This window comes from Nonomuraea sp. NPDC050383, from assembly GCF_044459125.1.
In the GTDB taxonomy this organism is placed as follows: domain Bacteria; phylum Actinomycetota; class Actinomycetes; order Streptosporangiales; family Streptosporangiaceae; genus Nonomuraea.
In genome coordinates this window covers 1-56,241 of sequence record NZ_JBITIP010000014.1, presented here as the reverse complement: position 1 = coordinate 56,241, position 56,241 = coordinate 1, and the positions used below count along the sequence as shown (strand labels likewise).

The following is a 56,241-nucleotide window of genomic DNA, read 5'->3' as shown; positions in this document are numbered from 1 at the left end:
GCAGCAGGCTGTACGCGGGCAGCGCCGACATGTTCCGCTTGATGACGTCCCGGTTACGGGAGGCCAGCACCCCGGTGACGCTGTGCGGGTAGAGGAACAGCGCCAGCGCCGAGCCCAGCGCGAGCGTCACGTACTGGAGCTGGTTGTTCGGGTTGAGCAGGTGTCCGTCGCCGGGCGCCGGCGTGGCCTCGAACTTGGCCTTCGCCCCGTCGAAGATCGCCCCCCAGCCGCCCAGCCGGGCCGGGATGTAGATGATCGCCACGAGGATGACCAGGTAGATGAGGACGTCCTTGACGAACGCGATCAGCGCCGGCGCCCGCAGCCCCGACTGGTAGGTGTAGGCGGCCAGGATGACGAACGCCACGATCAGCGGCAGGTCGCTCAGGAACCCGCTGCCCGCCACGCCCATCGTCTTCAGCACGGCCTCGATGCCGATGAGCTGGAGCGCGATGTACGGCATGGTCGCCACGATGCCGGTGATCGCCACCAGCAGCGCCAGCGTGGGCGAGCCGAACCGCAGCCGCACGAAGTCGGCCGGCGTGACCAGCCGGTGCACGTGCGACACCGACCACAGCCGGATCATGATGAGGAACACGATCGGATAGGTGACCACCGTGTACGGCACGGCGAAGAACCCGGCCGCGCCCGCGCCGAACAGCAGGGCGGGCACCGCCACGAACGTGTACGCGGTGTAGAGGTCGCCGCCGATGAGGAACCAGGTGATCCACGAGCCGAAGTTGCGGCCGCCCAGCCCCCACTCGTGCAGGCTGGCCAGGTCGGTGGGGCGGCGCCACCGGGCGGCCACGAAGCCCATCCCGCTGACCAGCAGGAACAGCACCGAGAAGACGACGATCTCGGTCGTGTGCGCGCTCACGGCCGCCTCCTCGTCATCCGGTAGACGATCGTGGTCGTCGCCACGCCGAGGGCGATGAAGGCGATCTGCAGCCAGTAGAACAGCGGGAAGCCGAGCAGCCGCGGCTCGTCGGCGTTGTAGAGGAACGTCAGCAGGGGGATGACGACGGGCACGAGCAGCAGCCAGTACCAGGGGCTGCGGTCACTCTTGTCACCGGGCAAGGCGGTCTCCTTGGGCGTGAGGAGAAGCAGCTCTCGACCCCGCACCTTAGACAGACCGGGGTTCCGGTCAGGTCACGGATCGCCGAGTGGTCGTAGCGCCGCGCCGAACGGTCGATCTCCCGGAGCCTCCTCCTGGTGCTCGTACAGCCGGGCCATGCGGGCGGCCGCCCCGGCGAGCAGGGCACGCAGCTCCGGCGGCCCGAGCACCTCCGCCTCCGGGCCGAGGCGCAGCACCTGACTGTAGGCCACGGCGACGGACTCGACGCCCAGCCGCAGGGTGCCGTCCGGCTGGAGCGAGGCCAGCGCGTCGTCCAGCGCGGCCGGGTCGGCGACGTGCCGCAGCATCCGCACCCCCGCCTCCGTCAGCCGCAGCGTCACCGTCTCGCGCAGCAGGGAGCGGGCGAAGGCCGCCGCGTGCTCCGCCCAGAACGCCGCCAGGTCGAAGTCAGGGTCCCGCTCGAACACGCCCTCGTGCGGCTCGACCTCGCCGAACCGGTCCACCCGGAAGACCAGGAACCGGGACCGGACCCGGCCGGCGAGGTACCACGCCCCCGCCTTCAGCACGAGCCCGTACGGCTCCAGGGTGCGGCGGCGCTCGCGGTAGGCGGCGGTGACCGGCCGGTCGCTCCACACGGCCCGGGCCAGCGGCGCCAGGGCGGCGGGAGGCGGGTCGTCCGGGGCGAACCAGCCGGGCGCGTCCAGGTGGAAGCGCTGCGCCGCGGTCGCGGGCGCGTCGCGCAGGCCGGGCGACAGGGCCGCCGCGGCCTTCAGCCGGGCCGTCGCCGCCACGCCCTGCAGGCCCATCTCCCGCAGCGCGGCCGGCACCCCCGACAGGAACAGCGCCTCCGCCTCGGCCCGGTCCAGGCCGGTCAGCCGGGTCCGGTAGCCGTCGAGCAGCCGGTAGCCGCCGCCGCGGCCCCGGTCGGCGTAAACCGGCACGCCCGAGCCCGACAGGGCCAGCACGTCGCGGTGGACGGTCCGCTCCGACACCTCCAGCTCGCGCGCCAGCTCCGCCGCCGTCATCCTGCCGCGCGCCTGGAGGAGCAGGACGAGCGACATCAGCCGCCCGGCGCGCACAGCCGTGCCTCCCGTCCGGTCATGGGACCGCCACGCGGGGGAGCACCACCGCCGAGGGCAGCTCCGGGGTGTGGAAGACCTCGACGTCGGCCGCGACCATCGGACCGCCGAGCCCGATCGGCCGCCCGGTGCCGGTGTTGCGGGCGATCGTCGGGTACGCGCCGGCGGCCACGTGCACGCGGATGCGGTGCCCGGCCCGGAAGCGGTGCCCGAGCGGCCACAGCTCCACCACCACCCGCCGCACGTCTCCGTCAGGGGAGTCCGGGTCTCCGGGGGAGCCCGGGCTCAGGCGCCGTACGCCCTCGCACAGGTTGAGCGACCTGCCGTCCGGGTGCACGTCGCACACCCGCACCACCACGTCCACGTACGGCGTGCTGGAGCGCACGAACAGCTCGGCCGTGACGGGCCCGATCATCTCGACGTCCCGCGGCAGCGCCGGCGAGCTGTAGACCAGCACGTCGCGCCGCGCCTCCAGGCGACGCTGGTCGCGCGGCCGGGAGTCCGACAGCAGCACCGGCCCGCCGAGCACGGGCGTGGGGTGCGCGGGGTCGTAGCGGAACCGGTCCGGACCGGCCGCCCGCGGCGCCTCGGGATCCAGCCCGAAGCCCCGCTGGAGGTGCCACCGCTGCGGTGTCATGCCCGGCACCGGCCAGTCGGGGTAGTCGCGCCACTCGCCGGCCCCCGTCACGTGCACCCGCACCGGGTCGGCGCGCAGCCCGGACGCGTCGCCCATGAGGTGCGCGCGGAACCAGGCGAGGCCCTCGGCCATCGAGGTCCGCCCGTGCCGGGCGTCCACGTGGTACCACGGCCCGATCGTCAGGTACGGCCGGCGCCCCGCCCGCCGCATCGCCAGATAGTCCTTGAGCTGCCACGGCAGGAACACGTCGTACCAGCCGCTGAGCATCGTGACCGCCGCCTCCACCTGCCCGACCTTAGGGGAGAAATCGCGCTTGTCCCAGTACGGCACGGCGGGGTCGGCGTGGTGCTCCAGCAGATCCTGGTAGAAGCGCAGCGGACGCCCCGAAGCGGCCACGTCCAGCTCCGCCACCGGCCGCCCCGACAGCACGGCCCGCCGCGTCAGCCGGGGCGCGGTCAGCGCCGCCGCGCCGCCGAAGGGACGCGCCATGGCGTCCGTCAGCGCCGTCCAGCTCAGCGCCGACTCCAGCGCGAACGCCCCGCCCACGTAGGCGGCGTCGCGGAACTGCGACGCGGTGATCTGGGCCGCCATGGCCTTCAGCTCGGGCCCCGCGTCGGCCGCGATGGCCCACTGCGCGTAGCCCAGGTACGACGGGCCGAACATCGCGAACGACCCGCCGTACCAGGGCTGGGCCCGCATCCACGCCAGCGTCGCCAGGCCGTCGTCGTGCTCGTCGGCCATCGGGTCGAGCAGGCCACCGGAGCCGAAGCCGCCCCGGCAGCTCTGGATCACCACGTGGAAGCCGTTGCGGGCGAAGCCCCGCCCGTACATCCAGCCGAACAGGCCCCGCCGGCCGTACGGGGAGCGGATGAGCACCACCGGCGCCCGGCCGCCGCCGGCGGGCGCGTAGTGGTCGGCCATCAGGGTCACACCGTCCGGCATGGGGACGGGAAGGTCACGCTGGAGCCGCACGCGTCGCATTACCTACCAGTAACAGATGCCGCCCGGCAGGTGGAAGCCCGCGCCGCTGCCCGCGTCCGTGGTCAGCAGGGCACCTCCGAGAAGTCCTTGTAGATCGTGCGGACGCCCCAGGAGCCGCCGCCGCCTTCGCATTCCTCCACCATCTGCCCGACCACGGTGGTCCATGAGGAGTCGGAGTAGTAGGTCGTGACGCAGTAGTTGCCGAGGCCGCAGGGCCGGGCCTGGGCGGGCGCGCTGGTGACGGCCGCGCCGGCCAGGGCCAGCACGACCGCCACGGGGAGGGACAGGAGGGAACGGCGCATGGCGAAGCCCTTCGCTGGGGGAACCGTTGACCGGATCATGAGCCCGCCCGGCCCGGAGATCAAGGCCCGCGCCGCGGTTCGTGGTCCCGCTAGCTGTAGTGCTGGTAGAGCGGCCAGGCGGCTCGCCAGGAGCCCTTCAGTCCCCGGCACAGGAACACCGGCATCCCCTGCAGCTCGTTCTCCACGCCGACCCGGTTGTCCACGACGGCGCGCTGCTCGCACGTGGTGTACTGCCGGTACATGCCGCGCCGGCCGATGTTCACCGCCACCGCGACGGTGCCGGTCTCGGGCGGCGGGCCGTACAGGTGGAGCTGGTTCTGCCCGCTGTAGACGCGCGGGATCCCGGCCTGCGCCAGCGCGCCCTGCTCGCCGTAGCTGCCGGTCAGCACGATCGCGCGGGCCCGCTCCTCGGGCGGCAGCGTGTCCAGGATGCCCCGCACGGCGGCGGCGAACTGCGGCCAGCCGACCGACTCGCGCACCACCTCGTCGATGTCCGGGATCGGGGTGGCGGCCAGCCGGTCGGCGGGCAGCAGCGGCAGCGCGATCACCGCGCAGACCAGCCCGTTGACCACCAGCGACGCCACCGCCAGCCGCACCCGGCCGGCGCCCGCCGCCTCCACGCTCACGCAGCCCGCCGTGAACAGCAGCAGGACCAGCCCCGCCGTGTAGTCGAACCGGCCGCCGCTGAGCACGGTCAGCACCGCCGCGGCCGGGAACGCGACCGCCACCGCCCGCACCCGCCGGTCCTTCCACAGCCGCCACCAGCCGAACCCGCCGATGACCGCCACGACCGGCCCGAACAGCCCGAACTGCATCGGCACGAACATCAGCCGCTGCTCGTCGCCCTCGCCCTCGCTGAGCGCCGCGGCCATCTTGAGCTGCGGCCAGTCGTGGGTCGCCTGGTAGATCAGGTTGGGGGCGGCCAGGACGAGGGCGATCGCCGCGCCCGCCCACAGCCACGGGCTGGCCAGCACCCGGCGCGGCCCCGCGAGCAGCAGCCCGGCCGCGAGGCCCAGCGCCAGCATCGCGATCAGCAGCTTGTTGTACGTCGCCAGCCCGGCCACCACGCCGAACGCGACCCACCAGCGCGGCTCCTCCCGGCGCAGCGCCTTGATCGCGAACAGCCCGGCCGCCGCCCAGAACGGCAGGTCGAAGCTGAGCGTCAGCATCGTGTGCCCGGCCACCAGCGTGTACGCGCCGGTCGCGACGCCGAGCGCGGCCACGGCCTGGGCGACGCGCCCGCCGCCCAGCTCGCGCGTGATCAGCGTGGCCAGCACCACCAGCAGCGCCGCCGCCACGGCCGGGAAGATCTTCAGCGCGAACAGCGTGTCGCCGAACAGCGCGATCGACATGCGGGCGATCAGCGGGGTGAGCGGGGGCTGGTCGACGTAGCCCCAGGCGGGATACTCGGACAGCACCCTGAAGTAGAGCTCGTCACGGTGGTAGCCGTACCGGTCGCCGAGCAGGAGCAGCACCGCGACCAGGCACGCCACGACGACCGTTGTCGACCGCCAGGCTAACGGGGGGCGTTCCATGATTGTCAAGCTAGCCGTTCGCCCCGCCGCGCGGACCCCTACGCCCCCCGCTATTTCACGCGGCCTTCCGGCTGGCGCCCGTCCGTCACGCCGCCGGAGCGGGCGCCGAGGGGGCACGGAGGGGCACGGAATGCCGGAGCCCCCGCTGCGCGCCGCGTTGCATGATCTTGGGCTCGGCGGCTACCCTGGGGACATGCGAAACCGCGTCGAGCTTCAGTGGTGGCGCCGCTTCTAGGCGGCGCGAGTTTCGCACATCTTCGACGGACGGCCGCCCCGGTAGGCGGCCTTTCTCGTGTCCGCCCCCGGGTTCGGCGTTGTGGCAGTGCACTTCGACGGTCAACATCAACGGCAACATCAACAAGGGGCAAGCAACTGTGGAGACGAGCGGATATACCAGCGGTTACGTCACGGCCGGCGGCATCGGCGTCGAGCGCGAGACGCGCGAGGTGTCCGAGGACGCGCTCGAGGAGATCGTGACCGCCCTCGACGTACGGCGCGGCGGCGCCTTCTCCTCCGGCATGGACTATCCCGGCCGCTACAGCAGGTGGGCGTTCGGCTACGTCGACCCCTGCGTCGAGCTCGTCGCCAAGGGCCGCACCATCTCCGCCCGGGCCCTCAACGCCCGCGGCCGGGTCGTGCTGCCCGCCGTGACGTCGTGCCTGCTGGCCGCCGGCAAGCCGGTCGAGGAGCCGACCGCCGACCGGGTCGAGGTGTTCGTCCCCGAGTCGGAGGACCTGCTGCCCGAGGAGATGCGCAGCCGCCGGCCCACCGTGTTCAGCGCGATCCGCGAGGTCATCGCCGCCTTCCGCGGCGACGACCCGCACCTCGGCCTGTACGGCGCCTTCGGCTACGACCTGGCCTTCCAGTTCGAGCCGATCAGGCAGGAGCTCGCCCGCCCCGCCGACCAGCGCGACCTCGTGCTGCACCTGCCCGACCGGCTCGTCGTGATCGACCGGCAGCGGGAGACCTGCGTCGAGCACCGCTACGAGTTCACCGTCGACGGGGCGAGCACCCGCGGACTGGAGCGCACCGGCGACTCCACGCCCATCGCCACGCCCGCCGAGATCCCGTCCGACCCGCCGAAGGGCGAGTACGCCAAGGTCGTCGCCGCGGCCAAGGAGAAGTTCAGGCGCGGCGACCTGTTCGAGGTCGTGCCCGGCCAGCTGTTCCACGCCGTGTGCACCGAGCCGGCCGCCTTCTACCGCAGCCTGCGGCACAGCAACCCGGCGCCGTACGAGTTCATCATCAGCCTCGGCGAGGGCGAGCACCTCGTCGGCGCCTCGCCCGAGATGTACGTCCGGGTCACCGGCGAGCGCGTCGAGACCTGCCCCATCTCCGGCACCATCGCCCGCGGCAGCAACCCCGTCGAGGACGCCGAGGCCATCCGCACCCTCCTGACCAGCGTGAAGGAGGAGTCGGAGCTGACCATGTGCACCGACGTGGACCGCAACGACAAGTCCCGCATCTGCGTCCCGGGCTCGGTCCAGGTCATCGGCCGCCGCCAGATCGAGCTGTACTCCCGGCTCATCCACACCGTCGACCACATCGAGGGCCGCCTGCGCCCCGAGTTCGACGCCCTCGACGCCTTCCTCACCCACATGTGGGCCGTCACCGTCACCGGCGCGCCCAAGACGTGGGCCATGCAGTTCATCGAGGACCACGAGGCGACCACCCGCCGCTGGTACGGCGGCGCGATCGGCTTCATCGGCTTCGACGGCTCCATGAACACCGGCCTGACGCTGCGCACCGCGCAGATCAAGGACGGCCTCGCCACCGTGCGGGCCGGGGCGACCCTGCTGTTCGACTCCGACCCGGAGGCCGAGGAGCGCGAGACCGAGCTGAAGGCCAGCGCCCTGCTCGGCGCCCTGGCCGCCGTCAACCAGCCGCACGCCGTGGCGGCCGCGCCGGTCCGCGAGCAGCCGGGCCGGGGCATGAAGGTGCTGCTCGTCGACCACGAGGACTCCTTCGTCAACACCCTGGCCGACTACTTCCGGCAGGAGGGGGCCGATGTGGTGACGCTGCGCCACGGGTTCCCGCCGGCGACGCTCGACGAGGTCGCCCCCGACCTGGTGGTGCTCTCGCCCGGCCCCGGCTGGCCGTCCGACTTCGGCATGACCGCGCTGATCGGCGAGATCTACGCCCGTGAGCTGCCGGTCTTCGGCGTGTGCCTCGGCCTGCAGGCGATGGTGGAGCAGGCGGGCGGCTCGCTGGAGCTGCTCGACTACCCCGAGCACGGCAAGCGGGGGCAGGTGACGCGGCTCGGCGACAGCGCGCTGCTGGAGGGGCTGCCCGCCGAGTTCACCGCCGCGCGCTACCACTCGCTGCACGCCAAGCGGCCCGGCGTGGTCGGCTTCGAGGCCACGGCGGTGACGCCGGACGGCAACGTCATGGCCATCGAGGACACCCGCAACCGGCGGTTCGGGGTGCAGTTCCACCCCGAGTCGATCCTGACGGCCGAGGGCGGCGCCGGCGCCAAGATCATCGCCAACGTCCTGCGCCTCTCCCGCCGCTGACCCTGCCGCCCTCCACGCGGCCCGGGCGTCCGCGACGTCCGGGCCCGCGTGGGGAACGCCGAACGGCCGGTGCGGCAGAGGTGTGCGGAAAGCGGCGCGGCGGCCCGGCCGTACGCCCTAGAGTCTCCGCATGCTCCCCCCCGGCCTGCCCGACACGGTGCGTGAAGCGCTGCTCGCCCCGCTGGTCGACCACCACTGCGACGCCGTGCGCCGCGACGACCTGTCCCGGGCCCAGTACGAGCTGCTGATCGGCGGCGGCGTGCCCGCGCCGCCCGGCACCACGCACTTCGACACCCCGGTCGGCGTCGCCGTGCGCCGCTGGTGCGCCCCCGTCCTCGATCTGGCGCCGCACGCCCCGCCCGCGGTCTACCTGGCCCGGCGCGCCGAGCTGGGCGCCGGCGAGGTCAACCGGCGGCTGCTGGGGGCCGCCGGGGTGGCGGCGTTCCTCGTGGACACCGGCACGGAGAGCGGCGACCTGCTGCCGGCCGCCGAGATGGGGCGGCACGGCTCGGCCGCGGCCGACGAGATCGTCCGCGTCGAGCAGGTCGAGCACGACGTGGCCGAGATGGCGGGCACGGCCTCCGACTACCTGGACGGCCTGGCCGAGGAGCTGTCCGCCCGCGCCGCCAGGGCCGTGGGCCTGAGCACGGTCACCGCGCACCGCCACGGCCTCGACTTCGACCCGGCCCGTCCCAGCCGCGGGTCGGTGATCGCCGCCGCGAACCGGCGGCTCGCCGACCCCAAGGATCCGCTGACGGACCCGGTGGCGCTGCGGCACCTGCTGTGGACGTCCGTCGACGTGGCCCGCGAGCGGGGGCTGCCCCTCCAGCTCCACACGGGCGCGGGTCCCGACTCCGGGCACGCGCCGCCGCACCGGACCGACCCCGCGCTGCTGACCGGCTTCCTCCAGGCGCTCCAGCCCGCCGGCGTGACCGTCATCCTGCTCCACTGCTACCCATTTCACCGCCAGGCCGCCTACCTGGCCGCCACGTACCCGCACGTCCACGTGGACGTCGGACGGGCGCTCACCCGCACCGGCGCCGCGTCGTGGCGGGTCGTGGACGAGCTGCTGGAGCTGGCGCCCTTCCACAAGCAGCTCTTCGGCTCCGGCTGCTCCGGCGTGGCCGAGACCGCCCACCTCGGCGCCGTGTCGTTCCGGCGCGCCCTGGGCCGGGCGCTGAAGGAGCGGCTCGACGCGGGGGAGTGGAGCGCCCCCGACGCCGCCCGCGTCGCGTACATGATCGGCTCGGGCAACGCCCGCCGCGTCTACCGCCTCTGACGTCGGCCGGAACGACGCGCACGGCGGTGGACGGGTGGGGCACCCCGGAGTTCGCGCCCGGCCGCCCGACCTGGTTTGCTTGGCCCGTCACATCGCCTAACCGAGCGGGGGCTCGCCATGCGCACCGTCGAACCCGAGGTCTTCATCGTCGCCCGTCCGCAGCTCGACTACGACGAGCTGGCCCGCTACCTGGGCGAGGTCGGCGGCGAGCGGTGGCTGGAGCGGCTCGACCGCGGCGACCTCGACGCGCAGAACCTCGCCGAGTTCGCCGGGCGGCTCTGCTACCGCTCGTTCGAGCCGGGCCTCAACCCCAACGTGGTCCGCATCCGCGAAAACCAGGACGAGTACCTCCGCAACATCCTGGCCAGCGCCCACGGCTCGGTTCTGGAGCACGTCAGCTTCAGCTTCGTGCTGCACAACGTCAGCCGCGTCCTGACGCATGAGCTGGTCCGCCACCGGCCGGGCGTGGCCATCTCCCAGGAGTCGCTGCGCTTCGTCCGCCTGGACGAGCTGCCGTTCTGGTTCCCCGACTGGGCCCGCGAGGACTCCGAGCTGATGGAGCGGGCCACGGCGGTGCTGGAGGAGCTGGAGCGCTTCCAGCTGTGGATGGCCGACCACTTCGAGCTGGATGAGGAGGGCAAGCCGTTCTCCGAGAAGAAGCACCGCACCTCGTTCATGCGCCGCTTCGCCCCCGAGGGCCTGGCCACCGGCCTGGTCTGGACGGCCAACGTCCGCACGCTGCGGCACACCATCGAGGCGCGCACGGCCGTCGGGGCCGAGGAGGAGATCCGGCTGCTGTTCCAGCGCATCGGGGAGCTCATGCTGAAGGAGGCTCCGGCCCTGTTCGGCGACTACGTCGTGGAGGACGGCGCCTGGGTCCCCGGCTGGCGCAAGGTCTGAGCCCGCGTCAGGCCAGGGTGGGCAGCACGTACACCTCGGCGCCCGGCGGCAGCGCGCAGTCGAGGCTGCCGAGCCCCCGCGCGTCCTCCCCGGAGACGATCATGCTGATGTGGCGGCGGATCCGCCCGTAGTCGTCACGCAGCCGCTCCTCCAGCAGCGGGTGCGTACGGCGCAGCATGTCCAGCGCCGACCCCAGCGTGGGCGAGGTGTCGGAGTCGGCCGCGACGGCGAACACCTTCACCTCGCTCCTGCCGCTCACCCAGCGCCGCAGCGAGCTGGGGAGCACGAACACGACCATGGTCACGGGTCTGGCCCGTCGGGTGCCCATGTGCTAGAGCACCGCCGCGCGCACCGTGAGGACGTCGGGCAGGTGCCTGGCCACCAGGCTCCAGCTCTCGCCGCCGTCAGTGGAGGCGTGCACCTCGCCGTCGCGGGTGCCGAAGAACAGGCCCGCCTCCGAGGCGGTCATCGCGTCGCGCAGCACGGTCACGTGCACCGGCGGCTCCGGCAGCCCTCGGTCGAGGGGGCGCCAGGTGTCGCCGGCGTCGTCGGAGCGGTAGACGCGCAGGCGGTGCTCCACCGGGGTGCGGTCGACGTCCGCCTGGAGCGGCAGCACGTACACCGTGTCGGGGCGGTGCGGGTCGACCACGACGGGGAAGCCGAAGTCGGACGGCAGGGACCCGCCCACGCCGTGCCAGGCGCCGCCGAAGTCGTCGCTGCGGTAGACGCCGAAGTGGTGCTGCAGGAACAGCCGGTCGGGCCGTGCGGGGTGCAGCGCCACCTTGTGCACGCACTGGCCGAACTCCGGGTACTGCCGCCCCTCCGGCAGGAACGGCGCCCGGATGCCCTGGTTGGCCGCCTCCCACGACAGGCCGCCGTCGGCGGTGCGGTAGAACCCGGCCGCCGACACCGCCACGCCCATCACCCGCGGGTCGCTGGGATGCGGGACGATCGTGTGCAGGCACAGCCCGCCGCCGCCCGGCTGCCAGTGCGGCCGGTGCGGGTGCTCCCACAGCCCCTCGACCAGCTCGTAGGTGACGCCGCGGTCCTCCGAGCGGAACAGCGCGGCAGGCTCCGCTCCGGCCCACACCACGCCCGGCTCCGACGGCGACGGCTGGAGCTGCCAGACGCGGGCCAGCGTCGCGCCGGTCTTGTCGGGGAACGCGACCGGTGGCCGGGACGCCTCCTGCCAGGACTCGCCCAGATCGTCGGAGTACATCACCGAGGGACCGAAATGGCCGTACTCGATGCCGGCGAGCAGCCGGGGCGAGGGGCCGCGCGTGTCGATCGCCACCGAGGGGACGCCGACCGTGGAGAACCGGATCGGCTGGACCTCGAACGGGCCGCCGCCGGTCGATCGGGCGAGGAACAGCCCTTTGCGGGTGCCGATCGCGAGCATCGCGTCACTCATTGCAGACTCCCATCGCCGCCGCCGTCGCTGCGCCGTCTTCCGTGCCGTCTTCCGGCCGATCGTCCTGTGGCCTTCGCCTTTTGGACCTGTTTTGTCGTTTTTGGTCGTCCTCTGTGCCGTCTTCCGGCCATGGTGTCACGCCGCACCCGGGGCCGCCCGGCAGTGCGGGATTCGCGTCCGGACCGTTCCCGGGGCGTGATGTGATCGCGCTGAGCAGCGGCTTTGCGCAACCCGTCACCGGCGGGGGGCTACGCGACGGAGCGGGCGGGGTACGTCCACGGGACCGGCGAGGCGCGCCCGGCGGGGGAGTCCCGGCGTGCCGACAGGGGGGAGTGTCCTGTGAGGGTGGTCATCGACCTGACGCGCTGCCAGGGGTACGGCCAGTGCGCCTACCTCGCGCCGGAGGTCTTCACGATGCACGGCGAGGAGGCCGTCGCCTACGACCCCGAGCCTGACGACGCGCAGCGCGAGCACGTCCTGCGGGCCGCGGCGGCCTGCCCGGTGCAGGCGCTGCACGTGGACCGGATGGCGATGCGGCACTGGACGGCGCCCGTCCGGCGGCTCGGCGGCGGCTCCGGAAGCGTCCGGCGCGACGGGCACATCGTGATCGTCGGCGGCTCGCTGGCCGGCGGCCGGGCGGCCGGGGTGCTGCGCCGCGAGGGGTTCACCGGCCGGCTGACCGTGATCGGCGAGGAGACGCACGAGCCGTACGACCGGCCGCCGCTGTCCAAGCAGATCCTCACCGGCCGCGCGCCCGCCGAGCACGCCCGCCTGCCCCGGCTGCGCGAGGTGGAGGCCGAGTGGATCCCCGGCAACCCGGCCACCGGCCTGGACCTGGCCGCCAAGAGCGTGCGCCTGGCCGACGGCCGCGACGTGCCGTTCGACCGGGTGTTGATCGCGACGGGCACCCGCGCCCGCCCCTGGCCGGACGAGGCCGAGGCCGCCCTTGACGGCGTCCACGTGCTGCGCACCCTGGAGGACGCCGCCCGCCTGCGCGAGGCGCTGGCGGCGGGCCCGGAGCGGGTGCTGGTCATCGGCGGCGGGTTCACCGGGTCGGAGGTCGCCTCGGCCTGCCGCGAGCTGGGCCTGCCCGTGACGCTCGTCGAGCGCGGCCCCGCGCCGCTCATGGGCGCCCTGGGCGGCGTGATCGGCCGCATCGCCGGCGAGATCCAGCGCGAGCATGGCGTGGACCTGCGCTGCGGCCTGACCGTCACCGCCCTGGAGGGCGACGACGCCGGCCGGCTGCGCCGGGCCCGCCTGTCGGACGGGAGCACGGTGGACGCCCAGGTGGCGGTCGTCGCGCTCGGCGCGGTCCGCAACGTCGAGTGGCTGCGCGGCTCGGGGCTGGCCGCCGGCGTGTGGGGCGTGGCCTGCGACGCGGGCTGCCGCGCGGTGGACGCCAACGGGCTGGTCACCGACGACGTGTTCGTGGCCGGCGACATCGCGCGCTTCCCGCACCCGGTCTTCCACTACGAGTTCATGTCGCTGGAGCACTGGGGCAACGCCGTCTCGCAGGCCGAGATCGCCGCGCACAACATGGTCAGCGACCAGGCCCACCGCTGGCCGCACCTGGCGCTGCCGGTGTTCTGGTCCAGCCAGTTCGGCGTGAACGTCAAGTCGGTGGGCGTGCCCACGCTCGCCGACCAGATCGTCGTCACGCAGGGCTCGGTGGCCGAGCGCCGCTTCGTCGCCGTCTACGGCTACCGCGGCCGGATCACCGCCGCGGTCACCTTCGACCAGGCGATCTGGCTGGAGTTCTACCAGCGGCTCATCGAGCGGGCCGCGCCGTTCCCGCCGGACTTCCCTCATGTGGACATGAGAGGCCACATGGGGCCGATGCCGGCGGAGGTCGCCGAGCGCGCGGTCGCCAGCGAGGGCGCCACCGTCGTGGTGACCGGCCACGACCCCGCCGAGCGCCGCGCCTCGCTCGTGTACGGCGAGCAGTGACCATGTCCGCGCCCGCACGCCACCGTCCCGGGAGGAACCGAAATGCCGAGAGATAAGGCGTCGGACGACGTCTTCGAGCAGATCCTCGACTTCTCCAGCCGAGCCGACCCGTACCCGCTGTACGCCGAGCTCCGCGAGACCCCGGTGACACGGCGGGAGGACGGCACGTGGGTGGTCAGCACGTACCGGGAGATCGTGGAGCTGCTGCACGACCCGCGGCTCAGCTCCGACCGCCGCAACCTCGCCCATCGGCCCGAGGGGGACGCGGCCGGCGGGGCGGGCGGCGTGTCGTTCATCGGGCAGGACCCGCCCGAGCACGACCGGCTGCGGCGGCTGGCGATGCGCCACTTCGGGCCTCCGCACACGCCCGGCCGGATCGAGGCGCTGCGCCCCGAGATGCTGGCGATCACCACGGAGCTGATCGACGGCCTGGCCGGCCGCACCCGCGCCGACGTGGTCGACGACGTCGCCTACCCGCTGCCCGTCACGGTGATCTGCCGGGTGCTCGGCGTGCCGCGCGCGGACGAGGCGCGCTTCCACGCCTGGGCCGACGCGATCGTCGAGACGCTCGGCCCGGGGGAGTCGGACCGCGCCGAGCGGGAACGGGCCCGGGCCGAGGCGACCTCGAAGCTCCAGACGTACCTCGCCGACCTCGTCGCGGCACGGCGGGAATCGCCGGGCGACGACATGCTGTCGGGAATGGCCACGTACGAGGGGCCGGAGGGCGGGATGACGCCGGTCGAGGTGATCGCCACGTCCGCGCTGCTGCTGGTCGCCGGGCACGAGACCACGGTCAACCTCATCGCCAACGGCATGCTCACGCTGCTGCGCCACCCAGGGCTGCTCAAGCGGCTGCGCGCCGAGCCGGACCTGATCATCACCACGGTTGAGGAGCTGCTGCGGTACGAGCCGCCGGTGCACTTCCTGTCGTCGCGGGTGACGCTGGCCGACATCCCGGTCGCCGGGACCACGATCCCGGCGGGCGCGCCGGTCGTCCTCGTCCTCGCCTCGGGCAGCCGCGACCCGGCGCACGTCAGCCACCCGGACACCTTCGACCCGGACCGCCGCTACAGCGAGCACCTGGGCTTCGGAGGCGGCGTCCACTACTGCTTCGGCGCCGCGCTGGCCAGGCTGGAGGCGCAGATCGTCCTGCAGCAGCTCGTGAACCGCCTGGTGAACCCGCGCCTGGTCGAGGACCCTCCGCCCTACCGGCCCAGCGCCACGCTGCGCGGGCCGCGGCACGTGCTCGTCGACTACGACGGGGTCACTCCGGCCGCTGTCTGACGGTCTGCTCTGCGACGGTCTGCTCTGCGGCGGCCTCGCCGGTGAGGAGCTTGCCGGCCAGGGCACGCAGCCCGGAGCGCTCGGCGGCCGTGAGCGGGGCGAGGGTCCGCTCCTCAACGGCCGCGACGACGGCCCGGCCCCGGTCGAGGGCGGCCCGGCCGGCGTCGGTGAGCGAGGCCCGGTAGCGCCGCCGGTCGCCCGGGTCGCGGTCGCGCTCGGCCAGCCCGTCCGCCACCAGGCCGTCCATCAGCCGGGCCATGTCGCTCGGGTCGAGCCCGAGCGAGTCACCGAGCTCGCGCTGCGCCGCCGGGCCGTGGTCGGCCAGCGCCGCCAGCGCCGCGAACCGCCACAGGCTGAGCCCGGCCTCCGCGGCGAGCCCCTCCGCCACGGCGCGCCGGGCGGCGACCGCGACCTTGTGCAGCACGAACGTCGTGATCCCGAGCAGGGTGGGCGGCGGCTCCATGGCCCCCTAGTGTAGGGTTTCACCAATCATTGGTACTTACCCACTGATTTGGAGACCTTCGGCATGGACGCCCTCTACCCGCGCCTGCTCGTGCGCGACTTCGCCGCCTCGGTGGCCTTCTACCAGGCCGCCCTGCGTGACCTGCACGGAGTCGAGCCCGTGAAGGTCCTTCCCGAGGCGTCGTACGCCAACTGGGACATCGACGGGCAGGCCGGGCTCGTCCTGTTCGGGCGGGCCGCGATCACGGCCGCCGTCGGCACCTCGGACCTGCCCGAGACCCCCGCCGCCCAGGACACGTCCATGCTGGTGATGAGAGTGGACGACGTGGACGCCGCCGCCACCCGCCTGGCCGGCCACGGGGCCCGGCTCGTCGCCCCGCCGCAGGACCGCCCCGCCTGGGGTCCCACCCTGCGCACCGCCCACCTGCGCGACCCCGAGGGCAACCTCATCGAGCTCCAGTCGTACTAGCCGCCCTTACCTCACACGTCATCGCGGCCCTTCCCTCGGGTGCCGTAACGTTTGCGCCATGGGAGCGCTTGCCGTACATCAAGAGGAGACCTTCGGTGAGCTGCTGCGCGCCTGGCGCCAGCGGCGCCGGGTGAGCCAGCTCGACCTGGCGATCGAGGCCGACGTGTCGTCCCGGCACGTCAGCTTCCTGGAGACGGGCCGGGCCCGTCCGAGCCGCGAGATGGTGATGCGGCTGGCGGAGGAGCTTGAGGTGCCGTTGCGGCACCGCAACCGGCTGCTGGTGGCGGCCGGCTACGCGCCGGTGTTCCCCGAGCGGGAGGTGCGGGCGCCCGAGATGGCCGCGGTGCGGCAGGCCCTCGACCGGATCCTCGCCGGGCATGAGCCGTTCCCCGCGCTGGTCGTGGACGCCGGCTGGAACCTGGTCGCGGCCAACGCGGCGGCCGGGATGTTCATGGAGGGGGTGCCCGCCGAGCTGCTCCAGGAGCCGATCAACGTGATGCGCCTGTCGCTGCACCCCGACGCGATGGGCGGCCGCCTGCTCAACCTCGCCGAGGTCCGCGCGTACCTGCTCAGCCAGCTCCGCCGCCAGGCCGAGGCGTCCGGCCACGGGGCGCTGGCCGAGCTGCACGACGAGCTGGCCGCCTACACCTACCCCGGGGTGGAGCTGAACGTGGCCCGCGTGCCCGGCCCGGCCGACATCCTGCTGCCCCTGCGCATCCGCCACGGTGACCAGGTGCTGTCGATGTTCACCACGATCGCCACCTTCGGCACGCCGGTGGAGGTGACGGTCTCGGAGCTGGCCATCGAGACGTTCTGGCCGAACGACGAGGAGACCGCGGCGGCCTTCGGCCGCCCCGCCGCCGCGAGCTGACGCCGCCGCGAGCTGACGGGGCCGGGGGCCGCCGGGGGCCGGCGTGGCCCGGTGGTGACGCCACCGGGCCGATCCTCACCGCTCGTCGTGGACGACGTCGCGGTGGACGCGGGCCGGCGGCACCCCGTCGTCCTGCAGGCGCCGGACCGTCTCGGTCACCATGGCCGCCGGCCCGCACACGTACACCTCGTGCTCGGCCCACGAGTGGAAGCGCTGCGTCACCTCCGGCAGGTGGCCGTGCATCCCCTCATGGTCCGGGTCGCCGGAGACCACGGGCACGACCCGCAGCCACGGGAAGGCGCTCTCCATCCGGAGGAGGTCCGGCAGGTCGTACAGCTCCTCCGCGGTCCGGGCGCCGTACAGGAGGTGGATGTTGGGGCGGCGGCCCGAGGCGATGATCTGCTCCACGATCGCCTTCAGCGGCGCGAGCCCCGTGCCGCCCGCCACGCACAGCACGTCGCGGCAGCCCGGCTCGGGCGCCGCCATCGTGCCCATCGGCGGGCCCAGCGTGATCGCGTCGCCGATGCGGGTGTCGCGGGTGAGCGTGGTCGACACCCATCCGCCCGGCACGGAGCGCACGTGCAGGCGCAGCGTGTTGTCGGGGCGGGGGGCGTTCGCGATGGAGAACGCCCGCCACACCCGCGGCCAGCGCGGGACCTGCACGGTCACGTACTGCCCGGCCGTGTACGGCAGCCGCTGGCTGGGCTGGAGCGTGACCACCGCGATGTCGGGCGTGCGGCGTTCGTGGTCGATCACCTCCGCGACCCACCAGGCGGGCGACGCCCCGGCGTCCGCCTCGGCGGCCTCGATCATCAGCTCGGCTGCCGCGTTGTAGGCCGCGACCCAGGCGGCCTCGATCTCGGACGTCCAGATGTCGGCCGCGAACGTGCGCACGGTGGCCAGCAGCGCCCTGCCGATCGCGCCGTAGTGCTCGGCGACCACCCCGTACTTGCGGTGGTCGCGCCCCAGCTGGCCGAGGAAGGAGGCCATGCTGTCGGGGCTGTCGAGGCTCCACACGATGCGGGTCAGCGCGCCGAAGAGCCGGTCGCGCTGAGTGTCCATGCCCGGCGGGAACATGCTGCGCAGGTGCGGGCTCTCGGCGAACAGCCGGCCGTAGAAGTACGCGGCCGCCTTGCCGGCCACGGGCTCGATGACGGAGAAGCTCTCTTTTACCAGGCGCGGATTCAACGACATTTCCACATCAACCCCACCCCATAGCCCGGAATCGCATTCCGGTCGTGTCGTTCCACCTCCCTGACGGCTCCGGGTGACGAGCGTCCGGCGGGCCCCGGCTCGGCCGATCGCTCGGAAATCGAGTCTTACACCACCACAGGGACGTCACAACCGTTTCGCGCCGATACGGTGCGAACCCGAACTATGCGTAACGCTCCTGTTATTCTCCGCAGTCAAGGCAGCGCGCATTTCGAACGCGAAACGTGAATATGTATTGCATTCGCATTTTCTGATTATTTCGCGGTTTGTCAGGAAGCCCTATCGGTGGCAGGGCGGGAACGGCCGGACGGATCCATCTCCGGGGGTGACGTGAGCGAAACGCCGTGCGCCATGATGGCCTGGCGGACGCCGCACCACCGGACGCCGTACCGACTCGTGCCGTACCGACTCCTGCTCGCACCTGGAGATCGCATGTCCCGACCGCTGATCGGCATCACCGCCTACTTCGAGGCCGCCCGCTGGGGGGAGTGGGTGCGGGAGGCGGTCCTGTCGCCCCCGGCCTACGCCAAGGCCGTCGAACGCGCCGGCGGGGCGCCCGTCCTGCTGCCGCCCCTGTCCCCGCACACCGCCGCCGACCACGTACGCGGCCTGCGCGGCGTCGTCCTCGCCGGAGGCACCGAGGTCGGCGCCGACGCCTACGGGGAGGACCAGGACGGCCGGGCCGCCCCGCCGCAGGCCCACCGCGACCGCTACGAGGTGGCCCTGGCCCGCGCCGCGGTCCAGGCCGGCCTGCCGATCCTCGCCGTCGCCCGCGGCATGCACGTGCTCAACGTCGCCCAGGGCGGCACGCTCATCCCCTGGCTGCCCGACACGCTCGGCGACGACCGCCACGGCGAGCCCGGAGCCCGCCACTCCATCCAGGTCAGCGCGTCCAGCAAGCTCGGCAAGGCCGTGGGCGACCACGTCGAGGTGGTCGCGCCGCACGTGCAGTCCGTGCGCCGGCTCGGCTCGGGGCTGCTGGCCGTGGCCTGGGCCGAGGACCAGATCGTCGAGGCCGTCGAGCTGCAGGGCCACCGGTTCGCCGTGGGCGTGCAGTGGCATCCCGAGCGGGGCACGGGCGACGCGTTGTTCGATGCGCTCGTCGAGGCGGCCCGCTAGGCTCCGACCATGCCGCTGAACCCTCAGGCGCGCGAGTTCCTCGCGCGCTACCGGCCGGACGACGGCGGCGGCCTGGACAGCCTGGACCTCGCCGCCATCCGGGAGGCGCGCGCGGCCGACCCGATGGCCGCGCACCGTGGCCCCCTCACCCGCATCGCCTCCGTCCGCGACGAGACCGCGGAGGGCGTGCCGATCCGGATCTACCGGGCCGACCGCGGCGACGGGCCGCTGCCCGTGCTCGTCTCCTTCCACGGCGGCGGCTGGGTGTTCGGCGGCGTCAAGCGCGACGACGCCACCGGCCGCGACCTCGCGCTGCGCACCGGCGCCGTGGTCGTCTCCGCCGGCTACCGGCTGGCGCCCGAGCACCCGTTCCCGGCCGCGGCCGACGACGCGTGGACGGTGGTGCGCGACGTCTTCGCCCGGCCCGCCTTCTACCAGTGCGACGGCTCCGTCGCGGTGATCGGCGTCAGTGCCGGCGGCAACCTCGCCGCCGTGGCCGCCTGGCAGGCCCGGGACGCCGGGCTGAGGCTGACCCACCAGGCGCTGGTCACCCCGGTGCTGGACCTGACCGGGGACACGCCGAGCTACGCCGCGTTCGGGCGGGGCTTCGGGCTCGACGCGGCCGAGATGGCCTGGTTCGCCCGGCAGTACGCGCCCGGAGCCGACCCCGCCGACCCGCGCCTGTCGCCGCTGCGGGTGCCGTCCGCCACCGGGCTGGCGCCCGCCACGATCGTCACCGCCGAGTGCGACGTGCTCCGCGACGAGGCGGAGCGCTACGGCGAGCGCCTGACCGAGGCCGGGGTGCCCGCCGAGGTGGCCCGCTACGAGGGGGCCGTGCACGGGTTCTACTCGTTCCCGGGCCTGTTCGACCAGGCGCTGGAGGCCCGCGAGCTCGTCGCCCGCCGCCTGCGCGACGCCTTCGGCCTGGAGGGGGAGCCGTGACCGGTCCCGCATCCATCGTTCCCGGATCTCCCGTGCCCGGATACGAGGCGTACGAGCGGCTGCGCGTCGACCTGCCCGCCGAGGGCGTGCTGCGGGTCACGATCAGCGAGCCCCGCAGGCTCAACGCCGTCGACATGACCGGCCACCGCGAGCTGGCCTCGATCTGGCGCGACGCCGACCGCGACGACGCCGTGCGCGCCGTCGTCGTCAGGGGCGAGGGCGAGGCGTTCTCCGCCGGCGGCGACCTGTCCATGATCGAGGAGATGACGCGCGACCACGCCACCCGCATGCGGGTCTTCGCCGAGGCCCGCGACATCGTCTACAACGTGGTCAACTGCTCCAAGCCCGTCGTCTCCGCCATCCAGGGCCCCGCCGTCGGCGCCGGGCTCGCGGTGGCGCTGCTCGCCGACGTGTCCGTCGCCGGGCGCACCGCCCGGATCATCGACGGGCACACCCGGCTCGGCGTCGCCGCCGGCGACCACGCCGCGATCGTCTGGCCGCTGCTGTGCGGGCTGGCCAAGGCCAAGTACCACCTGCTGCTCTGCGAGGCCGTCACCGGCGAGCAGGCCGAGCGGATGGGGCTGGTCAGCCTGTGCGTGGACGACGACCAGGTGCACGAGACGGCGCTCGGCCTCGCCTCCCGGCTGGCCGCCGGCGCCCAGGAGGCCATCAGGCTCACCAAGTACGCGCTGAACAACTGGCTGCGCATGGCCGGCCCGTCGTTCGACGCCTCGCTGGCGATGGAGTTCCTCGGCTTCACCGGACCCGACGTCGCCGAGGGTGTGCGGGCGCTGCGCGACAAACGGCCCCCGTCCTTCTCCTGATCAGGTGATGTCCCCGCGGCGATGGGTAGGCGCAGCCTCATAGAGGACAAGGAGGTCGTCGACCTGCCGAAGCGCCGGCGCTGGACGACGACGGGCCGGTCCGCCGAGGCCGAGAACGCCGCCCCGGGGACGGTCCGCGGCAGGTGGTCCGCGGCCGTGCATGACCCACGCGCACCGGCCACGCGCGTGGGGTGACGGCCGCACTGGGACCGGCGCCGGGGGCGCGGGAGGGTTGAGACCAAGCTCTCCCCGCACCGGGCCCGGTCAGACGCGCGGACGGCGGGCGTGGAAGACGAACGCCGGCGGCGCGTTGCGCCACACCGTGCGGCTCGGCACCACCTCCTCGAACCGCTCGGCCAGCAGCGCACGGAACCGGCGGGCCGAGCCCAGCGGGATCGCGTGCACGTACGAGAAGGTCGTGAAGGCGCCCGCCGGGCTCATCGCCGAGACGACGGCCCCCATCAGGCGCCGCTGCAGAGCGTCGGGGAAGGCGGCCCAGGGCAGGCCGCTCACCACCACGTCCGCCTGGCTCAGCCCGTGCGCCCCGAGCAGCCGCGACAGCTCGGCGGCGTCGCCGTGGACCACGTTCACCCCCGGGAAGCGCGAGGCCAGCAGGCCCGCCATCCGCTGGTTGAGCTCCACCGCCAGGTGCCGGCCGCGCCCGGCCAGCCGCCGCTGGATCTCCGCGGTGAACGGCCCCGTGCCGGGACCCAGCTCGACCACCACCGGCTCGCCCCGCTCGGGCACCGGGGCGCAGACGGACCGGGCCAGCCGCCGGGAGCTGGGCGCGAGCGCGCCGACCGTGACCGGGTCGCGCAGGAACTGGCCGAAGAACAGTGCGGTGTCGTTGGACATGCCTCGACCGTAGGGGCGCGGTCGACGCCGCCTGATCCGCCGGAAGGACGGGGTTCCGGCCACTTGGAGGAGGCCGCATCCTCCGCGGGGAGGATCGGGAAACGGCTTCGCCCGGATAGTTTGCAGGGCATGCGTTGGCGTGGCGTGGCGCTCGATGTGCTGCTGGCGGTCTCGGGGATCGCGCTGGACCTGCTCCTGTCGGGCAAGGCGGGCGGGTTCGGCGACCTGCCCCCGGCCATGACCGTCCCGATGGCGGTGCTGGCCGGCCTGCCCATGGGGTTCCTCCGCACCCGGCCCCCGTGGGCGGCGCTCTACCTGGCCGCGTTCCTCGTCTTCGCCGACCACGTGGGCTCCTACAGCTCCAACACCGCGCAGATGCTGATCTGCGTCGCAGTCGGCCGCGTCGCCTACCGGTCCGGGCCGGGAACCGTCGCCGTCTCCGTGGCCGCCGCCGTCCTCGCGACCGGGCTCAACCTGGCCGACGCCGGCGTCCCGCCCGCCGGCAACTGGTGGATGTACACCCTGCTCGTGCCGGGCTTCCCGGCCCTGGTCGGCGGCTACCTGCGCGGCCGATCCAGCCGGTTCGAGCCGGGCGACATCACGCCCGACGTGCTGCTCGCCGGCGCCGGGGTGGCCGTCGGGGTCCTCAGCACGTGGACGTCGTGGGACCAGGGCTCCCTGCCGGTGTGGGTGGTCGGGCTGCTGGCGGTGTGCGGCGGCCTGTCGCTCGGCGTGGCCCGCCGGCTGCCCGGCATGGTCCTCATCTTCGAGGGCGTCCTGCTCGTCTCCGCCGACCAGTACCTCCACCAGGCCGTCAACTCGTGCCTCATCCTCTCGATGACGGCCCTCGGCGTGTTCGCGCTGCGGGTCGCGTCCTGGTTCTGGACCGCCGTCGCGTACGCCTCCGGCTGCGTGCTCGCCACCGTCGCCGTGGTCGAGTCCGAGACCGAGGTCACCCCGTTCCGCGTCCTCGTGCTCATGCTCCTGGTCGTGGCGCCCATCGCGATCGGCCGTTACCTCGGCGTCCGGCAGACCGCGGCCGCCGCCGAGCGGCGGCGGGAGGAGGAGTCGGCGCGGCTGGCCCTCGCCCAGGTCCGCGCCGACCAGCTCGCCGAGCGCGAACGGATCGCCCGCGAGGTGCACGACATCGTCGCCCACCACGTCGGCGCCATGGTGCTGCGGGCCGGCGCCGCCCGCTACGCGGCCCCCGAGGGGCCGGTCGCCGACGCGCTGGCCGACATCCGCGACACCGGACACCAGGTGCTGGAGGACCTGCGCGGCCTGCTCGACGTGCTGCGCGACCCCGACGCCCGGCCCGGCCTGCTGGCCGATCCGGCCGACGTGATGCGCGAGTCCGCCGAGAGGATGGCCGCGGCCGGTCTCGTCGTCGACCTGCGCCTCGACCCGGCCGCGGACCGGGCCCCGCTCGTCGCCCGCGCCTCCGCCGCCCGCATCGTCCAGGAAGGGCTCACCAACGTGCTCAAACACGCCGGACCCGGCACCGAGGTCGTGGTCGCCCTCACCGCCCGGGGCAAGGGACTGGCCGTCGACATCGTCAACGGCCGGCCGCCGGCGCGGGTGGAGCGCCTGCCGTCCTCGGGGCGCGGGCTGGCCGGGATGCGGGAACGGGTCCGCGCCCTGGGCGGCACGCTGGCGGCAGGCCCGGGCGAGAACGGCGGCTGGCGCCTGACCGCCACCCTGCCCGGCACACGGGACGACCCCGCCGGAACTCCGGCCGGCCGCTTCTGCGCGAAGGAGGACGTCGCGTGATCCGCGCCCAGGCGGCCGTCAGCCGTCCACCGGGGCGGCCCGGCCGGCGACTCCTTCCGCCCGGTGCGGCCCGTGCGTCATCCCGCGGGCGGACCCCGGAATAATCCGGCAGGCTGACGACCGTCCGCGTCCCCGGCCGCCAGCATGTGGTCCTCACCCCTCCAGGAAGGACCACATCATGCAGGAGACCGCGCCCGTGCCTCACGGATCCGCGCCTCAGGTGTCCGGGCCCCGGCGATCCGGACAGGTGTCCGCCGGGCTGCTGTACGGGCTGCGCATCGTCGTCGTCGCCCAGGCGGCGTCCCTGCTCGTCGCCGCCTCCCTGGCCGGCCAGGCGGTCGGGGCGGGTGAGGCGATGCGCGAGTCCCACGTCATGGCCGGGATGGTGGTCCACCTGGTCGCGCTCGTGCAGGTCGTCCTCGCCGTACTCGTCTGGCGGCCGGGACGCGGCGCCGGCTGGCCCGCGCTGGCGAGCGTGGCGCTGCTCGTCGTCGGCATGGCCCAGCACGTCACCTGGCTCTGGCTCGGGGCGCACCTCCCGAACGGGGTCGCCCTGTTCGGGCTGATCGTGGCCATGCTCGTCTGGGTGTGGTCGCCGCGGGCGGGCGTGCGCCGCTAACCTCGACCGTGTGTATGTGAAGATCTGCGGGCTCAGCGAGCCCGGGCACGTGACGGCGGCCGTCGAGGCGGGCGCCGACGCCATCGGGTTCGTCCTGACCCGCAGCCCGCGCCGCGTGACGCCGGAGCGGGCGGCGGAGCTGGCCGCGCTGGTGCCCGGCCACGTGCTCACCGTGGGAGTCTTCCGGGGAGAGGACCCGGCGGAGGTGCGCGCCGCGACCCTCGCCGCCGGGCTGCGGGCCGTGCAGCTGCACGGCCACCACCCCCACGCCGACTTCACCGCGCTGAAGGACCTCGGCCTGACCCTGGTCCGGGCCGTGGACGCCGGGGCGGACCTGCGGTGCGGCGCCTACGACGAGGACCTGCTCATCGTCGACGCGCCCCGGCCCGGCTCCGGCGAGCCGTGGGACTGGGCGGCCGTGCGGGGACGCCCCTCGGGCCGCTGGCTGCTCGCGGGGGGCCTCGACCCGGCCAACGTGGCCACCGCGATCGCCGCGGCCCGGCCGTGGGGGGTGGACGTGTCGAGCGGCGTCGAGGTGGCGCCGGGCGTCAAGGACGCCGGCCTGATCCGGGACTTCCTCGCGGCGGCCCGCGATGCGCGATGACCGCCCGCGAGGCCCGATCGCGCCCGGCCCGATGAGCGACGCCCTTTCCCCCCGCCTCCCCGGCCTGACCGCCGAGCAGGGCCTGACCGCCGAGCAGGGCCCGATCGCCGAGCAGAGCCCGATCGCTGAGCAGGGTCCGATCGCGGAGCCGGGCCCGATCGCCGAGCAGGGCCCGATCGCCGAGCAGGGCCCGGAGCTGGCGCGGGTGCTGGCCTTCACGCACGCGTTCGCCCGGCGCAAGGCCGGGCGGGTCGCGGAGGTGCCGGGCGGCTTCGCCGTGCTGAACGACCGCTACCCCGGCTCCCACGACGACAACCGCCTCGTCGTCGTGTCCCCCGCCCCGGACGGGGGCGCCCCGGACGGGGGCGCCCCGGTCCGGGCCGGGGAGGTGCTGCGGGCCGCCGACGAGGTGCTGGCCGGCCGCGGCCACCGCTACGTGTGCGTGGACGACGACGCGCTGGGCGCCGCCCTCGCCCCCGCCTTCACCGCCGCCGGTTACGACCACGAGTCCAACGTGGTCATGGTCTTCCGTGGCGCCCCGCCCGCCGACGTCCCCCCGGCCGAGGACCTGACGCTGGAGGAGCTGCTGCCCGTCGTGCGCCATGACTGGCGCGAAGCCCTGCCGAGCGTCTCCGGCGACGCGGTCGACCAGCTCGCGCGGCGGGTGGCGGAGCGGCTGCGCGGCGCCGACATGGTCCGCTTCCGCGGCGTGCGCGCCGCGTCCGGCGAGATCGCGGCCCGGGCCGAGCTGTACGTCCAGGACGGGGTCGCCCAGATCGAGAGCGTCCACACGGGCACCCGCCACCGTGGCCGGGGACACGCCCGCGCCCTCATGCGGGCCCTGCTCGCCGAGGCGGCCGGCTGCGAGCCGATCTTCCTGCTCGCCGCCGAGGAGGACTGGCCGAAGGACTTCTACGCCCGCCTGGGCTTCGCGGCCGTCGGCCGCACCCACGCCTTCCTGCGCGCCTGACACGCCTCACACGGTCCGCCGCCCCGGGGAACACCGGCCGGACGGGCCCGCTGCCCGGAGATACGACGCAGTAGGGTCTCCAGCGTGAGCGAAACTTCCGCCGAGGACCGGATCTGGACGGTTCCCAACCTGCTGAGCTTCCTGCGACTCCTCGGCGTGCCCGTCTTCCTCTGGCTGGTTCTCGGGCCCCGGGCGGACGGCTGGGCCATCGGGGTCCTGGCGGTCGCCGGGTTCACCGACTGGCTCGACGGGAAGATCGCTCGCGCCTTCAACCAGACGAGCAAGCTCGGGCGGATCATCGACCCCGCCGCCGACAAGCTGTACGTGTTCGCGACCATCCTGGCGCTGCTGGTGCGGGGCGTCATCCCGTGGTGGCTGGTGGCGCTGATCCTCGCGCGTGAGCTCTTCGTCGCAGGTTTCTTCCCCGTGCTCCGCAGACACGGTTACCGGGCACTTCAGGTGCACTTCCTCGGTAAAGCGGCCATGTTCAATCTCATGTACGCCTTCCCGCTCCTCTTCCTCGCCTCCCACACCGGGTGGTATGCCGAGATGGCCCGCGTCACAGGATGGGCTTTCGCTGTGTGGGGAACAGGTCTGTACTGGTGGGCGGGCGTGTTGTACGCCGTTCAGGTGCGCCGGCTCATAACTGCGACCACAAAGGAGTGATCGGGTGAAGGCGGTCGTCATGGCGGGCGGGGAGGGCACTCGGCTGCGACCGATGACCGCCAACCAGCCCAAGCCACTGCTTCCCGTGGCCAACCGGCCGATCATGGAGCACGTGTTGCGCCTGCTCAAGCGGCACGGGGTGACCGAGACGGTGGTCACGCTCCAGTTCCTCGCCGCGCTCGTGCGCAACTACTTCGGCGACGGCGACGAGCTGGGCATGAGCCTCCAGTACGCCACCGAGGACATCCCGCTGGGCACGGCCGGGAGCGTCAAGAACGCCGCCGACCGGCTGCGGGACGACCGTTTCCTGGTGATCTCCGGCGACGCCCTCACCGACATCGATTTGTCGGATATGGTGCGTTTTCACCGAGAAAATGGAGCTCTTATTACCATAGGGCTCAAACGCGTGCCTAATCCGCTGGAGTTCGGGATCGTCATCATCGACGAGGCGGGCCGCGTGCAGCGCTTCCTGGAGAAGCCCACCTGGGGCCAGGTCTTCTCCGACACCGTCAACACCGGCGTCTACGTCATGGAGCCCGAGGTCCTCGACCATGTGGCCGCGGGGGAGCCCGTCGACTGGTCCGCCGACGTCTTCCCCCGCCTGCTGGAGAGCGGCGCCCCCATCTTCGGCTACGTCGCCGACGGCTACTGGGAGGACGTCGGCACCCACGAGAGCTACCTCAAGGCCCAGGCCGACGCCCTGTCCGGCAAGGTCAGGCTGGACGTCGGCGGCTTCGAGCTGTCACCGGGCGTCTGGGTGGCCGAGTCGGCCTCCGTCGACCCCGACGCGGTGCTCAAGGGCCCGCTGCTCATCGGCGACTACGCCAAGATCGAGGCGGGCGCCGAGCTGCGCGAGTACACCGTGCTGGGCAACAACGTGGTCGTGCGCGAGGGCGCCTTCCTGCACCGGGCCGTCGTCCACGACAACGTCTACGTGGGCCCGGGGGCCCACCTGCGCGGCTGCGTCGTCGGCAAGAGCACCGACGTCATGGCCGGCGCCCGCATCGAGGAGGACGCCGTCATCGGCGACGACTGCGTCATCGAGCCCGAGGCGTACATCTCCAGCGGCGTCAAGGTCTACCCGTTCAAGACCATCGAGGCCGGGGCGGTCGTCAACACCAGCGTCATCTGGGAGTCGCGCGGACAGCGCAGCCTGTTCGGGCCGCGCGGCGTCAGCGGGCTGGTCAACGTCGAGATCACCCCCGAGCTGTGCGTACGGCTGGCCAGCGCCTACGCCACCACCCTGAAGAAGGGCGCGCACGTCGTCACCTCGCGCGACTCCTCGCTCGCGGCCAGGGCGCTCAAGCGGGCCGTGATCAGCGCGCTCACCGCCAGCGCCATCAACGTGCTCGACCTGGAGGCCGCCCCGCTGCCCGTGGCGCGCTTCCACACCGCCCGCGACGCGGCGGCCGGCGGCATCGCCCTGCGCACCACCGCCGGTGACCCGCAGAGCGTGGACATCGTCATCATGGACGACCGGGGCGCCGACCTGTCGGCCGCCGCCCAGCGCAAGCTGGAGCGGGTCTTCTCCCGCCAGGAGTTCCGGCGGGCCTTCCCCGGTGAGATCGCCGAGCTGACCTACCCGGCGCGCGTCGTCGAGGACTACACCCACGAGCTGATGCGCCGGATCGACATGAGCGGCATCGCCGGCATGAAGGTGGTCGTGGACTGCGCCGGCGGGACCTCCTCCCTGGTCCTGCCGACCCTGCTCGGCCGCGTCGGCGTCGAGGTGCTCACGGTCAACGCCCGGCTCGACGACGCCTCGCCGACCGAGACGCTGGCCGAGCGCCGCCGTGACCTGCAACGCCTGTCGGAGCTCGTCAGCTCCTCCCGCGCCGCGTTCGGCGTCCGCTTCGACCCGGTCGGCGAGCGGATCGCGCTGGTGGACGAGATGGGGCAGCTCATCGGTGAGGAACGGGCCCTGCTCGTGGTGCTCGACCTCGTGGCCGCCGAGCGCCGGGGCGGGCAGGTGGCGCTGCCGGTGACCACCACCCGGGTGGCCGAGCAGGTGTGCCGCTTCCACGGCGTGCAGGCGCAGTGGACCTCCACGGCTCTGGACGCCCTCACCTCGGCCGCCGCCGGCGAGGACATGATCTTCGCGGCGGACGGGCGGGGCGGCTTCGTCGTGCCCGAGTTCAGCCCGGCCATCGACGGGCTGGCCGCGTTCATGCGGCTGCTCGGCCTGGTGGCCCGCACCCGGCTGTCGCTCAGCCAGATCGACGCCCGCATCCCCGAGGCGAGGCTGCTCAAGCGCAGCGTGCCGACGCGCTGGGCGGCCAAGGGGGCGGTCATGCGCTCCGTCATCGAGGCGGTGGAGGCCTCCGCCGAGGGACAGCGCATCGACACGACCGACGGGGTGCGCGTCGTCGGCGAGGACGGGACCTGGGTGCTGATCCTGCCCGCCGCCACCGAGCCGGTCACCGACCTGTGGGCCGAGGCCCACGACATGGACACGGCCCAGGCCCTCATCGAGCGCTGGGCCCGCATCGTCGAGGCGGCCGCCTCCTGAGTGGCCCCTGTGCGTCTTCTGTGCGTCTCCTGGGGGTTTTCCGCGCGTCTCCCGGGACCTATACGCCCGGAGACCGGGGAAGGGGCGCCTTTGGCCGGCTCTTGAGAGGAATGTCACTGCGCGTAACGGCCCCAAGGGTTCGCGCGGCGCCCGACAAGATCGTATTGTGTAAAGGCGCGGCGGCATGGACCATCAGGCGCGGACGGCGGTAACTTTGTCACCGTCCGAACCTGTCGTCCAGCGCCCCGCCTTGACCTTTGCCGTTCAGCAGCGTAAGTTGCGGCATTCGCAAACTTGAAGAGCGAAGCGAGGCGCGCCGAGCACCGTCGCCGCGTCTTCGCGGTAGGAGGCCGAGCCGATCGATGCCGAGCGTCTACTGCACGCAGTGCGGGCACGCCAACCCCGAGGATGCCCGTTTCTGTTCCCGCTGTGGGTCACCGCTGGCCAGAGCCGAGGCCGCCGGGGACACCACCTCGACGATCTCCGTAGCGGGAATCGAGGCGTACGAGGCTGAGACAGGCGACATGCTCCTCGCCGAGCGGGCGCTGGTGGAGCAGCTGCCGCCCGGCACGGCGTTGCTCACCGTGACCAGGGGTCCCAACCAGGGGAGCCGGTTCCGGCTCGACAAGGACCTCACCACCACCGGCCGCCACCCGGAGAGCGACATCTTCCTCGACGACATCACGGTCTCCCGCCGTCATGTCGAGTTCTACCGTCACCGGGGCGGCCAGTTCTCGGTGCGCGACGTGGGCAGCCTCAACGGCACGTACGTCAACAGGGAACGCATCGAGGAGGTGCCGCTGCACTCGGGCGACGAGGTGCAGATCGGCAAGTTCCGTCTGCTGTTCCTGATGCGGACCGCCGCCACAGCATGAGGGAGCGTAGCGAGCGATCCATGGACACGGCTTCGCGCGGACGCATGCGGTCGGCGAAGGAGACCGCATGAGTTCGCAGGCGGCGCGCTCGCACATGAGCATCGGGGAGGTGCTCGCCCTCCTGCGGGGCGAGTTCCCCGACGTCACGATCTCCAAGATCCGGTTCCTGGAGGGCGAGGGGCTCATCGAGCCCGAGCGGAGCCCCTCGGGCTTCCGCAAGTTCACCCACCTGCACGTGGAGCAGCTGCGCTACATCCTCACCGAGCAGCGCGACCACTACCTGCCGCTGCGGGTGATCAAGGACAAGATGGCCGAGGACTTCGGCCGCCCGCGCGCCGTTCCCGACGCCGACGCCGAGCCGGAGATCCGGCTCAGCCGCGCCGAGCTGCTGGAGACGGCCGGGATCGACGACGAGACGCTCACCGAGCTGGAGGACTACGGGCTGCTCGCGGCCCGCGCCCGGCGCTACGACGAGGACGCGCTGACCGTGGCGCGCACCGTCGGGGCGCTGGCCCGCTTCGGCCTGCACGCCCGCCACCTGCGGGCCGTCAAGGCGGCGGCCGAGCGGGAGTGCGGCCTGATCGAGCAGGCGGTCGCGCCGGTGCTCAAGCGGCGCGGCCCCGGCGCCATCGGCGAGGCCGACGAGGCGGCCAGGGAGCTGTCGGCGCTCCTGCTGGACCTGCACGCCGCGCTGGTCCGCGAGGGCGTGCGCTCCGTCCTGGGACGCTGACCCCGGCGAGCCCTCCCCACCGGCCCGCCCCGGCGGGCCTGACGGCCGGCCCCATCGCTGAGATTCGGGACCGCACCGGCGGGACATACGGCACCCGCCGGGTGTTACGTTGAAATGCATAAGCGAACCAGCAATGAGCTGTGCCGGGTCGCCGGCCAGTCGAATACGGAGCAGCCCGTGTTGCAGATGGAGGTCGTGGGCGTTCGGGTAGAAATGCCCACAAATCAGCCGATCGTCCTGCTCAAGGAGGCACACGGGGAGCGGTTCCTGCCCATCTGGATCGGCATGACCGAAGCCACGGCCATCGCGCTGGCCCAGGCGGAGGAGCCCCCGCCCAGGCCCCTGACGCACGACCTGTTCAGAGACGTGCTGAGCGCGCTGGGCGTCGGCCTGCGCGCCGTCAACATCGTCGCCCTGCGCGACGGGATCTTCTTCGCCGACCTGGTGTTCTCCAACGGCGTCGAGGTCAGCGCCCGGCCGTCCGACTCGATCGCCCTGGCCCTGCGCACCGGAGCGCGCATCTTCGCCAGCGAGGAGGTCGTCCAGGAGGCCGGTGTGATCATCCCCGACGACCAGGAGGACGAGGTGGAGAAGTTCAGGGAGTTCCTTGACACGATCACCCCCGAGGACTTCGGCAGGGCGGGGTAGGTATTTCAGTGCATTTACGCTTCACGACGCGCCGAGCCGGATCGTTGACTGAGCATGGTCACGGTCCTACGGTGCAAGTGAAACCCGTGGCCGCCTTTTTACGAACCCCCAGATCAGGTCACGGGATGAGAGAAAGCCGGAGGTCCGCGTGGCGGTCAGCAGCGGCGAGGGAAAGACGGCCGGCCAGGAAGACTCGGTACGGCGCGAGAGCGCGCGGCAGCGTGCCGGGGAGCAGGGACTGCTCTTCGACGAGCGACCGGCGTCGCTGCCGGGTGACATCGGATACCGTGGCCCGACGGCCTGCGCGGCGGCCGGCATCACCTACCGGCAGCTGGACTACTGGGCACGCACCGGACTGGTCGAGCCCACGATAAGAGCGGCGCAGGGCTCCGGCTCCCAGCGGCTCTACAGCTTCCGCGACATCCTGGTGCTCAAGGTCGTCAAGCGGCTTCTCGACACCGGGGTCTCCCTCCAGCAGATCCGTACGGCCGTGCAACACCTGCGTGAGCGCGGGGTGGCCGACCTCGCCCAGATCACGCTCATGAGCGACGGTGTCAGCGTCTACGAGTGCACCTCGGCCGACGAGGTGATCGACCTGCTCCAGGGCGGTCAGGGCGTCTTCGGCATCGCCCTCGGCCGGGTCTGGCGCGAGGTCGAGGGCTCCCTCGCGGAGCTGCCGGGGGAACGAGCGGCGGTCGCGGACACCGTCCCGGCCGACCACCCCGCTGACGAGCTGGCCCAGCGGCGGCGTGCGCGCCGCACAGGGTAAAGTGAGAGCGCAAGGCTGACGACCCCGTGCGGGAGAGTCCCCGGGCTTCGTCCCTGGGGCGCCGAAGGAGCAACCCTCCCCGGAATCTCTCAGGCACCTGTACCGCTCGGGTGAGGCGTCTCTGGAAAGCAGGCGCGCCCGCCAGGCGCGTCTCACCGACGGTGCAAGCCCTCCGGGGTGAAGCTCTCAGGTCCGCATGACAGAGGGGGAGACCCGGCATACGCCCGCGCCCTGGCGCCGGTCTCCACAGCCTCGGGAGGCACCTCCATGACCGACCTGTCAGCTCCGCCGTTCTCGGCCCGGCACATCGGCCCCTCCGCCCCGGAGCAGCAGCGCATGCTCGAGGCCGTCGGCTTCGAGTCCGTGGCCGACCTCGTGGCGGTGGCCGTGCCCGAGGCCATCAGGGCCAAGGACCGGCTGAGGCTGCCCGCCGCGGTCGGCGAGACCGGCGCGATCGCCGAGCTGCGCGCGCTGGCCGGCCGCAACCAGGTTCTCACCTCCATGATCGGCCTCGGCTACCACGAGACGGTCACGCCCGCGGTCATCCGCCGCAACCTCCTGGAGAACCCCGGCTGGTACACCGCCTACACCCCCTACCAGCCCGAGATCTCCCAGGGCCGGCTGGAGGCGCTGCTCAACTTCCAGACCGTGGTCTCCGACCTGACCGGCCTGCCCGTCGCGGGCGCCTCCCTGCTCGACGAGGCCACGGCCGCCGCCGAGGCGATGACCCTGGCCCGGCGGGCCGGCAAGGTCAAGAGCCCCGTGTTCGTCGTGGACGCCGACACGCTGCCGCAGACCAAGGCGGTGCTCGCCACCCGCGCCGAGCCGCTCGGCATCGAGCTCGTCGAGCACACCCTGGAGGGCGAGCTGCCCGAGTGCTTCGGCGTGCTCGTCCAGTACCCCGGCGCCTCCGGCCGCCTGCGTGACTTCCGCGCGGTCGCCGAGGCGGCCCACGCCTCCGGCGCCCTCGTCGTGGCCGCCGCCGACCTGCTGGCGCTCACGCTCGTCGCCGCGCCCGGTGAGCTGGGCGCCGACATCGCCGTGGGCTCCTCCCAGCGCTTCGGCGTCCCGCTCGGCTTCGGCGGGCCGCACGCCGCGTACATGTCGGTGCGCGAGGGCCTGCAGCGGCAGATGCCCGGCCGCCTGGTCGGCGTCTCCGTCGACGCCGACGGCGACCCCGCCTACCGGCTGGCGCTGCAGACCCGCGAGCAGCACATCCGCCGCGAGAAGGCCACCAGCAACATCTGCACCGCCCAGGTGCTGCTCGCCGTCATCGCCGGCATGTACGCCGTCTACCACGGGCCCGAGGGGCTGCGCCGCATCGCCGCCCGGACCCACCGGCACGCCGCCGCCCTCGCCGAGGCGCTGCGCCGCGGCGGCGTCGAGGTCGTCCACGGCGAGTTCTTCGACACCGTGCTGGCCCGCGTCCCCGGCAAGGCCGCCGACGTCGTACGGCTGGCGGCCGAGCGCGGGGTCAACGTGTGGCCCGCCGACGCCGACCACGTCGCCGTCGCCTGCTCCGAGACCACCACCGCCGACCACCTGGAGCGGGTCGCGTCGGCCTTCGGGGAGACGCTCGGCCACGAGTCCGCCTCCCGCGCCGACCTGGACGCCCTGGTCGCCGACGAGGGCCTCGACCGGCTGCCCGCCGGGCTGGCCCGCGAGTCCGGCTACCTCACCCACCCGGTCTTCCACAGCCACCACTCCGAGACCGCGATGCTGCGCTACCTGCGCAGGCTCCAGGACAAGGACATCGCGCTCGACCGGTCCATGATCCCGCTCGGCTCCTGCACGATGAAGCTCAACGCGAGCACCGAGATGGAGCCGATCACCTGGCCCGAGTTCGCCGCGATCCACCCCTACGCGCCGATCGAGCAGGCCGCCGGCTACGTCGAGCTGGTCGAGACGCTGGAGCGCTGGCTGGCCGAGATCACCGGCTACGACGCGGTCTCCATCCAGCCCAACGCCGGGTCCCAGGGCGAGCTGGCCGGGCTGCTGGCCATCCGCGCCTACCACCAGGCCAACGGCGACACCGGCCGCGACGTGTGCCTCATCCCGTCCTCCGCCCACGGCACCAACGCCGCCAGCGCCGTCATGGCCGGCATGCGCGTCGTCGTCGTGGCCTGCGACTCCGAGGGCAACGTCGACCTGGACGACCTCGACGCCAAGATCGACAAGCACCGCGAGACGCTCGCCGCCATCATGGTGACCTACCCGTCCACGCACGGCGTGTACGAGGAGGCCATCACCGAGATCTGCGCCAAGGTCCACGACGCCGGCGGCCAGGTCTACGTCGACGGTGCCAACCTCAACGCGCTGGTCGGCCTGGCCAAGCCCGGCGAGTTCGGCGCCGACGTGTCCCACCTCAACCTGCACAAGACGTTCTGCATCCCGCACGGCGGCGGCGGGCCCGGCGTCGGCCCCGTGGCCGTCCGCGAGCACCTCGCCGGCTACCTGCCCGGCCACCCGCTGCACGACGGCTCGCCGGTCGGCCCGGTCTCGGCCGCCCCGTACGGCTCGGCCGGCATCCTGCCGATCTCCTGGGCGTACATCCGCATGATGGGCTCCGACGGGCTCACCGCGGCCACCGAGCAGGCCATCCTGTCGGCCAACTACCTCGCGCGGCGCCTGGCCCCCCACTTCCCGGTCCTCTACACCGGGCGCGGCGGGCTGGTGGCGCACGAGTGCATCATCGACCTGCGCCAGATCACCAAGGAGACCGGCGTCACCGTCGACGACGTCGCCAAGCGGCTCATCGACTACGGCTTCCACGCGCCGACCATGTCGTTCCCCGTCGCGGGCACGCTCATGATCGAGCCGACCGAGAGCGAGGACGTCGCCGAGCTCGACCGGTTCGCCGACGCCATGATCGCCATCCGCGCCGAGATCGCCAAGGTGGCCTCCGGCGAGTACGACCAGACCGACAACCCGCTGCGCAACGCCCCGCACACCGCCGAGGCCGTCACCGCCGACGAGTGGACCCACCCCTACACCCGCACCGAGGCCGCCTACCCGGTGTCCTCGCTGCGCGACGGCAAGTACTGGGTGCCGGTACGCCGCATCGACCAGGCCTACGGCGACCGCAACCTGGTCTGCTCCTGCCCGCCCCTGGAGGCGTACGAGGACTGACGTCCCCTCCGAGAGGCCCCTTCCCGCACCGGGCGGGCAGGGGCCGCCACGGCGGCCCCGTCAGGGGTGGTTCACGGATGCTCGGGAGCACCGAGCAGGCCGCGGTTGTACGCCTCCGCGACCGCGGCGGCACGGTCGTTGACGTCGAGCTTCGCATAGACGTTGAGCAGGTGCGTCTTGACCGTGGCCTCGGTGATGAACAGCCGGGCGGCCGCCTCGCGGTTGGTGTGGCCGGCCGCGACCAGGCGCAGCACCTCCAGCTCGCGCCGGCTCAACGGGCCGGTCGACGGCGCCGGGGCGCGCAGCCGGCTCATCAGGCGGGCAGCCACCGAGGGCGAGAGCGCGGCCTCGCCGCGGGCGGCCGAGCGCACGGCGCGCAGCAGCTCGTCCCGCGGTGCGTCCTTGAGCAGGTAGCCGGTGGCGCCGGCCTCGATCGCGGGGAGCACGTGGCTGTCCGTGTCGTAGGTGGTCAGCACCAGCACCCGGGCCGGTACGCCGCGCCGGGTCAGCTCGCCGATCGCGGTGACGCCGTCCATGCCGGCCATCCGCAGGTCCATCAGGATCACATCCGGCCCGAGCGCCTCGGCCAGCCGGACCGCCTCGGCTCCGTCCGCCGCCTCGCCGACCACGGTGACCTCGGGGTCGTGGGCGAACATGCTGCTCAGCCCGTCCCGTACCACCGGGTGGTCGTCGGCGATGAGCAGCTTGATCGGGTCACTCACGAACGCACCTCCGGCGCCTCGGCGGGCAGGCAGGCCGAGATCCCGGTCCCGCCCCCCACCTCCGATTCGATCTGCAACGTGCCCGACAACGCCTCGATCCGCTGCCGCATCGCCACCAGCCCGAAGCCCCCGTCCCGCTCGACCCGGGCGGCCGGGTCGAAGCCGCGGCCGTCATCGCGGACGTCGAGGGCCACCTGGTGGTCCATGTAGGAAAGGGTGAGACCGACGCGGGTGGCGGTGCCGGCATGCCGGGCGACGTTGGCCAGGCCCTCCTGGGCCATCCGCAGCAGGGCGGCCTCGGCCTCCGGGCGCATCGTGCGGGCCTCGCCGGTGACGGTGACCTGGGCCGGGATGCCGTGGCGCGCCGACCACCTGGCCGCCACCTCGGTGACGGCGTCGGCCAGACGGCCGCTCTCCAGCGGCTCCGGGCGCAGCTCGTTCACCGAGCGCCGCGCCTCGGTCAGGCTCTCCCGGGCCAGCGCGGTCGCCGCCGCGTGGTGCCGGCGCCACGCGGCAGGGTCGCCGGCCGCGTGCTCGGCGGCCTGCAACTGGGTGACGATGCCCGTCAGGCCCTGGGCCAGCGTGTCGTGGATCTCCCGGGCCATCCGGGCCCGCTCGTCCAGGACGCCGGCCGCGCGGGCATGCTCGACCAGCCGTTCCTGCAGCGCCGCGTTCTCCGCCAGCGCCGCGGCCAGCCGCGCGTTGGCCTCCCGGGCCTCGCGCAGCGCCGCCTCCCGGGAGTCGTAGTACCGTGCGCCGATCTCGCCGATCCAGGCCACCAGGCACATCGGCCCGATGTTGACGGCCAGGATCGCCAGGTACTCGAGACGGCCGGCCCAGGAGCCGGTGTCCAGGTCGGCCGCCTGTGCCGTGCCCGCCACCACCGCGGCGCCGGCGACGAAGTACAGTTCGCGCGGCCAGCCGATGATCCGGTAAGCGTAGAAGTACAGGACCGGCGAGTAGACGCCGAACCACGGGTTGCGCAGGACCATGACCAGCCCGAACAGGATCAGGCCGGCCAGGAAGACGCCCATCACGCCGGCCCGGTCCCGCCACGCCGGGCGCAGCGTGAAGAGCACCAGGCTCCACACCGCGGCGGCCGCGCAGAGCGCGAGGTCGATGGCCAGGGAGCCCGGCTGGTCGTGCTTGAAGGCGATGGTCACGGCCACCATGACGGCCAGCACCACGTACGGGACCACGGTGATCATGGGCTGGAACCGTTGTCCCCAGCCCGCCGGCCCGGCCGTCTGCCAACTCTGCATGCGCACCTACTCCCAGCGGAACAATCTAGCCGCCGCCCCGGCCGTCCGTTCCACCTCGATCACCGCGCTCAGGGCCGGACCGCCGGACGCCGGTTGATCTGTACGACCACGGCCAGCAGGAGCAGGCCGCAGACGCCCTGCTCGAGCTTGAACCAGAGCGGGAACGTCCCGGGCAGCGCGATGATCACCACGATCGCGACCAGCATGACCGCGGTGACGACGCGCAGCCGCAGCAGCATCCGGCGGTCGCCCCGGGCCGCCCGGACCGCGAAGAACACCGTGAGCAGCGAGCCTGCGGCGACGATGACGCCGCGGATCCAGACCGCGGTGGTGACCATCGTCGCGTCGTGCCGGAGCACGATCACCGCCACCAGTGTCAGCAGGCTGACCGCGGCGTACCCGCTGATCAGCCGGACCACATTGCGCATGTCGGTTGGCCTCCATCTGTTCGTTCGCCGACGGGAATCAGCGTCGCAACGGAGGGGCCCCGTACGGATCGCCCGATCTGCCGGGCGGGCGGTGGAATCGGCCGCTCACCCATGCGGTGGAACGACTCCACCGATCGGTGGATGGAGAGGCATGGAAGCAGGCCACGAACCGCGTCGGCGAGCTGCCGCGACAGGCCGGGGGCGTCGGGGCGCTCCGGGGGATCCCCGCGGAGTGCGGGGTGTCGCGGGGGTGCGGTTCCCGTGGCCGCCAGGCCAACCGGGACAAGTCGGCAGACATGATCGCCGGAAGTCGTTAGGCTCGGTCCGATCGTCGCCGAAGGAGCCATCTTTGACGTCCTCAGAGCTGCGGAACCCGCCTCTCGACACCGCCCGCCGCCTGGCCGAGGACGGCGACCTCGACGGCGCAGCCGCCATCCTGGCCGAGCTGGCGGCCGACCCCGACGAGCCCGACCGGGCGCAGGCCGCCGTGGGCCTGGCCGTGGTGCTGGAGGAGCGCGGCGACCTCGACGGCGCCCGCGCCGCGGCCCGGGCCGCGCTCGCCACCGGCCACCCCGAGTACGCGGCGCAGGCGGCCTGCCACCTGGCGCAGGGCTTCGAGCGGGAGGGCCGGGCCGAACAGGCGCGCGGCGCGTGGCAGGCCGTGCTGGGACTCGGCACCGCCGCGTACGTGCCGCTGGCCCACCTCGCGCTGGCCCGGCTCGCCGTACAGGCCGGAGCCCTGGACGAGGGGGAGGCGTCGCTGCGCGAGGCCGGCGCGGCGGCGGTGGCGGCCGGCGACGACGAGACGGCCGCGCACGCCGCGCAGCAGCTCGCCGACCTGATGCTGGAGCGCGGCGAGCCGGGGGAGGCGGCGGAGGTGCTCCTCGACGCGCTGGAGGCCGCTCCGGCCGAGGTGGCGCCGCGGCTGCGGGTCCAGCTGGGGATCGCGCACCTGGAGATGGCGTGCGCCGAGTTCGCGGGCGCCGTCGAGGACGGCGCCGACGCGGGGACGAGCGCCCTCGCCATCGAACTGCTGGCCCGCACGCTTCCCTTACGGGGGCGGGACGACGACGCCGAGCACGTCTGGGCGTACGGGCTGGACCACGAGGACGAGACGCTGGCCGCCGACGTCCGTCTGCGCCGCGACCGCGACACCTGACGACCCTCTCCCGGCACCGGAGGACCGGGCCGCGATCATCACGAGTCGGGATACCTCTCGGTCTCCCTGCTTCCCGCCTGTGACTCGTCCGTAAGCTTGGGGGTGTGTCCCCCGCACTGGTCCTGCTCGACGGCGTTCGATGGCGGGGCGTGCGCGTCGTCGGCGATCGCGCGCAGACCCTGCTGGCGGTGCTCGCCATGTGCGGGCGTGCGGGGGTCGGTGACGAGCGCCTGGTCGAGGAGTTGTGGCCCGGCGAGGCGCCGGCCAACCCGACCAAGGCGCTGCAGGTGGTCGTCTCGCGGACCAGAGCGGCGACCTGCGCCGATGCCGTCGTACGGATCCCTCGTGGTTACCGCCTCGGGCTGCCCGCCGGTCAGGTGGACGCGCTGCTGCTCGGCGCGCTGGTGGACCAGGCACGGGCCGCGCTGGCCGAGGACGACACGGCGCTGGCGCGTCGCCGCGCCGAAGAGGCCATGGGTCTCATGGCCGGCGGCCTGGCCGGCGCCACGGGTGCGCTCGCAGAGCTGAGGGGCGCCGCCGCGGGACTGGTGTCCGAGGCGCGACGGGTGGCGGCGATCGCGGCGGGCCGGAGCGGCGCCCACGACAAGGCGCTGCCGCTGCTGGAGGAGGCCGCGGCCGATCGGCCGCACGACGAGGAGCTGCTCGCCTGCCTGCTGCGCAGCGAGGCCGCCGTACGCGGTGCCGCGGCGGCTCTGGAGCGCTACGAGCGCTACCGCGCGGACCTGGTGGCGCGGCTCGGCACGGACCCGGGGCCTGAGCTCGTCCGCGTCCACGCCGCGCTCCTCGCCGCGGATCGGCCGGTCCGCGAGGGCATCCTGTACGACGGGTCCTCGCTGCTCGGCCGCGACGGCGACATCCGTGCGGTGCACGCCCTGTTGCAGACCAACCGGGTGGTCTCCATCGTCGGCTCCGGCGGGCTGGGCAAGACGCGGCTGGCTCATGTCGTCGGGCGGAACGCCGCGCAGCCCGTCGCCCACTTCGTCGAGCTCGTCGGCGTCTCCTCGCCGGAGGGCGTGGTGGGCGAGGTCGGCTCGGCGCTCGGGGTCCGGGACTCGGTCAGCGGGCGTCGGGGCCTGAGCGCCGAGCGGCGCGCCGACGTTCGCGCCCGCATCGCCCAGCATCTCGACCAGGCCCCGGCGCTGCTGATCCTGGACAACTGCGAGCACGTGATCGAGGCCGTCGCCGACCTGGTGGCGTTCCTGACCGTGACGACCCGCGACCTGCGGGTGCTCATCACCTCGCGCTCCCCGCTGTCGATCCCCGCCGAACGCGTTCACCCGCTCGGCGAGCTGCTCACGGATGACGCGGTGGAGCTGTTCCGCCAGCGCGCCACGGCCGCCCGCCCGGGCGTCCGGATCGACGAGGGAGTGGTCGCGGACGTCGTCGCGCGCCTCGACGGGCTGCCGCTCGCGATCGAGCTGGCCGCGGCCAAGGTGCGGGTGATGTCGGTGGAGGAGATCGCGCGGCGTCTGGCGGACCGGTTCGCGCTCCTGCGCGGCGGGAACCGTGCGGCCCCCGACCGGCACCAGACGCTGCTCGCGGTCATCGACTGGTCGTGGAACCTGCTGGACGAGCCGGAACGGCGGGCTTTGCGGTGGTTGTCGCTGTTCGGCGACGGTTTCACGCTGGCCGCGGCCGAACACGTACTCGGCGCGGACGCCCTGCATGTCGTGGACGCGCTGACCGCGCAGTCGATGCTGAGCGTCCGCGAGACGACGTACGGCCTCCGCTACCGGATGCTGGAGACCGTCAGAGAGTTCGGGCGGATACGGCTGAAGGAGGCCGGCGAGGAGGCGCCCGCTCGGGCGGCGCAGCGGGCCTGGGCGACGGCGTACGCCCTCGCACACGCGTCCGAGCTGTTCGGCCCGGCGCAGTTCGCGGCGGCCGACGCGTTGCACGCCGAGGAGAGCAATCTCGCCGAACTGCTCAGGCAGGCGCTCGGTGAGGCCGATCCCGCCACGACGGTGCAGTTGCTGGTCGGCATCGGCGCGCTGTGGTCGATCCGCGGTGATCATTCCCGGGTCTACGCGCATCGGCTCGCGATCAGCCAGGTCGTCGCCGGCTGGACGCCGCCGCCACAGCTCATCGAGGTGGCCAGGGCCGCCATGCTGATCACGATCATGAACATCATGATCATCGCCGACCGGAGCATCGATCCGGTGCGGGACCTCCTGCGCCGATTGCCCGTCACCGACGCGACGGACTCCCGCGTGGCGGCGATGGCCACGGTGATGCTCGCGTGCGATACGACCGACGTCGTCGAGCTGCACCGCAGGCTGGCGGAGCTGTGCCGCAGCGACGACCGTGACGTGGTCCTGGCGGCGACGCAGACGAGCGTCCATTCCCTGGAGAACATAGGAGACGTGACCGGGGCGATCGAGGCCGGCGAGCGGGTGCTGGCGATGCGCGGCGAGGATCAGGGGCCCTGGTTGGCCGCCATCACGCACGCGGAGCTGGCCCACCTGAGCATGAACCTCGGCGACCGCAGGAAGGCGGTCGGACACGCGCGTACCGCCATCCCGGTGCTGAGCCGGGTCGGCGCCACCGACGACGAGACCCAGCTCCGCTCGGTGTTGCTGATGTCCGCGCTCACCGACGGCGACCTCGGCGCCGCGGAGGCCGAGTTCGCCGAGATCGCGCCGGTCAACGACGGCGAGACGGTGCTCGGCGGGGTCTCCATCGTCTCGTTGTGCGCGGCCGAGCTCGCCCTCGCCCGCGGCGAGACGGCCGCCGCGCTGGCGGAATGCCGGCTGGCCGTCCGGCGGGCGCGCGGTCTGCGCCTGCCCGGAGTGCCGGAGGGGGGAGCGACGCCGTGGACGATCATCGCGGAGTCGGTCACCCTGACGGCGTTCGCGTACCACGCCGGGCCGGAGGACGTCCGGTACGGCGAGGAGCTGTTCTCCGCCATGCGCGGCTACGACCTGCTGGACCTGGGCAGCCCCATCCTCGACTACCCACTGTGCGGCTCGTTGCTCTTCGCGCTCGGCGCCTGGGGGCTGCTGCGGGGGGCGATGCCTCCCCGCGACGCGATCGTGCTGCTGGTGCTGGCCGAGCGGTTCGCGTACAACAACAGCATGCCCAGCATGGCCTGGGAGCGGATCGAACCGTACGCGGAGCGGGCCGCGCCCGGGACGATCGCCCTCGTACGGGCCGAGTACGGCGACCGGCGCGGCCCCGAACTGCTCGGCGAGGCGCGGGGTCTCGTCGAGCGGGTCCGCGGCCGCGGCGGGCGCGGGTCACATGTGCCGCTTGTAGCTGCGTACCGACAGCGGGGCGAAGATCGCGATGACGACCACGCACGCCAGGAGCGTCCAGCCCACCTCTCCACTGACGAGGGCGCTGTTGGCCAGGTTGCGGGCGGCCGTGACCAGGTGTGAGACCGGGTTGACCCGTACGAACGCGGCCAGCCAGCCGGGCAGGGTCTCGACGGGGACGAACGCGTTCGACAGGAACGTCAGCGGGAACATGATCATCATGGAGATGCTCTGCACGGCCTGGGCACTCCGGGCGATCGTGCCGACCCAGGTGAAGACCCACGCCAGCGACCAGCCCGTGCAGATCGCCAGCAGGATCGCGGCGAGCACGCCGCCCGCTCCGCCGCCCGGGCGGTAGCCCATCACCAGGCCCATGGCGAAGGTCAGAGTGGCCGCGATCGCGTAGCGCAGCAGGTCGGCCACCATCGGGCCGGCGAGTGGCGCGATCCGGGCGATCGGCAACGACTTGAACCGGTCGAAGACGCCCTTCTCCATGTCCTCGCGCAGTTGCGTGCCCGTGGCCATGCACGTCGTCAGCACGGTCTGGGCGAGGATGCCGGGGATCATCAGCGGGAGGTAGCTCTCCACGTCGCCGGCGATGGCGCCGCCGAAGATGGTGGCGAACATCGCGGTGAACAGGATGGGCTGCAGCGCCACGTCGAAGAACTGCTCCGGGTTGCGGCGCATCTTCTTGAGCGCCCGCCACGCCATCGTCAGGGTCTGGCCGAGGGTCTCCGCCACGGAGACGCGCCGCCGGGCGGCGGCCACGCGGTCGGTGGCCCGGACCGTCTCACGCGCGGGTGCGATCACGGTGCTCATCGGTTCTCCTTCGTGCCGGTCTCGTGGTCCGTCTCGTGGCCCGTGAGGGCGAGGAACACCTCGTCCAGGCTGGGCTTGGCCACGCTCACCGAGGAGATCGACACCCCGGCGGTGCGCAGCGCGATCAGCACGTCCGCGGCCAGGTCGGCCTGGTCGAGGGCGACGTTGAGGCGGCCCTGCTCCGGGCTGAGGATCGGGTCGGAGCCGAGGACGCGCCGCACGACGTCCACGGCGGCGGGCACCTCGCCCGGCTCGGCGAGCAGCAACTGGAGGGTGGAGTTGCCGACCGCGGTCTTCAGCTGGTCGGGGGTGCCCTCGGCGACCTTGCGGCCGTGGTCGATGACCGCGACGCGGTCGGCGAGCTGGTCGGCCTCGTCCAGATACTGCGTGGTCAGCAGCACCGTGCAGCCGTCGGAGACCAGAGCGCGGATGGTGTCCCACATCTGGCCGCGCGTGCGCGGATCGAGCCCGGTGGTCGGCTCGTCGAGGAAGATCAGCGGTGGCCTGGTGATCAGGCTGGCCGCCAGGTCGAGGCGCCGGCGCATGCCGCCGGAGAACTGCGCGATCGGCTTGTCGGCCGCCTTCTCGAGGCCGAACTGGCCCAGCAGCTCGGTGGCGATGCGCCGGGCGCGCGGCGCGGCGACGCCCTGCAGGCGGCCGAACAGCCAGAGGTTCTCGCGGGCGGTCAGGCTCTCGTCGACAGAGGCGTACTGTCCGGTGACGCCGACCAGCTGGCGGATCACGTGCGGGTTGCCGGCCACGTCGACCCCGAAGATCTCGGCGCGGCCCGCGTCGATCGGCAACAGGGTGGCCAGCATCCGTAGGGTGGTGGTCTTGCCGGCGCCGTTCGGGCCGAGGACGCCGAAGATCTCACCGGTGCGTACGTCGAGGTCGATCCCGTCGACGGCGCGGTTCCGGCCGAACGTCTTCACCAGCCCTTCGGTGCGTACGGCCAGATCGGTGCCCCCGCCGGGGGCCGGGCCGCCCCCGGTACGTCCGAGTTCTGTGATGCTCATGGCCTCACTCTCGGCGGCGCCGGTTTCACGGCGCCCTCGACCGGGTTTCACCGGTTTCAGAGAGCTGTCGGCAAGGGCCGGCTGTGGGTCCGGGGGCCGGTCGTGGGGCGGCGCCCGATACGGTTCTCTCATGGAGGTCATGACGCCGCGCGGGCCCGCGTCGGTGCAGGTGGACGATGCCGAGAGGCCCCGGCTGCTGCTCGTGCTGACCCACGGGTCGGCCGGGGGAGTGGACGCGCCCGACCTGCTGGCCGTGCGCGACGCCGCCCTCGCGGCGGGGGCCAGCGTGGCTCGGGTGACGCAGCCGTTCAGGCTCGCCGGGGCCCGCGCTCCGGGCTCGGCGGCCCGGCAGGACGAGGCGTGGTGCGCCGTGCTGGCCGAGCTGCGAGCGAAGGCGCCGGGCCTGCCGCTGGTGCAGGGCGGCCGGAGCAACGGGGCGCGGGTCGCCTGCCGTACCGCCAAGGACGTCGGGGCGGCGGCGGTGGTCGCTCTCGCGTTCCCGCTGCACCCGCCCGGCAAGCCGGAACGCTCCAGAGCCGACGAGCTGCGCGGGGCGGGTGTGGACGTGCTCGTGGTGAACGGGGACCGCGATCCGTTCGGGGTGCCGGACGCCGCCGACGCGGCACGGCTCGTGGTGCTGCCGGGGGAGGGGCACGACCTGAAGAAGGACCCCGCCCGGGTCGGCGAGGTGGTCGCCGACTGGATCATGTCGTACGCCTGACCGGACGTCCGGACGGCCCGCGCACAGGTGGACGGCCCGCGTAGGAGTGGGAGTGGACACTCTGCCCGGTGCAGGACGCCGCGGAGCGGCCGGGTCGCGGGTGTGGCCGGGGTGGTGACCGGGCGGCGCGTGCCCGGTGACCTCAGGCCCGTGACGTCAGAACTATGACTACAGGCCTGGTGACTTCAGGCCCGTGACTTCAGGCCCGTGACGTCAGGACTGTGACTTCAGGACTGTGACGGCAGAACCGTGATGGCAGAACCGTGACCTCGGAGGGCCAGGTCTGGAGGGTCCTGGACGGGAGGACCGTGGTCCGGAGCCGATATCCGGCTCGCCGTGATCTGGAGGGCCGTGCGGCCTCGTCTGGTGCGGCGTGTCGCTCAGGCGGCGCCCACGACGGGGCGGTGCGGGGCGATGGCGGTGCCGCCCGGCAGCAGCTCCCCGGTGTCCTCGAACAGGACCACGCCGTTGCAGAGAAGACTCCACCCCTGTTCGGGGTGGCACGCGACGGTGCGTGCGGCCTCACGGTCGGGCGCCTCGGCGGACGGACAGACCGGGTCGTGCGGGCACATCGGCGTGCCTCCGATATCTCGTGAAAAGCCCCCGTGGCACGGGAGCGGCTCGGGCTGTTGGACCTAGCAAGTGTGCGACGTATGTCACATAATCCGACATAGTCCGTTAGGACTGTTAGAGGAGGATGCGCGGATGGTGTGACCCTCGACACAGCGTGCCTTATGCAGGATAACGGTCCAAGCTCGACACGCCACTAGGTTCGCAACCCTTTGCCCGATCGCTGCGCGAGATCTCGACGAATGCCGCCTTTTCGTGCGGGGACGGCGGCCGGCGAGCGCCGGGCCGCCGGCGGTCAGGGGCGCGCGGCGGGCCGGCGCGGCCCTTCTAGGCGGGCAGGCCCTTGAGCAGCGCGTCCAGGCCCCGCTCGAAGTCGGCGTCGGCGCGCTCGTCGCGGCGTACCCACTCGTCCACCTCGGGGTCGGCCCAGCCCGACTGCTGCACCTCCACCGCGACGCTGCCGAAGACGAAGGCCCGCAGCGTCCGCACCGCCTCGGCGGCGTCGGGCAGGCCCGCCTCGGCGAGCTGGTCCGTCTGCTCCCGGATGGAGATCGCGGTGCCGCCCTTGGGCGGCTTGGTCAGCGCGAGCGCCAGCACGCCCGGGTGGTCGCGCAGCAGCTCGCGGCCGGCCCGGCACCACGCCCGGGCGGTGTCCTGCCACGTCGTCCCGGGCTCGACGTGGATGGCGGTGACGTGCTCGGCCAGCGCGTCCATCAGCGCCTCCTTGCCGAGCGGCAGGTGATGGTAGATGGCCATGGCCTCCACCTGCAGGGCGTCGCCGAGCCGTCGCATGGTGAGCCGGCGCAGGCCCTGCGTGTCGGCGATGTGCAGCGCGGTCTCGATGATGCGCTCACGGGACAGGGGAACGGGCGGCCTCTTGGCGGGCATGCCGTGATCTTACTATGTAAAGGCGGTTGCCGTGATCCGATGACGTGGTGTGTCGCGGAGAGGCGTACCCTTGTCGCGAACAACAGAGCGACTTGCGCGAAGGGGCAGAGCCGATGGCGTTTTTCCGTCCGCGGGTGAGCCGGGAGGCCGAGGTCCGCTACCACGCGGATCTGGAGATCTCCAAGAGCTATCCCGAGCTGCTGGAGAAGGCCAGGCAGGCCGAGCGGACGCTGCGTGAGCTGCGCGCCGCCGACGCGGACGAGGTGGAGCTGCTGGGCGCCGGTCTGGCGTTCGACAAGGCGCTGACCGAGGCGCTGCGGGGAGCCGAGGCGGGGCAGCGGTCCACGTTCGGTGTCCGGGCGTACGACGACCGCATCGCCCGCCGCAAGGCCAAGGCGACGCCCGCGGGGGCGATGTGGACGGCCGAGGTCGACCGGCTGCGCACGCTCCGCGAGGAGAACCGCATGTGGGGCATCCCCCGCATCCCGCGCCCGGTCCCCGCGGTCCGCTAGCGCCCCGTTCCGACGGGTACGGCCGCCACGCAAGGCGGCCCGGCGAGGCGGCCCGGCACCACCGGCCTGGCACCACCGGCCCGGCACCACCGGCCTGTCACTATCGCCCTGTCGCTGCCGGTCCGCACTGCCGGTCCGGCGAGGCAGTCCGGTGGTGCGGGCCGGCGGTTCGGCAGCGCGCGACCCGTTCGTTCCGCGCGTCGGCCCCGGAGGGACCGCTGTCGCGTGCGCGCCGGTCGGCGGCCCTGGCGGCTTCGCCTGCGAGCCGCGCCGCACGCGCTGTCACACCGCGTTGCCCGCCACCCGTTGCGGCGTGATCCGGATCACCACGCGCACCGCTTCCGCAGGCAGCCGAAGGTAATCCTCGCCGGCCCCTTCGCCCTCGTACTTCTCCGCCAGCTCCACCGCCAGCCGCCTGCCCTCGTCCTCGGTGACCGTCGCCACCCCGCGGATCTCGACGTACCTTTCAGGGTCCGAAAGGTCGAACACGCTGAGGCTGGCGCGCGGGTCCCGCTCCAGGTTGACGACCTTGCGCCTTCCGGCCTGGGAGGAGATGACCACGTCGGCGCCGTCGGTGCCGACCCAGACGACCGAGGTCTGCGGACTGCCGTCGGGGTTGAGGGTGGCGAGGACGCCGATGTTGGCGGCGTCGAGGATCTGCTTGGCGGAGTCGCTGAGGGTGACGCTCATGATCGGCAGCTTAACGTCACGCCGCGGTACGGAGGCCAGGAGGAGGAGGACGAGCCCGGCCGCGGGGGCCAGCGCGAGGGCGGCGGAGGGGCCCAGCCCGTCGGCGGCGCGGCCGGCGAGGGACGCCGCCAGCGCCGAACCGGCCGCGCCGGCGGAGTTGTTCCAGGTGAACGCCTGCGTGCGGGCCGCCGGATGGACGGCCTTCTCCGTCAGGACGTTCAGCAGGACGAGGGTGGGCGGCACCGTCGCCTCCGTCACCACCACGGCCGCGCCCAGCCAGAACGCGGAGGGCGCGAGAGGAAGCAGCAGCCCCGTGGCCGTCAGCCACGCGGTGGCGACCACGAGCTGGCGGCCCTCCGGGGCGCGGTGCCGGCGCAGCCCGTAGAGCCAGCCGGAGAGCAGCCCGCTGACGCTGGAGGCGGCCATGATCGGCGCGGCCGCGCCGGGCATGCCGTGTCCGACGGCGTCGCGCGCGGCATGTCCGATGCGCTCGCGGGCGGCGTGTCCGATGCGCTCGCGGGCGGGCGGCGGATCGGTGCGACGCTGGGCGGCCAGCGCTCCTCCACCGCCGATGACCAGGGCAGCGGCGATGGCACTGGCCAGTGTGGAGTCGCCGACCGCGCCGAGCGCGGCGACCAGGACGGGCCCGAGGAGGAAGGCGGTGGCGTTGGCCAGCGACTCCAGGGAGAAGGCAGCGGGTAACTCGGCCCGTTGTTAACGGCGCTGCCATGAAGTACAGGCAAGGGGCGTTAGCCCTGCTCACAGGGCATGAGACTTAACGAGCGCGACGACGGGCGGCGGGGTCGTGCTCGGCGGTGATGCGGGCGGAGGTCTCCTCGCCCAGGCGGATGTAGCGGCCGAGGCTGGCCAGGTGCTGGTGGCGGCTCTTGGCCTGCAGTTCGGGGGCGGTGCGGCCGGCCTCGGCCAGGTGCTGCAGCGCGCTGTGGCGCAACTGGTGCAAGGTCCAGCCCTCGCGGTGCGGGTCCAGATCGGCGGTGGCGGTCTTGAACAGGTACTCGGCGCGGGGGTAGGACAGGCGGCCGCGGCCGGTGACGGGGCAGATGTCGGCGGTGGCGGGGGCGCGTCGCCCGGTGGCGGGGGCGCGGCGGTCGGCCAGGAACACTGGTCCGGCCTGGCGGCCTTGCAGGAGGCGGGGCAGCAGGCGGGCGGTGGCGGTGGCCCAGTGCACGTATTCGATGGCGCCGCCCTTGGAGGTGACGCGGGCGCGGCGCCGCTCCAGGTCGAGGTCGGCGACGTCGAGGGAGAGGATCTCGTCGGCGCGGGCCGCGGTTTCGTACAGCAGCCGCCACAGCAGCCGTTCCCGTAGCGGGTGGCGCTCGTCGGTGAACAGCGTCTCCAGGCGGGCGGCCGGTATGGCACGGTCGCCGCGGCGAACGGCCGGGCGGCGGGTCAGTCGGCGGGCCGGGTTGGTGGCCAGGAGGTCCTGGCGCTGGGCCCAGGTGGTGAAGGAGACCAAGGCGGACAGGTGCCGGTTCCAGGTGGCCGCCGCCGCGGTGTTCCAGCGGTCCATGACCGCGGCGTAGTCCTCGCACGACAGGTCGGCGACGCGCCTGTTTCCGGCCAGGGCGGCCAGGTGGGTGAGGGTCTTGGCGTAGCTGTCGCGGGTGGTCTTGGCGGGCAGACAGGCGAGGAAGCGGTCGATGGCGGCCGTGACGCTGCTGTCCGCGCCGGGGCCGGGCGGGTCGGGGGGCGAGCCGGGGAAGGCGATGACGGGCACGGGGCTTCCTCCTTTCCGCCTCATGTGACAGGTAACGCTACCGAGTGGGCCCGGCTGAGGCGAGGGGTGGGCTGGGCGGACGCGGCCCTCCCGTGATGTTTGTAACAGGTAATGCGAATTCCCTGTGGCAGGCCAGGAAGGCCTCACTCCCACGCCATATCACAGAGAGTGACGAGGCTTTACGTTCAGTATGCATAGCCGTTCAGCAGGAAGGAAAGACCATGCATCTGCCCATCCAATCCGCTCCCGTGCACCGCACCGTCACCGGCGTCCCCTCGGCCGAGCAGGCCGGGGTCGAGCAGTCCGTGTTCCAGTTCGGACACCCGTTCGCCGGGGTCGAGCAGTCCGTGTTCCAGTTCGGACACCCGTTCGCCGGGGTCGAGCAGTCCGTGTACAGCTTGTCTTTCCCGTTCGCCGGTGAGGGCGACGAGTAGCAGCACCGGGTGAATCGGTGAGCGCCCGCCCGGCCCGTTCAACACGGTGGAGGCGGGCGCTCACCCCAGCTGAGACGGCCGATCGACGTGCGATCCACCAAGACGACGGGAGCGGCATGGGCGAGCTGTCGGAGATTGCCGGGCTGGCCGGGCTGTGGAAGATGACCAGGGGCGATGACCGGATTACGGTGGCCGTCATCGATGGCCTGGTCGATGAGAGCCATCCGGCCTTCGCCGGGGTGAAGCTCACGCAGATTCTCGACCTGTGGCCGGGCGGTGAGGCTGCGGGGCGCAAGGCGGCGCATGGCACTGCGGTGGCGAGCGTGCTGGTCGGCGCGCATGACGGCCCCGTCCCGGGGGTCGCGCCGCTCTGCCGGGCGGTCAGCGTGCCGGTGTTCGCCGAAGGGCGGCGCACCGCCCAGCTGGACTTGGCGCGGGCGATCGAGCTGGCCGCCGACGCCGGCGCCCACGTGATCAATATCAGCGGCGGCCAGCTCGCCGATCCGGCCGAAGCCGAGGACGTGCTGGCCCGGGCGGTGCGCCGGTGCGCCGAGCAGGGCGTGCTGGTCGTCGCCGCCGCGGGCAACGACGGCTGCCTGTGCGATCACGTGCCCGCCTCCCTGAGCGGGGTACTGGCGGTCGGCGCCTGCGACTTCCGTGGCAAGCCGCTGCCGAGCAGCAACTTCGGGCCCGGCAGCCGTCGGCAGGGCCTGCTCGCGCCCGGTCACAACATCCGGGTTGCCGTGCCCGGGGACGGCAACGCCCGGATGAGCGGCACCAGCCTGGCCGCCCCGGTCGTGTCCGGGGTGGCGGCGCTGCTGGCCTGCCTGCTGCTGCAGCGCGGCGGCAAACCCGACCCGCTGGCGATCGGCGAGGTGCTGCGTGCCACCGCCGATCCCTGTGACCCCGGCTCCGGGCAGGACATCTCCTCGGATGCCGGACCTGGCACGTCCGACGGCGCCCGGGACGGGGCGTGCATGCGGTACCTGAACGGAACACTCGACATCAAGAAAGCGGTGATTGCTGTGACGACCTCTTCCGCGACCCCCACGGTGCCCTCCTCGGTGACCTCCTCGGCCGGCGCGCCGGATGCCCTGGCCCTGCTGGGGCAGAGCGTCGAGGCCGTCCTGACACCCTCGTGTGAGACCTCTCCCCAGGCCGACGCCGAGACCGGCTGCGGCTGCAGCGCCGCCGGCGGCGCCGATGAGGCCGCGGGCACCGCCATGACGCTGCCGGTGGCGCCCGCGCCGGTGGGCGCCGGCTCACGGACTGGTGCCGGCGTGGTGACCTCCGCCGAGCAGGCCCAGCCCGCCGCGCGGCGGCTGGTGTACGCGCTCGGCTCGCTCGGCTACGACTTCGGCAACGAGGCCCGCCGGGACACCTTCAAGCAGCTCATGCCGGGCGTGGACCTGGCTGGTCAGCACGTGCCCGCCAACCCGTACGACCCCCGCCAGATGGTCGCCTACCTGCGCGACAACCCCTCCGAGGCCACGCCGCTGATCTGGACGCTCAACCTCGACCTGACCCCGATCTACGCCATCGAGCCGGTCGGCGGCTACGGCCCCGGCGTGTATGAGCGGCTGACCGAGTTCCTGGACCGGCAGCTACGGGCCGAGAACGAGGTCGAGTTCGTCGACCGGGTGTCGATCCCCGGCAGCCTGCCCGGCCGCACTGTGAAACTGTTCAACGGCCAGCACGTGCCGGTGATCGAGGTCAACCTGACCCGCGGCCTGTACGGCTGGTCGGTCGCCTCACTGGCCCAGGCGGTGGTGGACTGCGGGGTGCCCGAGCACAACCAGCGCGGCCAAGCCGCCGGCGCAGCCAGCGCAGCCCCGCTGAACGACGCGGTCGCCGACTTCCTCCAGCGCATCTACTACGACCTGCGCAACTTCGGCGCCACCAGCCGCGACCGGGCGCTCAACTACGCCGCCACCAACGCCGTCCAGGTGCGCGAGACCCTCGCCGAAGCGCTCGGCAAGGGCATGGCGCTGCAGAACATCGAAACGGAGAAGAGCCCCTACGGCCGGCCCGATTCCGACTGCTGGGACGTCAAGCTGCGCTTCTTCGACCCCGACAACAGCCGCCGGGCCAAGCGCGTCTACCGCTTCACCATCGACGTCAAGGACGTGCTGCCGGTCACCCTCGGCCCGGTCCGCTCCTGGCCCGAAGCCTGACCCCGCCTCCTCCCAGCAGGCCACCATCCTGGAAAGGTCCAGCCGTGTCCTCGTCGTTCCCGCCGCAAGCGCCGCCGGTGCACCGTGAGCAGCTCATCGACCCCTACACCACCATCGACCTGCAACCGTCCACCCCCGCCCACCAGCAGCGGGTGCAAGCCTGGCTGCTGTTCGCCGCCAACACCGGCGACCCGGCCGCCTTCCGCCTGCCCTCCTACGAGCAGGCCAAGCTGTCAGCCCTGCCCTAACCCCGGCCCACCCCGCCGTCTCACCGTCCCACCGCCCGCGCAAGGAGCAGTCCGCCCGATGCCCCAGCCAGGACCCGCCACGCCGCCGGCCCCGCCCTCCTCATCGGCAGAGCACCGCCGGTGCGAGCAGGACCGGGCGGGCGGCTCCACCCCGCCACCAGCGCCCGCCCGCCACCCCTGCCAGGCCGTGCCCGGCATCACCAGCCTGCACCGGCACACCCGGGGCGATCCGCACGTGGTGATCGGCGTCGTCGACGGCCCGCCGGACACCTCCCACCCGTGCCTGGACGGAGCCGGGCTGCACGTCCTGCCCACCTGGTGGGAGCCACCCACCTCATACGAGCCGTGGCTGGTCGAGCACGGCACCTGGACCGCGAGCGTGCTGGCCGGCCGGCCCAGCAGCATCCTGCCCGGCCTGGCCCCTCAGTGCCGCGTCCTGTTCGTCTGCCCGCCCGCCGGCCAGGACGACCCGTCGCATCCGATCTCAGCCGCCCGCGCCGTCGAGGAGCTCACCGAAGCCGGCGCCGCCATCATCCAGGTCACTCCCGCCTTCCACACCGCCTCCGACGACGCCGACCCGATGCTGAAACGCGCCATCGCCCACGCCATCGAGGCGGGCGTTCTGGTCACCGCCCCGGCCGGCAACGACAACGGCGCGAGCAGTATCGCCCCGGCCATCCTGCCCGGCGTCCTCGCTGTGGGCGCGCACCGCGCCGACGGCCACATGTTCTTTTTCAGCAACCACGGCCCCGCCTACCACGGGCACGGGCTGACCACCCTCGGCGAGGCCGTCTACGGCGCCCACCCCGACGGCGGGATCAAAGCGCAGAAGGGCACCTGCGTGGCCGTCGCCCTGGTCACCGGCATCGCCGCGCTGCTGGTCAGCCTGCAACGCCACCTCGGCCAGGCTCCGCACCCGCAGGCCGTAGGCGACGCGCTGCTGGCCACCACGCGCCCCTGCACCAGCCGTCAGGCCCACGGCCAGCCCGAGCGCTGCCTGAACGGCTACCTCGACCTGCCCGCCGCCGCGGCCCGGCTCTTTCCAGGCCTACCGCCGCTCACGCACCCCCAGTGAGCTCGGCGAACGCGCTGCGGACAGGTGGACGGGCTCACTCCTGCCCGTCGGCCGGTGGTGAGGGTACCGGCGGGCCGGTCAGATCCAGCCGGCGATCCCGCCGCAACTGCACGGTGCCGTACGGCGTCATGTTCGTGGTGAACAGCGGGGTCAGGCCGCGCCGGTCGACGTCGGTGAGCACCTGGTCACACTCGGGCTCGGCGACAGTGTCTGGAATCATGAGGAGATTGATGTAGCCGAGGCTACTCTGCAAGATCATCAAGCAGAGCATGGCCAGCTCCTGCTCCTCACGCCGGTTGGAGGCAAACTCCCCGCGCTTGCCGAACCTAATGTAGTCGTTGACTCCGTTGTAGTTCTCCACCACGTTCAGCCCCGACTCGGTCTCTTCGCCGAGTAGGCCGGATGGGTGGTCTCACCTTGAAAACGCCGTAGCAGCGCCTCGGTGGAGGCGGTGCCCTGCCGGATCGCGGTGGCGTAGCGGATCATCATGTCGTAGTTGTTCTCGATCAGCTCGGGCCGGATCGGCCGGGTCAGCGCCGGCCGCAGCAGCGGGTAGGCGAAGCGATCGCCCCTGCCGGGCAGGTACAGCTTCATCACGTTGATCTGCTTGAACCGGGCGATGAGGTCGAAGTTCAACAGCCGGGTGATGCCGAACCCGATGAGCGTGGCTCCATGGGAGTCGACGTAGTTGGTCTCCACGTTCATGTTCGTCTCGTGCAGCATCGCGCCGGACGTCTCGACCGTCCAGTAGATCAGCACACCCCGCTTGGCCCTTTTGTACCGGGAGTGGTACTCGGTGAAGATGTTCTGATCGAAGGCGGAGAAGTGGGTGGAGTCCGAGGCCACTGCGGTAGTGCCCTCGCCCCACAGCCAGCCCTGGCGCGCGGCGAAGGCGGCGTTGGCGATCGTCTTGGCGATGGCGCGTTTCAGCATCGGGTCGGCGTCGTCGGAGGCGGTGTGGAAGGCGGGAGTGACCTGGATGATGGCGGCGCCGGCTTCGGTGAGCTCCTCGACGGCGCGGGCGGGCTCCGGCAAGGGCGTATCAGGTGGGCTCATCCCCGTGTGGCCGCGCGGCCGCGGCGTGGGCTGCCTCGGCCGGGTCTCTGGGCGCCGGCCTGAATGCCGCGGAGGGCCGCCCGCCCAGTTCCAGGCGGGCGCGGGCATGACGAAAGCCCCGCGGAGAGGCGGGGCTTTCGGGGTGCGTCGGGTGGTGGCCTGACCGGGTGGGCGGCCTGACCGGCTGTCGTCAGCGCGTGACGGCGGGCGGCACGCCGCAGGGGGTCAGCTGGCCCAGTCGAGCAGCGGGCGGGTGTTGCTCGGGTGGCGCAGCTTGGACAGCGACTCCTTCTCGAGCTGGCGGATGCGCTCCCGGGTCAGCCCCAGGTGCTTGCCGATCTCGTCCAGGGTGTGCGGCTTGCCGTCCACCAGGCCGAACCGCAGCGCCATGATCTTCGACTCGCGCGGCGAGAGGTTGTCGAGGACGCCCCGCAGCTGGTCGCCCAGCAGCTGGCGGTCGACGATCTCGGACGCCTCGGGGGAGTCGACGTCCTCGATGAGGTCGCCGATCGTGGTCTCGCCGTCCTCACCGATCGTCGCGTTCAACGAGATCGGCTGGCGGCTGGTGCGCAGCAGCTCCTCGATCTGGTCGGGCGTCTTGTCCAGCTCCTTGGCCAGCTCCTCGGGCGTGGGCTCGCGGCCCAGGCGCTGGTGCATGTCGCGCTCGATGCGCGACAGCTTGGACAGCATCTCCAGCACGTGGACCGGCAGCCGGATCGTCCGCGCCGAGTCGGCGAAGCCGCGCTGTATGGCCTGGCGGATCCACCACATGGCGTACGTGGAGAACTTGAAGCCCTTGGTGTAGTCGAACTTCTCGACCGCCCTGATGAGGCCCAGGTTGCCCTCCTGGACCACGTCGAGCAGCGACATGCCGCGGTCGGTGTACTTCTTGGCGACCGAGACGACCAGCCGGAGGTTGGCCTCCAGCATGTGGTCCTTGGCGTCCCTGCCGTCCTGGACTACCAGGTCGAGGTCGTCGCGGGCGGCGGGGGACAGGGTCGGGTCGGTCTCCAGCTTGTACTCGGCGTACAGGCCGGCCTCGATGCGCCGGGCCAGCTCGACCTCCTGGGCGGCGGTCAGCAGCGTGCGGCGGCCGATCGACTTGAGGTACGTGTGGACCGAGTCGCCCATGACCGACTGGGTGTCGTCGAGGTCGATGACCTCGTTCTCCAGCTCGGGCTCCTCGGAGCCCATGGCGAGGGCGTCGGGGTCCGGCTCGGCGTCGGCGGACGCCTGGACCTCCGGGGCGGCCTTCACCGCGGGCCCGGTGGTGGAGCCGCCCGCGGACCTGCCGGTGGATCGGGTCGTGGACCTACCGGTGGACCTGCCGGTGGATCCGCTGGGCTTCGCGGAGACGGGCGCGTCGTCGGCGGGGGAGTCGGCCGAGGGAACGGCCGAGATGTCGGTCTTGGACTCGGCGACGCCGGAGCCGGTAGACTTCGGCTTGGCCGGGCGCTTGGTCGTGGTCTTCCTCGCGGTCGTGCGGGCGGGCCTGCCGAGGGACGGCTCGTCCTCCGCGGCCAGGCTGACACCCGCCTCGGTGAGCTCGCGCAGGATCGACCGGCCTTCGGCAGGATTGATCCCGGCCTCGGCGAACGCGTGACGCAGTTCCGCGAGAGAAAGGTGACCCTGTCCTCGCCCTCGGTCAAGGAGCTGGTCGAGGGTCGCGGGTGGGGTCGCCACGGCGGTTCGGGGCATGAGGACACCTCCTCCATACGGAGTCAAAGCAATCAGGCAGATTGTGGTGGGGCGGCACGTGCCGCTCGGCGCACCAGTATCAATAACGCGATTTGCCGTTATTTGTTCCCGTTGGGACGAAAAGGGGCGGACCGCCTCTTCGGCGGCCCACCCCGCGTACGGATGCCGGGCGGGCGGCTAGTAGCCGCTGACCTGGCCCGGGTCGCCGTCGGGGGTCACTCCTGAGGGGCCCTCGGTGACCTTCCCGGGCTCGCCCTCGGGCATCGGCATGGGCTCGGCGCCCTCCATGCGCTCGTCGGTCCAGTAGTCGAGGACCGCGTCGGGGTCGGGGTTCACATCCTTGGACACCACCACGTCGGGCGTGGACTCCGGAGAGGCCGACTCCCCGGCGAGCTCGGCCACGCGGGAACCGTCCACCTCCATCACCGCCCTGGTCTCCTTGGCGACCTGTTCGAGCCTGCCCGCCGAGGCGGCCGCCGCGACCGAGACGCCGCCGACGACGATGACGCCGACGACCACCGCGGATGCCCACATCTTGCGGGTCTGATCCATGAAGGCTCCCTCCTTGCTCTTCCCCACTATGACGCACCGGCTGCTCGTCAGGTTCCTGGGAGCGGTCCGTCGCAGGTGAAGAGGCCGCACGCGACCGGCCGGGCACAGTCGGACGGGGCGGGCGTGTCCTAGAGCCTGTTTTGTGGATCTCATGTGAGCCATAGCAACAGGCAGACGATGGTGACACTTGCCTGGTAGTGAACGGCGAGCTTGTCGTAGCG

General features: G+C 73.0%; 51 protein-coding genes, 2 pseudogenes and 1 riboswitch (1 of these 54 only partly in view). Of the genes and pseudogenes, 30 read left to right on the top strand and 23 right to left on the bottom strand.

What is annotated here, in order from left to right; all coding sequences use genetic code 11:
- From mctP to ACIBG4_RS30005, 6 genes are all read right to left on the bottom strand, one after another.
- Positions 1-874 carry the 5' portion of a monocarboxylate uptake permease MctP gene (mctP, locus tag ACIBG4_RS30030; RefSeq protein WP_397204673.1) on the bottom strand. It extends 737 nt beyond the left edge of the window, so 874 of the gene's 1,611 nt are visible here — the first part of the coding sequence; its start codon is at positions 872-874; the stop codon falls past the left edge of the window.
- A complete protein-coding gene (locus ACIBG4_RS30025; protein ID WP_355444576.1) occupies positions 871-1,074 on the bottom strand; it encodes a DUF3311 domain-containing protein in 204 nt (67 codons plus the stop codon). The genes mctP and ACIBG4_RS30025 overlap by 4 nt, the downstream gene beginning before the upstream one ends.
- A gap of 72 nt (positions 1,075-1,146) precedes the next feature.
- A complete protein-coding gene (locus tag ACIBG4_RS30020) occupies positions 1,147-2,151 on the bottom strand; it encodes a helix-turn-helix transcriptional regulator (RefSeq protein ID WP_397204672.1) in 1,005 nt (334 codons plus the stop codon).
- Positions 2,152-2,170: 19 nt separating this feature from the next.
- Positions 2,171-3,769: a CocE/NonD family hydrolase gene (locus ACIBG4_RS30015; protein ID WP_397204671.1), complete on the bottom strand. Its 1,599-nt coding sequence runs from the start codon at positions 3,767-3,769 to the stop codon at positions 2,171-2,173.
- A gap of 62 nt (positions 3,770-3,831) precedes the next feature.
- On the bottom strand, positions 3,832-4,071 hold the full coding sequence (locus tag ACIBG4_RS30010) for a DUF6289 family protein (RefSeq protein WP_397204670.1): 240 nt from the start codon (positions 4,069-4,071) through the stop codon (positions 3,832-3,834).
- A gap of 89 nt (positions 4,072-4,160) precedes the next feature.
- Complete coding sequence (locus ACIBG4_RS30005) at positions 4,161-5,606, bottom strand: glycosyltransferase family 39 protein (RefSeq protein ID WP_397204669.1); 1,446 nt, start codon at positions 5,604-5,606, stop codon at positions 4,161-4,163.
- A 374-nt stretch (positions 5,607-5,980) separates the two neighbouring features.
- Here ACIBG4_RS30005 and ACIBG4_RS30000 point away from each other — a divergent pair, with 374 nt between their 5' ends.
- From ACIBG4_RS30000 to thyX, 3 genes are all read left to right on the top strand, one after another.
- A complete protein-coding gene (locus tag ACIBG4_RS30000) occupies positions 5,981-8,119 on the top strand; it encodes an anthranilate synthase component I (protein WP_397204808.1) in 2,139 nt (712 codons plus the stop codon).
- A gap of 130 nt (positions 8,120-8,249) precedes the next feature.
- On the top strand, positions 8,250-9,398 hold the full coding sequence (locus tag ACIBG4_RS29995; protein WP_397204668.1) for an amidohydrolase family protein: 1,149 nt from the start codon (positions 8,250-8,252) through the stop codon (positions 9,396-9,398).
- A 117-nt stretch (positions 9,399-9,515) separates the two neighbouring features.
- Complete coding sequence (gene thyX, locus ACIBG4_RS29990; RefSeq protein WP_355444591.1) at positions 9,516-10,298, top strand: FAD-dependent thymidylate synthase; 783 nt, start codon at positions 9,516-9,518, stop codon at positions 10,296-10,298.
- A 7-nt stretch (positions 10,299-10,305) separates the two neighbouring features.
- On the opposite strand, the gene ACIBG4_RS29985 is transcribed toward thyX, so the two are convergent.
- The gene (locus ACIBG4_RS29985; RefSeq protein WP_310709927.1) at positions 10,306-10,626 is read right to left on the bottom strand and encodes a hypothetical protein; all 321 of its coding nucleotides are present in this window, start codon (positions 10,624-10,626) and stop codon (positions 10,306-10,308) included.
- Between the two features lie 3 nt (positions 10,627-10,629).
- Positions 10,630-11,709, bottom strand: coding sequence for a WD40/YVTN/BNR-like repeat-containing protein (locus tag ACIBG4_RS29980; RefSeq protein WP_397204667.1), 1,080 nt, complete (start codon positions 11,707-11,709; stop codon positions 10,630-10,632).
- A 339-nt stretch (positions 11,710-12,048) separates the two neighbouring features.
- Between ACIBG4_RS29980 and ACIBG4_RS29975 the strand changes: the two genes are divergently transcribed.
- Both ACIBG4_RS29975 and ACIBG4_RS29970 read left to right on the top strand, forming a co-directional pair.
- The gene (locus ACIBG4_RS29975; RefSeq protein ID WP_397204666.1) at positions 12,049-13,656 is read left to right on the top strand and encodes an FAD-dependent oxidoreductase; all 1,608 of its coding nucleotides are present in this window, start codon (positions 12,049-12,051) and stop codon (positions 13,654-13,656) included.
- 42 nt (positions 13,657-13,698) lie between these two features.
- On the top strand, positions 13,699-14,940 hold the full coding sequence (locus ACIBG4_RS29970) for a cytochrome P450 (protein ID WP_397204665.1): 1,242 nt from the start codon (positions 13,699-13,701) through the stop codon (positions 14,938-14,940).
- Here ACIBG4_RS29970 and ACIBG4_RS29965 read toward each other — a convergent pair.
- Positions 14,921-15,403: a MarR family winged helix-turn-helix transcriptional regulator gene (locus ACIBG4_RS29965; protein ID WP_397204664.1), complete on the bottom strand. Its 483-nt coding sequence runs from the start codon at positions 15,401-15,403 to the stop codon at positions 14,921-14,923. The genes ACIBG4_RS29970 and ACIBG4_RS29965 overlap by 20 nt on opposite strands.
- 63 nt (positions 15,404-15,466) lie before the next feature.
- Here ACIBG4_RS29965 and ACIBG4_RS29960 point away from each other — a divergent pair, with 63 nt between their 5' ends.
- Together ACIBG4_RS29960 and ACIBG4_RS29955 are read left to right on the top strand one after the other, a co-directional pair.
- Positions 15,467-15,871: a VOC family protein gene (locus tag ACIBG4_RS29960; RefSeq protein ID WP_397204663.1), complete on the top strand. Its 405-nt coding sequence runs from the start codon at positions 15,467-15,469 to the stop codon at positions 15,869-15,871.
- 58 nt (positions 15,872-15,929) lie between these two features.
- Entirely contained in the window at positions 15,930-16,742 is an 813-nt protein-coding gene (locus ACIBG4_RS29955; protein WP_397204662.1) for a helix-turn-helix domain-containing protein, read from the top strand.
- A 75-nt stretch (positions 16,743-16,817) separates the two neighbouring features.
- Here ACIBG4_RS29955 and ACIBG4_RS29950 read toward each other — a convergent pair whose 3' ends face one another.
- Positions 16,818-17,936: a globin domain-containing protein gene (locus ACIBG4_RS29950; RefSeq protein WP_397204661.1), complete on the bottom strand. Its 1,119-nt coding sequence runs from the start codon at positions 17,934-17,936 to the stop codon at positions 16,818-16,820.
- Positions 17,937-18,386: 450 nt separating this feature from the next.
- Here ACIBG4_RS29950 and ACIBG4_RS29945 point away from each other — a divergent pair, with 450 nt between their 5' ends.
- From ACIBG4_RS29945 to ACIBG4_RS29935, 3 genes are read left to right on the top strand one after another with little or no spacing between them, the layout of a single operon-like run.
- Positions 18,387-19,073 carry a gamma-glutamyl-gamma-aminobutyrate hydrolase family protein gene (locus ACIBG4_RS29945; RefSeq protein ID WP_397204660.1) on the top strand — a complete coding sequence of 229 codons (687 nt, stop codon included), beginning with the start codon at positions 18,387-18,389 and terminating at the stop codon, positions 19,071-19,073.
- A 9-nt stretch (positions 19,074-19,082) separates the two neighbouring features.
- Positions 19,083-20,015: an alpha/beta hydrolase gene (locus ACIBG4_RS29940; protein WP_397204659.1), complete on the top strand. Its 933-nt coding sequence runs from the start codon at positions 19,083-19,085 to the stop codon at positions 20,013-20,015.
- The gene (locus tag ACIBG4_RS29935) at positions 20,012-20,839 is read left to right on the top strand and encodes an enoyl-CoA hydratase/isomerase family protein (RefSeq protein ID WP_397204658.1); all 828 of its coding nucleotides are present in this window, start codon (positions 20,012-20,014) and stop codon (positions 20,837-20,839) included. Before ACIBG4_RS29940 ends, ACIBG4_RS29935 begins: the two co-directional genes overlap by 4 nt.
- A 264-nt stretch (positions 20,840-21,103) precedes the next feature.
- Here ACIBG4_RS29935 and ACIBG4_RS29930 read toward each other — a convergent pair whose 3' ends face one another.
- Entirely contained in the window at positions 21,104-21,694 is a 591-nt protein-coding gene (locus ACIBG4_RS29930; RefSeq protein WP_397204657.1) for a class I SAM-dependent methyltransferase, read from the bottom strand.
- A 129-nt stretch (positions 21,695-21,823) separates the two neighbouring features.
- On the opposite strand from ACIBG4_RS29930, the gene ACIBG4_RS29925 reads away from it, so the two are divergent.
- The 11 genes from ACIBG4_RS29925 (at position 21,824) to gcvP (ending at position 34,983) form a co-directional block, all read left to right on the top strand.
- On the top strand, positions 21,824-23,464 hold the full coding sequence (locus tag ACIBG4_RS29925; RefSeq protein ID WP_397204656.1) for a sensor histidine kinase: 1,641 nt from the start codon (positions 21,824-21,826) through the stop codon (positions 23,462-23,464).
- Between the two features lie 196 nt (positions 23,465-23,660).
- Positions 23,661-24,083 carry a hypothetical protein gene (locus tag ACIBG4_RS29920; RefSeq protein WP_397204655.1) on the top strand — a complete coding sequence of 141 codons (423 nt, stop codon included), beginning with the start codon at positions 23,661-23,663 and terminating at the stop codon, positions 24,081-24,083.
- Between the two features lie 10 nt (positions 24,084-24,093).
- The gene (locus tag ACIBG4_RS29915; protein ID WP_397204654.1) at positions 24,094-24,687 is read left to right on the top strand and encodes a phosphoribosylanthranilate isomerase; all 594 of its coding nucleotides are present in this window, start codon (positions 24,094-24,096) and stop codon (positions 24,685-24,687) included.
- A gap of 31 nt (positions 24,688-24,718) precedes the next feature.
- Positions 24,719-25,657 (top strand): GNAT family N-acetyltransferase, encoded by a 939-nt coding sequence (locus ACIBG4_RS29910; RefSeq protein WP_397204653.1) that lies wholly within the window; start codon positions 24,719-24,721, stop codon positions 25,655-25,657.
- An 84-nt stretch (positions 25,658-25,741) separates the two neighbouring features.
- Positions 25,742-26,323 carry a CDP-alcohol phosphatidyltransferase family protein gene (locus ACIBG4_RS29905; protein WP_397204652.1) on the top strand — a complete coding sequence of 194 codons (582 nt, stop codon included), beginning with the start codon at positions 25,742-25,744 and terminating at the stop codon, positions 26,321-26,323.
- Between the two features lie 4 nt (positions 26,324-26,327).
- Entirely contained in the window at positions 26,328-28,832 is a 2,505-nt protein-coding gene (locus tag ACIBG4_RS29900) for a sugar phosphate nucleotidyltransferase (RefSeq protein WP_397204651.1), read from the top strand.
- A gap of 362 nt (positions 28,833-29,194) precedes the next feature.
- The gene (locus ACIBG4_RS29895) at positions 29,195-29,707 is read left to right on the top strand and encodes an FHA domain-containing protein (protein WP_310709893.1); all 513 of its coding nucleotides are present in this window, start codon (positions 29,195-29,197) and stop codon (positions 29,705-29,707) included.
- 67 nt (positions 29,708-29,774) lie between these two features.
- The gene (locus ACIBG4_RS29890) at positions 29,775-30,437 is read left to right on the top strand and encodes a MerR family transcriptional regulator (protein ID WP_355444646.1); all 663 of its coding nucleotides are present in this window, start codon (positions 29,775-29,777) and stop codon (positions 30,435-30,437) included.
- Between the two features lie 177 nt (positions 30,438-30,614).
- Positions 30,615-31,085 (top strand): bifunctional nuclease family protein, encoded by a 471-nt coding sequence (locus ACIBG4_RS29885; protein ID WP_090771501.1) that lies wholly within the window; start codon positions 30,615-30,617, stop codon positions 31,083-31,085.
- 148 nt (positions 31,086-31,233) lie between these two features.
- A complete protein-coding gene (locus ACIBG4_RS29880) occupies positions 31,234-31,854 on the top strand; it encodes a MerR family transcriptional regulator (protein ID WP_355444649.1) in 621 nt (206 codons plus the stop codon).
- Between the two features lie 19 nt (positions 31,855-31,873).
- Positions 31,874-31,969, top strand: a riboswitch (glycine riboswitch).
- A 152-nt stretch (positions 31,970-32,121) separates the two neighbouring features.
- Complete coding sequence (gene gcvP, locus ACIBG4_RS29875; RefSeq protein ID WP_397204650.1) at positions 32,122-34,983, top strand: aminomethyl-transferring glycine dehydrogenase; 2,862 nt, start codon at positions 32,122-32,124, stop codon at positions 34,981-34,983.
- A 71-nt stretch (positions 34,984-35,054) separates the two neighbouring features.
- On the opposite strand, the gene ACIBG4_RS29870 is transcribed toward gcvP, so the two are convergent.
- From ACIBG4_RS29870 to ACIBG4_RS29860, 3 genes are all read right to left on the bottom strand, one after another.
- Positions 35,055-35,705, bottom strand: coding sequence for a response regulator (locus ACIBG4_RS29870; RefSeq protein WP_397204649.1), 651 nt, complete (start codon positions 35,703-35,705; stop codon positions 35,055-35,057).
- A complete protein-coding gene (locus ACIBG4_RS29865) occupies positions 35,702-36,913 on the bottom strand; it encodes a sensor histidine kinase (protein ID WP_397204648.1) in 1,212 nt (403 codons plus the stop codon). Before ACIBG4_RS29865 ends, ACIBG4_RS29870 begins: the two co-directional genes overlap by 4 nt.
- A gap of 122 nt (positions 36,914-37,035) precedes the next feature.
- Positions 37,036-37,395, bottom strand: a complete 360-nt coding sequence (locus tag ACIBG4_RS29860) for a hypothetical protein (protein ID WP_397204647.1) — start codon at positions 37,393-37,395, stop codon at positions 37,036-37,038.
- A gap of 349 nt (positions 37,396-37,744) precedes the next feature.
- Here ACIBG4_RS29860 and ACIBG4_RS29855 point away from each other — a divergent pair, with 349 nt between their 5' ends.
- Entirely contained in the window at positions 37,745-38,554 is an 810-nt protein-coding gene (locus ACIBG4_RS29855) for a hypothetical protein (RefSeq protein ID WP_397204646.1), read from the top strand.
- A 197-nt stretch (positions 38,555-38,751) separates the two neighbouring features.
- Positions 38,752-40,122: pseudogene (locus ACIBG4_RS29850) on the top strand (ATP-binding protein); the annotation flags it as partial.
- A 1,689-nt stretch (positions 40,123-41,811) separates the two neighbouring features.
- Here the strand turns inward: ACIBG4_RS29850 and ACIBG4_RS29845 are convergent.
- Positions 41,812-42,648 carry an ABC transporter permease gene (locus tag ACIBG4_RS29845; protein ID WP_397204645.1) on the bottom strand — a complete coding sequence of 279 codons (837 nt, stop codon included), beginning with the start codon at positions 42,646-42,648 and terminating at the stop codon, positions 41,812-41,814.
- Positions 42,645-43,664: an ATP-binding cassette domain-containing protein gene (locus tag ACIBG4_RS29840; protein WP_397204644.1), complete on the bottom strand. Its 1,020-nt coding sequence runs from the start codon at positions 43,662-43,664 to the stop codon at positions 42,645-42,647. Before ACIBG4_RS29840 ends, ACIBG4_RS29845 begins: the two co-directional genes overlap by 4 nt.
- Positions 43,665-43,794: 130 nt before the next feature.
- Here ACIBG4_RS29840 and ACIBG4_RS29835 point away from each other — a divergent pair, with 130 nt between their 5' ends.
- Complete coding sequence (locus ACIBG4_RS29835) at positions 43,795-44,385, top strand: alpha/beta family hydrolase (protein ID WP_397204643.1); 591 nt, start codon at positions 43,795-43,797, stop codon at positions 44,383-44,385.
- 380 nt (positions 44,386-44,765) lie between these two features.
- On the opposite strand, the gene ACIBG4_RS29830 is transcribed toward ACIBG4_RS29835, so the two are convergent.
- Together ACIBG4_RS29830 and ACIBG4_RS29825 are read right to left on the bottom strand one after the other, a co-directional pair.
- Positions 44,766-44,957 (bottom strand): DUF5999 family protein, encoded by a 192-nt coding sequence (locus ACIBG4_RS29830; RefSeq protein ID WP_175590377.1) that lies wholly within the window; start codon positions 44,955-44,957, stop codon positions 44,766-44,768.
- Between the two features lie 325 nt (positions 44,958-45,282).
- Complete coding sequence (locus ACIBG4_RS29825) at positions 45,283-45,843, bottom strand: TetR/AcrR family transcriptional regulator C-terminal domain-containing protein (protein ID WP_397204642.1); 561 nt, start codon at positions 45,841-45,843, stop codon at positions 45,283-45,285.
- Between the two features lie 113 nt (positions 45,844-45,956).
- Between ACIBG4_RS29825 and ACIBG4_RS29820 the strand changes: the two genes are divergently transcribed.
- A complete protein-coding gene (locus ACIBG4_RS29820) occupies positions 45,957-46,355 on the top strand; it encodes a hypothetical protein (protein WP_310709868.1) in 399 nt (132 codons plus the stop codon).
- Between the two features lie 282 nt (positions 46,356-46,637).
- Here the strand turns inward: ACIBG4_RS29820 and ACIBG4_RS29815 are convergent, their stop codons facing one another.
- Positions 46,638-47,495, bottom strand: coding sequence for a PPOX class F420-dependent oxidoreductase (locus ACIBG4_RS29815; protein ID WP_397204641.1), 858 nt, complete (start codon positions 47,493-47,495; stop codon positions 46,638-46,640).
- A 3-nt stretch (positions 47,496-47,498) separates the two neighbouring features.
- Here ACIBG4_RS29815 and ACIBG4_RS29810 point away from each other — a divergent pair, with 3 nt between their 5' ends.
- Positions 47,499-47,747, top strand: coding sequence for a hypothetical protein (locus ACIBG4_RS29810; RefSeq protein ID WP_397204640.1), 249 nt, complete (start codon positions 47,499-47,501; stop codon positions 47,745-47,747).
- A 73-nt stretch (positions 47,748-47,820) separates the two neighbouring features.
- Here the strand turns inward: ACIBG4_RS29810 and ACIBG4_RS29805 are convergent, their stop codons facing one another.
- On the bottom strand, positions 47,821-48,783 hold the full coding sequence (locus tag ACIBG4_RS29805; protein WP_397204639.1) for a tyrosine-type recombinase/integrase: 963 nt from the start codon (positions 48,781-48,783) through the stop codon (positions 47,821-47,823).
- Between the two features lie 221 nt (positions 48,784-49,004).
- Between ACIBG4_RS29805 and ACIBG4_RS29800 the strand changes: the two genes are divergently transcribed.
- From ACIBG4_RS29800 to ACIBG4_RS29785, 4 genes are all read left to right on the top strand, one after another.
- Positions 49,005-49,217, top strand: coding sequence for a hypothetical protein (locus ACIBG4_RS29800; RefSeq protein WP_397204638.1), 213 nt, complete (start codon positions 49,005-49,007; stop codon positions 49,215-49,217).
- Between the two features lie 116 nt (positions 49,218-49,333).
- Positions 49,334-51,391 (top strand): PatA/PatG family cyanobactin maturation protease, encoded by a 2,058-nt coding sequence (locus tag ACIBG4_RS29795; protein WP_397204637.1) that lies wholly within the window; start codon positions 49,334-49,336, stop codon positions 51,389-51,391.
- Positions 51,392-51,435: 44 nt separating this feature from the next.
- A complete protein-coding gene (locus tag ACIBG4_RS29790) occupies positions 51,436-51,639 on the top strand; it encodes a hypothetical protein (RefSeq protein ID WP_310717428.1) in 204 nt (67 codons plus the stop codon).
- Positions 51,640-51,697: 58 nt separating this feature from the next.
- Positions 51,698-52,714, top strand: a complete 1,017-nt coding sequence (locus ACIBG4_RS29785; RefSeq protein ID WP_397204636.1) for a S8 family serine peptidase — start codon at positions 51,698-51,700, stop codon at positions 52,712-52,714.
- Positions 52,715-52,748: 34 nt separating this feature from the next.
- Here the strand turns inward: ACIBG4_RS29785 and ACIBG4_RS29780 are convergent.
- The 3 genes and pseudogenes from ACIBG4_RS29780 to ACIBG4_RS29770 form a co-directional block, all read right to left on the bottom strand.
- Positions 52,749-53,647 (bottom strand): annotated as a pseudogene (locus ACIBG4_RS29780) (Tn3 family transposase).
- A gap of 348 nt (positions 53,648-53,995) precedes the next feature.
- Complete coding sequence (locus ACIBG4_RS29775; protein WP_397204635.1) at positions 53,996-55,468, bottom strand: RNA polymerase sigma factor; 1,473 nt, start codon at positions 55,466-55,468, stop codon at positions 53,996-53,998.
- A 177-nt stretch (positions 55,469-55,645) separates the two neighbouring features.
- Positions 55,646-56,020, bottom strand: coding sequence for a hypothetical protein (locus ACIBG4_RS29770; protein WP_310709863.1), 375 nt, complete (start codon positions 56,018-56,020; stop codon positions 55,646-55,648).
- Positions 56,021-56,241 lie beyond the last annotated feature (221 nt).

Coding starts and splice junctions, on each gene's coding strand:
- ACIBG4_RS30015 (WP_397204671.1), bottom strand. CDS start 3,769: ATGCGACGCGTGCGGCTCCAGCGTGACCTTCCCGTCCCCATGCCGGAC.
- ACIBG4_RS30010 (WP_397204670.1), bottom strand. CDS start 4,071: ATGCGCCGTTCCCTCCTGTCCCTCCCCGTGGCGGTCGTGCTGGCCCTG.
- ACIBG4_RS30005 (WP_397204669.1), bottom strand. CDS start 5,606: ATGGAACGCCCCCCGTTAGCCTGGCGGTCGACAACGGTCGTCGTGGCG.
- ACIBG4_RS29995 (WP_397204668.1), top strand. CDS start 8,250: ATGCTCCCCCCCGGCCTGCCCGACACGGTGCGTGAAGCGCTGCTCGCC.
- thyX (WP_355444591.1), top strand. CDS start 9,516: ATGCGCACCGTCGAACCCGAGGTCTTCATCGTCGCCCGTCCGCAGCTC.
- ACIBG4_RS29985 (WP_310709927.1), bottom strand. CDS start 10,626: ATGGGCACCCGACGGGCCAGACCCGTGACCATGGTCGTGTTCGTGCTC.
- ACIBG4_RS29980 (WP_397204667.1), bottom strand. CDS start 11,709: ATGAGTGACGCGATGCTCGCGATCGGCACCCGCAAAGGGCTGTTCCTC.
- ACIBG4_RS29970 (WP_397204665.1), top strand. CDS start 13,699: ATGCCGAGAGATAAGGCGTCGGACGACGTCTTCGAGCAGATCCTCGAC.
- ACIBG4_RS29965 (WP_397204664.1), bottom strand. CDS start 15,403: ATGGAGCCGCCGCCCACCCTGCTCGGGATCACGACGTTCGTGCTGCAC.
- ACIBG4_RS29960 (WP_397204663.1), top strand. CDS start 15,467: ATGGACGCCCTCTACCCGCGCCTGCTCGTGCGCGACTTCGCCGCCTCG.
- ACIBG4_RS29955 (WP_397204662.1), top strand. CDS start 15,930: ATGGGAGCGCTTGCCGTACATCAAGAGGAGACCTTCGGTGAGCTGCTG.
- ACIBG4_RS29950 (WP_397204661.1), bottom strand. CDS start 17,936: ATGTCGTTGAATCCGCGCCTGGTAAAAGAGAGCTTCTCCGTCATCGAG.
- ACIBG4_RS29945 (WP_397204660.1), top strand. CDS start 18,387: ATGTCCCGACCGCTGATCGGCATCACCGCCTACTTCGAGGCCGCCCGC.
- ACIBG4_RS29940 (WP_397204659.1), top strand. CDS start 19,083: ATGCCGCTGAACCCTCAGGCGCGCGAGTTCCTCGCGCGCTACCGGCCG.
- ACIBG4_RS29930 (WP_397204657.1), bottom strand. CDS start 21,694: ATGTCCAACGACACCGCACTGTTCTTCGGCCAGTTCCTGCGCGACCCG.
- ACIBG4_RS29925 (WP_397204656.1), top strand. CDS start 21,824: ATGCGTTGGCGTGGCGTGGCGCTCGATGTGCTGCTGGCGGTCTCGGGG.
- ACIBG4_RS29910 (WP_397204653.1), top strand. CDS start 24,719: ATGAGCGACGCCCTTTCCCCCCGCCTCCCCGGCCTGACCGCCGAGCAG.
- ACIBG4_RS29895 (WP_310709893.1), top strand. CDS start 29,195: ATGCCGAGCGTCTACTGCACGCAGTGCGGGCACGCCAACCCCGAGGAT.
- ACIBG4_RS29890 (WP_355444646.1), top strand. CDS start 29,775: ATGAGTTCGCAGGCGGCGCGCTCGCACATGAGCATCGGGGAGGTGCTC.
- gcvP (WP_397204650.1), top strand. CDS start 32,122: ATGACCGACCTGTCAGCTCCGCCGTTCTCGGCCCGGCACATCGGCCCC.
- ACIBG4_RS29865 (WP_397204648.1), bottom strand. CDS start 36,913: ATGATCACCGTGGTCCCGTACGTGGTGCTGGCCGTCATGGTGGCCGTG.
- ACIBG4_RS29860 (WP_397204647.1), bottom strand. CDS start 37,395: ATGCGCAATGTGGTCCGGCTGATCAGCGGGTACGCCGCGGTCAGCCTG.
- ACIBG4_RS29845 (WP_397204645.1), bottom strand. CDS start 42,648: ATGAGCACCGTGATCGCACCCGCGCGTGAGACGGTCCGGGCCACCGAC.
- ACIBG4_RS29840 (WP_397204644.1), bottom strand. CDS start 43,664: ATGAGCATCACAGAACTCGGACGTACCGGGGGCGGCCCGGCCCCCGGC.
- ACIBG4_RS29835 (WP_397204643.1), top strand. CDS start 43,795: ATGGAGGTCATGACGCCGCGCGGGCCCGCGTCGGTGCAGGTGGACGAT.
- ACIBG4_RS29830 (WP_175590377.1), bottom strand. CDS start 44,957: ATGTGCCCGCACGACCCGGTCTGTCCGTCCGCCGAGGCGCCCGACCGT.
- ACIBG4_RS29825 (WP_397204642.1), bottom strand. CDS start 45,843: ATGCCCGCCAAGAGGCCGCCCGTTCCCCTGTCCCGTGAGCGCATCATC.
- ACIBG4_RS29820 (WP_310709868.1), top strand. CDS start 45,957: ATGGCGTTTTTCCGTCCGCGGGTGAGCCGGGAGGCCGAGGTCCGCTAC.
- ACIBG4_RS29815 (WP_397204641.1), bottom strand. CDS start 47,495: ATGCCCGGCGCGGCCGCGCCGATCATGGCCGCCTCCAGCGTCAGCGGG.
- ACIBG4_RS29800 (WP_397204638.1), top strand. CDS start 49,005: ATGCATCTGCCCATCCAATCCGCTCCCGTGCACCGCACCGTCACCGGC.
- ACIBG4_RS29795 (WP_397204637.1), top strand. CDS start 49,334: ATGGGCGAGCTGTCGGAGATTGCCGGGCTGGCCGGGCTGTGGAAGATG.
- ACIBG4_RS29785 (WP_397204636.1), top strand. CDS start 51,698: ATGCCCCAGCCAGGACCCGCCACGCCGCCGGCCCCGCCCTCCTCATCG.
- ACIBG4_RS29775 (WP_397204635.1), bottom strand. CDS start 55,468: ATGCCCCGAACCGCCGTGGCGACCCCACCCGCGACCCTCGACCAGCTC.
- ACIBG4_RS29770 (WP_310709863.1), bottom strand. CDS start 56,020: ATGGATCAGACCCGCAAGATGTGGGCATCCGCGGTGGTCGTCGGCGTC.